General features: G+C 72.8%; 48 protein-coding genes (2 of these 48 running past the window's edge). 15 read left to right on the top strand and 33 right to left on the bottom strand.

All coding sequences use genetic code 11. The features are described 5' to 3' along the window. A protein-coding gene (locus ACWEQG_RS10280) for a glycosyltransferase family 39 protein (RefSeq protein WP_452283531.1) crosses the window boundary here: on the bottom strand, positions 1–856 show its 5' portion. The gene continues 779 nt to the left of window position 1, outside the view; 856 of the gene's 1,635 nt are visible here — the first part of the coding sequence; the start codon lies at positions 854–856; its stop codon lies off the left edge, out of view. Further along, positions 853–3,789, bottom strand: coding sequence for a CDP-glycerol glycerophosphotransferase family protein (locus ACWEQG_RS10285; RefSeq protein WP_452283533.1), 2,937 nt, complete (start codon positions 3,787–3,789; stop codon positions 853–855). Before ACWEQG_RS10285 ends, ACWEQG_RS10280 begins: the two co-directional genes overlap by 4 nt. Before the next feature lie 200 nt (positions 3,790–3,989). Here ACWEQG_RS10285 and ACWEQG_RS10290 point away from each other — a divergent pair, with 200 nt between their 5' ends. Then, a complete protein-coding gene (locus ACWEQG_RS10290) occupies positions 3,990–4,523 on the top strand; it encodes an RICIN domain-containing protein (RefSeq protein WP_452283535.1) in 534 nt (177 codons plus the stop codon). 184 nt (positions 4,524–4,707) lie between these two features. Here the strand turns inward: ACWEQG_RS10290 and ACWEQG_RS10295 are convergent, their stop codons facing one another. The 3 genes from ACWEQG_RS10295 to ACWEQG_RS10305 all read right to left on the bottom strand — a co-directional run bounded on the left by ACWEQG_RS10295 (position 4,708) and on the right by ACWEQG_RS10305 (position 11,802). Next, positions 4,708–8,070, bottom strand: coding sequence for a glycosyltransferase (locus ACWEQG_RS10295; RefSeq protein ID WP_452283537.1), 3,363 nt, complete (start codon positions 8,068–8,070; stop codon positions 4,708–4,710). A 73-nt stretch (positions 8,071–8,143) separates the two neighbouring features. After that, complete coding sequence (locus ACWEQG_RS10300; RefSeq protein ID WP_452283539.1) at positions 8,144–9,823, bottom strand: glycosyltransferase; 1,680 nt, start codon at positions 9,821–9,823, stop codon at positions 8,144–8,146. After that, positions 9,820–11,802 carry a glycosyltransferase gene (locus tag ACWEQG_RS10305; protein WP_452283541.1) on the bottom strand — a complete coding sequence of 661 codons (1,983 nt, stop codon included), beginning with the start codon at positions 11,800–11,802 and terminating at the stop codon, positions 9,820–9,822. Before ACWEQG_RS10305 ends, ACWEQG_RS10300 begins: the two co-directional genes overlap by 4 nt. 219 nt (positions 11,803–12,021) lie before the next feature. Here ACWEQG_RS10305 and ACWEQG_RS10310 point away from each other — a divergent pair, with 219 nt between their 5' ends. Continuing rightward, positions 12,022–12,759 (top strand): polysaccharide deacetylase family protein, encoded by a 738-nt coding sequence (locus tag ACWEQG_RS10310; protein ID WP_452283543.1) that lies wholly within the window; start codon positions 12,022–12,024, stop codon positions 12,757–12,759. Here the strand turns inward: ACWEQG_RS10310 and ACWEQG_RS10315 are convergent. The 7 genes from ACWEQG_RS10315 to ACWEQG_RS10345 all read right to left on the bottom strand — a co-directional run bounded on the left by ACWEQG_RS10315 (position 12,698) and on the right by ACWEQG_RS10345 (position 21,323). Beyond that, a complete protein-coding gene (locus tag ACWEQG_RS10315) occupies positions 12,698–13,918 on the bottom strand; it encodes an acyltransferase family protein (RefSeq protein WP_452283545.1) in 1,221 nt (406 codons plus the stop codon). The genes ACWEQG_RS10310 and ACWEQG_RS10315 overlap by 62 nt on opposite strands. Before the next feature lie 62 nt (positions 13,919–13,980). Continuing rightward, the gene (guaA, locus tag ACWEQG_RS10320; protein WP_363468284.1) at positions 13,981–15,528 is read right to left on the bottom strand and encodes a glutamine-hydrolyzing GMP synthase; all 1,548 of its coding nucleotides are present in this window, start codon (positions 15,526–15,528) and stop codon (positions 13,981–13,983) included. A gap of 42 nt (positions 15,529–15,570) precedes the next feature. Further along, complete coding sequence (locus ACWEQG_RS10325; protein WP_452283547.1) at positions 15,571–16,467, bottom strand: class I SAM-dependent methyltransferase; 897 nt, start codon at positions 16,465–16,467, stop codon at positions 15,571–15,573. Between the two features lie 55 nt (positions 16,468–16,522). Beyond that, positions 16,523–18,262, bottom strand: coding sequence for an FAD-dependent oxidoreductase (locus tag ACWEQG_RS10330; protein WP_452283548.1), 1,740 nt, complete (start codon positions 18,260–18,262; stop codon positions 16,523–16,525). Continuing rightward, positions 18,259–19,815 carry a succinic semialdehyde dehydrogenase gene (locus tag ACWEQG_RS10335; RefSeq protein WP_452283550.1) on the bottom strand — a complete coding sequence of 519 codons (1,557 nt, stop codon included), beginning with the start codon at positions 19,813–19,815 and terminating at the stop codon, positions 18,259–18,261. The genes ACWEQG_RS10330 and ACWEQG_RS10335 overlap by 4 nt, the downstream gene beginning before the upstream one ends. Before the next feature lie 63 nt (positions 19,816–19,878). Then, complete coding sequence (locus tag ACWEQG_RS10340; protein ID WP_452283552.1) at positions 19,879–20,733, bottom strand: alpha/beta fold hydrolase; 855 nt, start codon at positions 20,731–20,733, stop codon at positions 19,879–19,881. Next, the gene (locus ACWEQG_RS10345) at positions 20,730–21,323 is read right to left on the bottom strand and encodes a TetR/AcrR family transcriptional regulator (RefSeq protein WP_452283929.1); all 594 of its coding nucleotides are present in this window, start codon (positions 21,321–21,323) and stop codon (positions 20,730–20,732) included. Before ACWEQG_RS10345 ends, ACWEQG_RS10340 begins: the two co-directional genes overlap by 4 nt. 227 nt (positions 21,324–21,550) lie before the next feature. Between ACWEQG_RS10345 and ACWEQG_RS10350 the strand changes: the two genes are divergently transcribed. From ACWEQG_RS10350 to ACWEQG_RS10360, 3 genes are all read left to right on the top strand, one after another. Next, a complete protein-coding gene (locus tag ACWEQG_RS10350; protein ID WP_452283554.1) occupies positions 21,551–23,683 on the top strand; it encodes a serine/threonine protein kinase in 2,133 nt (710 codons plus the stop codon). A gap of 45 nt (positions 23,684–23,728) precedes the next feature. Next, entirely contained in the window at positions 23,729–25,675 is a 1,947-nt protein-coding gene (locus ACWEQG_RS10355; RefSeq protein WP_452283556.1) for a beta-propeller domain-containing protein, read from the top strand. A 62-nt stretch (positions 25,676–25,737) separates the two neighbouring features. Next, positions 25,738–27,216 carry an AAA family ATPase gene (locus ACWEQG_RS10360; protein ID WP_452283558.1) on the top strand — a complete coding sequence of 493 codons (1,479 nt, stop codon included), beginning with the start codon at positions 25,738–25,740 and terminating at the stop codon, positions 27,214–27,216. Between the two features lie 11 nt (positions 27,217–27,227). Here the strand turns inward: ACWEQG_RS10360 and ACWEQG_RS10365 are convergent, their stop codons facing one another. Beyond that, positions 27,228–28,988: a glycerol-3-phosphate dehydrogenase/oxidase gene (locus tag ACWEQG_RS10365; protein ID WP_452283560.1), complete on the bottom strand. Its 1,761-nt coding sequence runs from the start codon at positions 28,986–28,988 to the stop codon at positions 27,228–27,230. A gap of 142 nt (positions 28,989–29,130) precedes the next feature. Then, a complete protein-coding gene (locus ACWEQG_RS10370) occupies positions 29,131–29,901 on the bottom strand; it encodes a class I SAM-dependent methyltransferase (protein ID WP_452283562.1) in 771 nt (256 codons plus the stop codon). 169 nt (positions 29,902–30,070) lie between these two features. On the opposite strand from ACWEQG_RS10370, the gene nagA reads away from it, so the two are divergent. Beyond that, positions 30,071–31,219 (top strand): N-acetylglucosamine-6-phosphate deacetylase, encoded by a 1,149-nt coding sequence (gene nagA / locus ACWEQG_RS10375; protein WP_452283564.1) that lies wholly within the window; start codon positions 30,071–30,073, stop codon positions 31,217–31,219. 56 nt (positions 31,220–31,275) lie between these two features. On the opposite strand, the gene ACWEQG_RS10380 is transcribed toward nagA, so the two are convergent. Continuing rightward, positions 31,276–32,334, bottom strand: coding sequence for an SDR family oxidoreductase (locus ACWEQG_RS10380; protein WP_452283566.1), 1,059 nt, complete (start codon positions 32,332–32,334; stop codon positions 31,276–31,278). 71 nt (positions 32,335–32,405) lie between these two features. On the opposite strand from ACWEQG_RS10380, the gene ACWEQG_RS10385 reads away from it, so the two are divergent. Beyond that, positions 32,406–33,443, top strand: coding sequence for a LysR family transcriptional regulator (locus tag ACWEQG_RS10385; RefSeq protein WP_452283568.1), 1,038 nt, complete (start codon positions 32,406–32,408; stop codon positions 33,441–33,443). Positions 33,444–33,469: 26 nt separating this feature from the next. Here ACWEQG_RS10385 and ACWEQG_RS10390 read toward each other — a convergent pair whose 3' ends face one another. Beyond that, positions 33,470–33,892 (bottom strand): DUF6223 family protein, encoded by a 423-nt coding sequence (locus ACWEQG_RS10390; RefSeq protein WP_452283570.1) that lies wholly within the window; start codon positions 33,890–33,892, stop codon positions 33,470–33,472. A 219-nt stretch (positions 33,893–34,111) separates the two neighbouring features. Between ACWEQG_RS10390 and ACWEQG_RS10395 the strand changes: the two genes are divergently transcribed. After that, positions 34,112–35,227 carry a sensor histidine kinase gene (locus ACWEQG_RS10395; RefSeq protein ID WP_452283572.1) on the top strand — a complete coding sequence of 372 codons (1,116 nt, stop codon included), beginning with the start codon at positions 34,112–34,114 and terminating at the stop codon, positions 35,225–35,227. Beyond that, a complete protein-coding gene (locus ACWEQG_RS10400) occupies positions 35,224–35,886 on the top strand; it encodes a response regulator (protein ID WP_452283574.1) in 663 nt (220 codons plus the stop codon). The genes ACWEQG_RS10395 and ACWEQG_RS10400 overlap by 4 nt, the downstream gene beginning before the upstream one ends. A gap of 85 nt (positions 35,887–35,971) precedes the next feature. Here ACWEQG_RS10400 and ACWEQG_RS10405 read toward each other — a convergent pair whose 3' ends face one another. Both ACWEQG_RS10405 and guaB read right to left on the bottom strand, forming a co-directional pair. Next, entirely contained in the window at positions 35,972–37,090 is a 1,119-nt protein-coding gene (locus ACWEQG_RS10405) for a GuaB3 family IMP dehydrogenase-related protein (protein ID WP_363471843.1), read from the bottom strand. 33 nt (positions 37,091–37,123) lie between these two features. Continuing rightward, positions 37,124–38,605, bottom strand: coding sequence for an IMP dehydrogenase (gene guaB / locus ACWEQG_RS10410; RefSeq protein ID WP_363471841.1), 1,482 nt, complete (start codon positions 38,603–38,605; stop codon positions 37,124–37,126). A 624-nt stretch (positions 38,606–39,229) separates the two neighbouring features. On the opposite strand from guaB, the gene ACWEQG_RS10415 reads away from it, so the two are divergent. Both ACWEQG_RS10415 and ACWEQG_RS10420 read left to right on the top strand, forming a co-directional pair. Next, the gene (locus tag ACWEQG_RS10415; RefSeq protein ID WP_452283576.1) at positions 39,230–40,234 is read left to right on the top strand and encodes a helix-turn-helix transcriptional regulator; all 1,005 of its coding nucleotides are present in this window, start codon (positions 39,230–39,232) and stop codon (positions 40,232–40,234) included. 189 nt (positions 40,235–40,423) lie between these two features. Beyond that, positions 40,424–40,801, top strand: a complete 378-nt coding sequence (locus ACWEQG_RS10420; RefSeq protein WP_169951881.1) for a DUF5319 domain-containing protein — start codon at positions 40,424–40,426, stop codon at positions 40,799–40,801. On the opposite strand, the gene ACWEQG_RS10425 is transcribed toward ACWEQG_RS10420, so the two are convergent. From ACWEQG_RS10425 to ACWEQG_RS10445, 5 genes are all read right to left on the bottom strand, one after another. Beyond that, on the bottom strand, positions 40,762–40,977 hold the full coding sequence (locus ACWEQG_RS10425; protein WP_346225596.1) for an anti-sigma-D factor RsdA: 216 nt from the start codon (positions 40,975–40,977) through the stop codon (positions 40,762–40,764). The genes ACWEQG_RS10420 and ACWEQG_RS10425 overlap by 40 nt on opposite strands. After that, positions 40,974–41,600, bottom strand: a complete 627-nt coding sequence (locus ACWEQG_RS10430) for a sigma-70 family RNA polymerase sigma factor (protein WP_169985453.1) — start codon at positions 41,598–41,600, stop codon at positions 40,974–40,976. The genes ACWEQG_RS10425 and ACWEQG_RS10430 overlap by 4 nt, the downstream gene beginning before the upstream one ends. A 536-nt stretch (positions 41,601–42,136) precedes the next feature. After that, positions 42,137–43,762, bottom strand: a complete 1,626-nt coding sequence (gene groL, locus ACWEQG_RS10435) for a chaperonin GroEL (protein ID WP_452283578.1) — start codon at positions 43,760–43,762, stop codon at positions 42,137–42,139. 66 nt (positions 43,763–43,828) lie between these two features. Then, positions 43,829–44,140: a co-chaperone GroES gene (gene groES / locus ACWEQG_RS10440; protein WP_030508383.1), complete on the bottom strand. Its 312-nt coding sequence runs from the start codon at positions 44,138–44,140 to the stop codon at positions 43,829–43,831. Positions 44,141–44,310: 170 nt separating this feature from the next. Continuing rightward, positions 44,311–45,153 carry an NAD-dependent epimerase/dehydratase family protein gene (locus tag ACWEQG_RS10445; RefSeq protein ID WP_452283580.1) on the bottom strand — a complete coding sequence of 281 codons (843 nt, stop codon included), beginning with the start codon at positions 45,151–45,153 and terminating at the stop codon, positions 44,311–44,313. Between the two features lie 140 nt (positions 45,154–45,293). Between ACWEQG_RS10445 and ACWEQG_RS10450 the strand changes: the two genes are divergently transcribed. The 3 genes from ACWEQG_RS10450 (at position 45,294) to ACWEQG_RS10460 (ending at position 48,215) form a co-directional block, all read left to right on the top strand. Next, positions 45,294–45,875, top strand: a complete 582-nt coding sequence (locus tag ACWEQG_RS10450) for a MarR family winged helix-turn-helix transcriptional regulator (protein ID WP_452283582.1) — start codon at positions 45,294–45,296, stop codon at positions 45,873–45,875. 137 nt (positions 45,876–46,012) lie between these two features. Then, positions 46,013–47,251: a class I SAM-dependent methyltransferase gene (locus ACWEQG_RS10455; protein WP_452283584.1), complete on the top strand. Its 1,239-nt coding sequence runs from the start codon at positions 46,013–46,015 to the stop codon at positions 47,249–47,251. Between the two features lie 157 nt (positions 47,252–47,408). Beyond that, the gene (locus ACWEQG_RS10460) at positions 47,409–48,215 is read left to right on the top strand and encodes a hypothetical protein (RefSeq protein ID WP_452283586.1); all 807 of its coding nucleotides are present in this window, start codon (positions 47,409–47,411) and stop codon (positions 48,213–48,215) included. Positions 48,216–48,252: 37 nt separating this feature from the next. Here the strand turns inward: ACWEQG_RS10460 and tsaD are convergent, their stop codons facing one another. The 10 genes from tsaD to ACWEQG_RS10510 all read right to left on the bottom strand — a co-directional run bounded on the left by tsaD (position 48,253) and on the right by ACWEQG_RS10510 (position 56,708). Further along, complete coding sequence (gene tsaD / locus ACWEQG_RS10465) at positions 48,253–49,290, bottom strand: tRNA (adenosine(37)-N6)-threonylcarbamoyltransferase complex transferase subunit TsaD (protein WP_452283587.1); 1,038 nt, start codon at positions 49,288–49,290, stop codon at positions 48,253–48,255. Next, on the bottom strand, positions 49,277–49,774 hold the full coding sequence (gene rimI / locus ACWEQG_RS10470; RefSeq protein WP_452283588.1) for a ribosomal protein S18-alanine N-acetyltransferase: 498 nt from the start codon (positions 49,772–49,774) through the stop codon (positions 49,277–49,279). Before rimI ends, tsaD begins: the two co-directional genes overlap by 14 nt. A 19-nt stretch (positions 49,775–49,793) precedes the next feature. Next, positions 49,794–50,516 (bottom strand): tRNA (adenosine(37)-N6)-threonylcarbamoyltransferase complex dimerization subunit type 1 TsaB, encoded by a 723-nt coding sequence (tsaB, locus tag ACWEQG_RS10475; protein WP_363468934.1) that lies wholly within the window; start codon positions 50,514–50,516, stop codon positions 49,794–49,796. 75 nt (positions 50,517–50,591) lie between these two features. Next, positions 50,592–51,146, bottom strand: a complete 555-nt coding sequence (locus ACWEQG_RS10480) for a class F sortase (RefSeq protein ID WP_452283590.1) — start codon at positions 51,144–51,146, stop codon at positions 50,592–50,594. 2 nt (positions 51,147–51,148) lie between these two features. Further along, positions 51,149–51,790 carry a hypothetical protein gene (locus ACWEQG_RS10485; protein WP_452283592.1) on the bottom strand — a complete coding sequence of 214 codons (642 nt, stop codon included), beginning with the start codon at positions 51,788–51,790 and terminating at the stop codon, positions 51,149–51,151. Positions 51,791–52,016: 226 nt separating this feature from the next. Further along, complete coding sequence (tsaE, locus tag ACWEQG_RS10490; RefSeq protein WP_452283594.1) at positions 52,017–52,478, bottom strand: tRNA (adenosine(37)-N6)-threonylcarbamoyltransferase complex ATPase subunit type 1 TsaE; 462 nt, start codon at positions 52,476–52,478, stop codon at positions 52,017–52,019. Next, the gene (locus ACWEQG_RS10495; RefSeq protein WP_452283596.1) at positions 52,475–53,527 is read right to left on the bottom strand and encodes an alpha/beta fold hydrolase; all 1,053 of its coding nucleotides are present in this window, start codon (positions 53,525–53,527) and stop codon (positions 52,475–52,477) included. Before ACWEQG_RS10495 ends, tsaE begins: the two co-directional genes overlap by 4 nt. Positions 53,528–53,551: 24 nt before the next feature. Beyond that, positions 53,552–54,697: an alanine racemase gene (gene alr / locus ACWEQG_RS10500; RefSeq protein ID WP_452283598.1), complete on the bottom strand. Its 1,146-nt coding sequence runs from the start codon at positions 54,695–54,697 to the stop codon at positions 53,552–53,554. A gap of 54 nt (positions 54,698–54,751) precedes the next feature. Then, positions 54,752–56,254: an NAD(P)H-hydrate dehydratase gene (locus ACWEQG_RS10505; protein WP_452283600.1), complete on the bottom strand. Its 1,503-nt coding sequence runs from the start codon at positions 56,252–56,254 to the stop codon at positions 54,752–54,754. Positions 56,255–56,357: 103 nt separating this feature from the next. Then, positions 56,358–56,708 carry a holo-ACP synthase gene (locus ACWEQG_RS10510; protein WP_452283602.1) on the bottom strand — a complete coding sequence of 117 codons (351 nt, stop codon included), beginning with the start codon at positions 56,706–56,708 and terminating at the stop codon, positions 56,358–56,360. Between the two features lie 105 nt (positions 56,709–56,813). Between ACWEQG_RS10510 and coaA the strand changes: the two genes are divergently transcribed. Beyond that, on the top strand, positions 56,814–57,671 hold the 5' portion of the coding sequence (gene coaA, locus ACWEQG_RS10515) for a type I pantothenate kinase (RefSeq protein ID WP_452283604.1). It continues 84 nt past the right edge of the window; 858 of the gene's 942 nt are visible here — the first part of the coding sequence; its start codon is at positions 56,814–56,816; the stop codon falls past the right edge of the window.

Genomic DNA, 57,671 nt, shown 5'->3' on the forward strand with positions numbered 1-57,671 from the left:
CCCAGGTCAGCGGGGCCACACCCGGGCCCGTCGCCCCGCCGAGGTCGCCGGACAGCTGGACGGCCAGCCTGCCCACGTCGGCCGCCTCCGGCCGGGTGATCCAGCCCACCTGGGCGCTCTGCCGGGAGCCGAGCCAGGCCAGCGGCGCCACGGCGGCCAGTGCCGGCGTCGCCGCGCACGCCCACCGGAGCAGCGGCCCCCTGGACAGGATCAGGGTGACGCCGTGCGCCCCCGCGACCAGGAACGCGAACAGGTTGAGATAGGCCAGCACGGTCAGCGCCGCCGCGTACGCCGCCAGGACCCCCGACGTCGGGGACCGTCGCAGGCGCAGGAACAGCAGGGTCACCCCGACGGCCGCCGCGGCCGTCATCGCGTACGGCCGAGCCTCCTGGACATACCTGGAGAAGATGGGCATGAGGGCCAGCAGCACGCCGCCGTACAGGCCCGCCCGGGAGGAGCCGAGCGCGCGGCCGAGCGCGCCCGTCCCGGCCGCGGCCAGCGCCCCCGCGACGACGGACGGCATCCGCAGCGCCACCTCGGCGGTGCCGGACAGATTCGCGACGACGTGCGCCAGCGCGTAGTACAGGCCGTGCACGGCGTCGACCGACTGCAGCAGGTGCGCCAGCTGGGGAAGGCTCCGGCCGGCCGCGCTGACGGTGGCCGCCTCGTCCCGCCACGGCGGCGGCCCGCCGAGGTCCCACAGCCCGGCGGCCAGCGCGACGACGGCGGGCACGACGGTCACGACACCCGGCCGATCCCGCCAGGCGGGCCGCTCGGGCGCCTCGGCCGGGCGCGAGGCGGACGGAGGGGGTGACTGCGGCGCTCGCGGCGCGGCGCGCCGGGACGCGCGGGTCATGACCGCATGCGCGCGACCACGCGCGCCGAGGCGTGCCCGTCGTCCCACGGGCAGTACCTGCGGGCGAAGCGCTCGTAGCGCTCCGCGAACCGTCCGAGGTCGCCGCCGCGCAGCACGTCGAGCACGTCGTCGCCGGTCCGCAGGACGGGCCCGGGGGCCTCGGCCTCGAAGTCGAAGTAGAAGCCGCGCACCTCGTCCCGGTAGCGCTCCAGGTCGTGGGCGAGGAACACCATGGGCCTCCCGGTGCACGCGAAGTCGAACATGGCCGACGAGTAGTCGGTGACGAGCACGTCCGCGGCGGCCAGGAGATCCGCCATGTCTGGAAATTTCGAGACATCGTGGATTCGGTCTCCGGCCGGGATCGTCATGTCCCGCGCCACCAGGTAGTGCGCCCGCACGAGCAGCACGTCGTCGTCGCCCAGTGCCCCGGCCGCCCGGACCGGGTCCAGCGCGAGCCGGCCGGTGGCCTCGTCGTCCCGCCACGTCGGCGCGTACAGGACGACCCGCCGGTCGCCGGTCAGGCCCAGCCGCCGCCGCGCCGCGCGGGCCCGCGCGGGGGCGAAGAGCACGTCGTTGCGCGGGTAACCCGACTGCAGGATCTCCCCCTCGTAGCCGAACGCCCCCCGCAGCGCCGCGGTGGCGAACGGGCTCGGCGACAGCAACAGATCCCAGGTCGCCACCTGCCGCGCCAGCTCCTCGCGCGGCACCCGCTGCGCGTACGGCATGCCCTCCAGGTCGAGCCCCAGCCGCTTGAGCGGCGTGCCGTGCCAGGTCTGCACGAAAGTCTGTCCCCGCGGCTTGCGGTACCACCCCGGCTGGGTGCGCCGGTTGGCGACGACGAAACGGCTGGTGCGCAGCGCCTCCTCGTGCTCGCGCGAGCCGAACAGGACCAGGCGAACACCCGGCGGGACCGCGAACTGCCCGTCCCGGGTGACCCAGACGATCTCCACGTCGGGGTGGCGGCGCGCCAGCTCCTCCGAGACCGCCCGGGGGTTGCATGAGTACTGCCCGCCGCCGTAGCTGTCGAACAACGCGGCGTTCCGCAGCGCGGTGCGCCCCCGTGGCCAGGACCGTGCGGCGGCCCGGCGCCTGCGCGTCGCGTACGGCCCGCGCTCGTGCGGGCCGAGCGCGGGACGCACCGCGAGGCTCAGGTCGCCGTCGCGGGAGGTGCGGACGGAGACCTCGTGGAACCCGGTGACGCGCGGCCGCGGCGGGTCGGCGATCAGCGCCGGGCTCAGGCGCACCCGCTCCCGCCCGCCCTCCGGTGACACCGCGAGCACGCGCCAGGTCCCGCTGCGGAGCGGAAGTCCCTCGGCCGTCGTGCCGACGGCGACCGTCCACGTCGCCTCGTCCTGGCGGACGGGCCACGCGTGCCGCTCCGTGCCGCACTCGAGGACGATCCGGCCGGACGGGCACCGTCCCGTCCCCTCCAGGACCAGCTCGCCGGACTCCGTCCACCGGATCGCGCTCACCCTGCCCGGATCGGGGCCGTGGCCGCCGGGACCGGAGCCGCCCGCGGCGTTCGGGCCGAGCGTGAGCCCGCGGTCGCGGGTGAGGCTGACGCGCACGTCCCCGGCGTCGAAGACGCGCTCGCTCGCGCCCCCGCCCGCCCGCCCGGCCCGCGTCACGCCCCGCGCCAGGACCCGCGCGTGCAGCGCCCACCGGCCGGGAGGCAGGACGTCGAGGGCGACCACGGTCTCGAAGCCGGAGTCGTCGTGGCAGGCGGCCGACTGACGGGAGTCGGCGGTCACGTCGGGCCTGCGGGTCCGCCGGACCGGCAGGGTGATCCGCTCCTCCCCCCGCTGGAGCCATAGCTCGATCCTGCTGCGCCCGCTGTCCAGATGGGCGATGTACGCGTGGCCGGCCAGGACGAGCCTGTCGTCCGTGTGGCGCACGTCGTCCACGCCGGCCACGAGCCGCAGGTCGCGGGTGGCGTCGAACAGCGAGCGCGGAAGCCGGGGATCGCGCCGGAAGGGATAGTCGAGATACCAGCGGCGGCGCCGCAACCCCCGCCGGAGCACGCCCCGGTGCCTGATCTCCGACGCGGCGAACATCCGCAGCTCCGCCAGCTCGCCGGTCATGCCGTGCGCGGCGAAGTGGAGCTGGAGCCGCCGCAGGACCGGCAGCCGCTCGACCGCGCCGGGGTCCAGACGGCCCAGGGCCTCGGCGAGCCCGTCCGGGACGCGGTCGCGTACGGCGTCCAGCACCGCTTCGAGGTCGGGCCCCTCGGCCAGCCGCAGGTCGTACGCCGCGCGCAACGCGGGCGCGTGCCGGCCTAGCAGGTCCGACACCTCCAGCATCGCCCGCAGGCGGCACAGGGGATCGGCGGGCGGCCGGGACCCGCGCGTGAGACAGACCACGCTGCCGAGCACGTCGGCCGAGGTGGACAGCACGTGCGCGGGGATCGTCACCGGGAAGTCCTCGCCCAGTCCCGCCGGAAAGGCGAGAGCGTGCCGGTTCCAGAACTCCCGGCGGAACACGGTGCCGCCCGCCCTCGGGTCGTCCAGCAGCTTCGGGTGCCGGGTGATGTGCGTGCGCAGGAACTCCCTGGCCTTCCGGGCCGCGTCCTGCGCGTGCGGCGTCCAGGTGCGGATCCTGCCGCAGGCGAGGTCGGAGCCGGTGTGGTCGAGGGCGCCGACCAGCGCGCGGTAGGCGTCCGCGGGGACGACCGAACCGGGGTCGGCGAAGGTGAGGTAGCGGCCGGTGGCGAAGGCCGCGCCCGCGTTGCGCGTGACGCCGGGGTCGTCGCCGCCGTCACCGAGCGTCAGGAGCGTGAACCTGTGATCGGGCGGGCGCAGGCCCCGCGGACGCCCGACCAGGATCACCTCCAGGTCGTCCAGGGTCTGGTCGCGCAGGGATTCGAGGCACTCCTCGGCGTGCTCCTCCCCGCCGTGCAGGGGGACGACCACCGAGAGGCTGGGAGGCACCGTCACGCCGTCAGGATGCCGACGTGCGGTGGCGCGCCACCCGGCCATCCCCGATGCCTTACCCTTCCTTGGTCGCCTCTTGACCCACGAGCCCTCCCCGTCGCAGCCGACGACGTGACTACAGAAAGTAAAGGCTAGCGTTACGGTGAGTAATAACGCGTGGTAGATAAGGGCTTGCTGGATCTTCCACGAATTCAGGAGGCTCGATGGCACTCACGCTGACCGGTCGGACACTCGCGGTGGCCGCCTGTCTGCTCGCCGGCTCGCTCACCCTGGCGCCGGCCGCCACCGCCGCCGGCGGCGACCGGCTCAAGGCGAAGTTCGTCGCCAATCTGGTCGCCCGCCACAGCGACAAGTGCCTGGACGTCTACGGCCGGAACACCGCCGACGGCGCCAGGGTCGTGCAGTGGACCTGCGGCAAGGAGTGGCCCAACCAGGAGTTCAGGTTCACCGCGACCAGCAACGGCTACTACACGATCCGCGCCGAGCACAGCGGCAAATGTCTGGACGTCTACGGTCGGAACACCGCAGACGGGACCGACGTCGTGCAGTGGACCTGCAACGGCGCCGCCAACCAGGAATGGCGGCTCGACCAGAAGGACAACGGCTACTTCACCGTCGTCGCCCGGCACAGCGGCAAGTGCCTGGACGTCTACGGCCGGAGCACCGCCGACGAGGCGAAGATCGTGCAGTGGACCTGCGGCCAGGGATGGCCCAACCAGGAGTGGCGGCTCGCCTGACCCTCGGGAGGTGACGGCGCGCCTCAGCTCGGCAGCCCGGCGTTCCGGCCGCGATGTGGACGACCATTGAACGGCCCGGCAGTCGTACGGCTGCCGGGCCTCTCTTCCGCTTATGGTCCCTGGTCATGCCACCGCCCGGACCGATGCTCCCCAAACCGCCCACTTCTCGTGATGGGCGGCGTGGTCAGCCGAATAGGCCGTCCACCACCCGGCGGGCGGCCTGCCCGTCGGCCAGCGGACGGTATCTCGCCAGGAACGCGGCGTACGCGTCCCGGTGCTTGCCGGCGATCTCGTCGAGGTGCGCGACCGCGTCGAGCACCTCCCCCTCCCGCAGCAGCGCCGGCCCCGGCGCCTCGGGCAGGAGCCACAGGTCCTGCGGCCGGCCGGCGTGCAGGAGCACCGGCCGCCCCGTCGCGGCGAAGTCGAACACCGCCGTCACGTCCCCGGCGACCAGGACGTCCGCGGCGAGGTACAGCTCGTGCGGGTCCGGATGGCCGGTGACGTCGTGGAGCCGGGCGTCGTCCGGCCCGGCCTCGGAGGGACGGCGGACCAGCAGGACGTGGTCCTCCGGGAGCCCGGCCGCCAGGCGTCCGGCGTCGAGCGTGTCGTGCTCCCCCGCGACGTACAGCAGGACGCGGGCGGGCTCCGGCAGGCCGAGGCGGCGCCGCACCTCGGCGGCGCGCTCGCGGGTGCCGGGACCGGCCAGCAGGTCGTCGCACGGCAGGCCGGTCTCCCACACCTGTCCGTCGAAGCCGAGCGTCCGCCGCAGCAGCGGCGTCCACCACGGGCCCGGGGAGACGAGATGGGTCCACTGACCCGCCCCGACGCCGCCGGATACATCCTCGCCCGGGTACGCGGGCCCTTGCCAGGTCTGCACCACCGCCTGGCCGGTCCTGCGCTCGAACCACGGCGGCAGCGGCGCGTCGGTGACGACGAACCGGCACCGGGCGAGGGCCTCGTAGTGCTCCCGTCCCAGCGTGCGCACCGGTTCGACGTCGTCCGGCAGGGCGACCTGGCCGTCCCGCACGTTCCACAGCAGCGCCAGGTCGATCCCCCGGCGGCGCAGTTCCTCGCAGACGGCCCTCGGGCTGCCGCCGAAGCGGGTGCCCGCGCCGCCGTCGAACAGGACGGCGTCCCGCAGCGGCCTGTCCCGCATCTGGGGATAGGCCGTCGTGCGCAGCACCCGCTGCGCCTTCCTGCCGCGCTCGTCGGCGGTCAGGTCGCCGCTCACGGTCAGCAGGGCCCGGCCGGGGCCCGTCGTGACGATCCCGAACGTACGGCGGGCCGTCTGGTGGGCCGCCGGCACGTCCGTGTCGAACTCCAGCGGCAGGTCGGCCCAGTTCCCCCCGGCGGCGCGTGCCCGGATCGACAGGGCGTACCGGCCGCGCGGCAGCGGCAGCGGCCCGGCGGGTGAGCCCACCCGCTCGGGCGTCAGCCGTACCCGGAAGCGGGTTCCCGCACCCTCGATCGGCAGCAGCCACTCCCCGCGCCCGGGAGCGGGGTTCAGCGCGGTCACCACCAGCGCCGACATCTCGTACGGCACCGCGAGGCCGCCCTCGACGAGCAGTTCGCCGCCCGGCAGCCACTCGGCGAGGTCGGCGTACGCCGCGACGGGCTGGTCCCGCAGGACCAGGCCGCCGGTGCGGTCCCGCGACACGACCATCTCCCGGCCGGCCAGGCCGTATCGGCCGGTAGGCACGTCCTCGGCGAGGGTCACCGGCGTGACCGTGCCGTCGGCGGCCCGCACCGCGACCTCCCACCAGACCTCGGGCGCGGCGACCTCCGCGGGCACGGCCTCCCGGAACGCGGAGGTCCGGCTAGCGGGCAGCAGATCGCGCAGGTCGACGACGGCCTCGAACGTCCGCCGGTCCACGTGCACGGGACCGGTGCGGGGGACGCCGCCGGGACGCCGGGTGACCTCGAGCAGCGGGCCCGGCCCGAGGTCGTTGACGACATGGCCCACCAGGCGCAGCCGGCCGTCCCGCACCTCGTGGGTGACGACCCGGGCGGTCTCCCGCCCGGCCCGGAGCACGAGGTCGCCGGTCTCGCCGAGCAGCGGCGCGACGTAGTGGTCGGGGCCCACGGCGCGGTATCCCGCCTGCTCGGCGATGGAGGCGGCGGCGCGCGGGTCGGTCAGCCGTCCGCGCCGCAGGACGCCCCGGTGGAGCACGCGCAGCTCCACGTGCCACCGCCCGAGGCGGCCCGGCCTGGCCAGCGCCGCGGGGTCGATCCTCAGCCGGAAGCCGCCCCAGTCGCGCTCCTTCGACTTCGCCGAGATCCGGGTCCTGATGACCGTGGCCGGCACCCGGACGCGCCGTCCGGTCCGTTCATGGACGAGGGCGGCGAAGACCTGCTGGTGCACGCGCCGGGTGGGCCGCAGGAACGGCGGGGCGGCGCGGCCCTCCACCACGAGCACGCCGTCCTCCCACCGGACCGCGTCGATCCGGTGACGCGGGACGAGTTCGTCCCTGGCCCTGGTGACGGTGGCGGGGATCTCGGCGGAGCGCGCGAGGGGCACGTTCAGGTGATGACCGCCCATCCTGCGGACGAGCCGCCGGTCGGGCCGCACCTCCCGGTCCCAGGCGAGGACCTCCAGCAGGTCGGCCTGGCGGCGCAGCCGCACCAGATGCCACTGCAGACGCCGCAGGGCGGGCAGCCCGTCGAGCACGGGGGGCGCCACGTCCTCCAGGTAGAGGGCGGCGAGGTCGAGGAACCGCTCCCGGAACGCCGGGGAACCCTGGTCGAGCACGTCGAGGAAGTTCGTGAGGTCGCCGTCGAGGACGGCGTGGTCCCAGGCGTGGATGTGCGCGGTGAAGTGGTGCTCGCTGAGGAAGCGGCGGACCTCGGTGACGGCGGCGAACCGGTCCTCCAGATGCGCCGCCCGCGTCTTGTCCTGCGTGATCGAACGGCCGCCGCCCTCGCGCCGCCGCCACAGGTAGACCGGCGCGGGCAGCACGTCCACGGCCCGCGCCAGGAAGTGGGCGCGCAGGGCCACCGCGATGTCCTCGTACAGCACGCCTTCGGGGAAGGCGAACCCGTGGGCGTCCCAGAACGAGCGGCGCCACAGCTTGTTGGTCACCAGGCGGTCGCGCAGGAGCGTGCGCGCCCGGGTGATGTGGGTCGCCGCAGCGGCGTCGGCGAACACGGCCCGGTGCATGGCCGACTGACGGGCGCCGCGCCCGTCGAGGCGCAGCACGTTGCCCGTGGCGAGGTCCGAACCCGTGCGCTCCAGGGACGCCACGAGGTATTCGAGGGCGTGCGCCGGCAGCAGGTCGTCGCTGTCGAGGAACATCAGGTAGTCCCCGGTCGCGTGCCGCACCCCCGTGTTGCGTGCCGCGCCGAGCCCCGCGTTGACCTGGCGGACCAGCCGGAACCGGGCGTCCCGCGCCGCGAAGGCGGCGGCGATCCCGGCGCTGCCGTCCGGTGAGCCGTCGTCGACCATGACGACCTCGACGTCCTGCCAGGTCTGCGCGGCGACCGAGGCCAGGCATCCGGCGAGGTACGGTTCCACGTCGTAGATGGGGACGATCACGCTCAGGCGGGACATGGCTGGTCCTTGCGAGTCGGCGGAACGGCGATCGGAGGTCGAAAATCGGGGGCGGGGCCGGGGCCGGCTTGGCTCAGGCCGGGCGCACGAGCGCGCGCAGGCGCCTGCGGAGCACCCGCGCGGTGCGGCGCAGCGGCCTGGGCACCGAGCGGGTGAGCGGTTCGGGCACGAAGCGGAGCGATTTCGGCACCGAGCGAAGCGGTTTGGGCACCGAGCGAAGCGGTTTGGACACGGAGCGGGCCGCACGCGGAGCACCCGCCTCGCCCGAGGCCTTCGCCGGCGCGCGGCCGGGCATCGGCGGCACGGAGGCGGCGGCGAGCGCGGCGGGCAGGAAGCCCCACGTGGAGCCCGCGTCCCACACCGTGCCGTACATCTCGTGGACCAGGTCGTCGAGGTCGTCCCCCGGCCCGGCGCATCGCCGGGCGCGGCTCATCGCGGCGGTGCGCTCCAGCCGGGCGCTGACGACGCGGCCGTCCTTCCGCTCGTCCAGCGCCAGCGAGACGATGCCCAGCCGCTGCCGGTCGGCGTGCTTCACGACCGCTCCGATGGTGCCGCGCGAGGGCACCCAGCCCGGCGGGCAGTGGAAACGGAACGGCACGGGAAAGCAGTCGTCCGGCACGGCCTCGCGGAAGCGCACGCGCGGCTCGCCCTGGTAGCAGGCGAGCACCAGCCGCAGGTCGAGGCTGGGATCGCCGAGCGGGTCCCGCCGCCCGCCGCCGAGCCGCCCCCAGGGCCCGACGACGGTCACCCGCACGTCGGGCAGACGCCCGGCGAGCACGGCGTCGACGGTCGCCCTGACCTCCTCGAACGACGCGTCCCCCACCTCGACCACGACGTCGACGTACGGCACCAGATAGGAGCGGTGGGGGTGCCTGCGCAACCAGCGGAAGCTCGGGACGCGCTCGGCGAGGTGGGGCCAGTTGTGCCGCTTCACGTCGGTCTCCCGGCGCATGACGGTGGACCGGCCGAGGTGCCAGCACCGGCTGCGGCGGTCGGGCACGAACACGGCCCCCGCCTGGGCCAGCCGGTAGCCGAGCTCGGTGTCCTCGCCGAGGACCAGCGAGGCGTCCAGCCCGCCGGCGGCGCGCAGCAGGCGGGCCGGCAGCGACGCGGTGGCCCCGACCATGACGGAGAAGGCGTTGAAACCGGCCGCGCGCAGGTCGTCGGTCTGGTCCCAGCGCCGCTCGGTCCACTGCGGAGTGGCGTCCTCCTCGGCGTAGAGCTTGTGCACCGCGCCCGCCTCGACGGCCGCGAGCACCTCGCTCGCCGGGACCTCGTCCAGGCCGGGCACGAACCGCAGGTGCCCGAGCACGACCAGGTAGTCGGCCAGGTGATGCCAGCGCATCTGTGCCTCGACGTGCTCGGGGAACAGCACGAGGTCGGCGTCCAGGTAGAGGATCACCTCTCCCTGCGCCGCCTCGGCCCCCGCCGCGCAGGCGCTCGCCCTGCCCCACACCCCGCCGCGCGGGCGGACCACCCGCAGCCGCTCCGGCAGCGGCCCGGGTGATGACACTGCCGGCGTGTCGGGCAGCGGCGCCATGGGCCGGTCGCCGTCGTCCACCACCACGACCTCCATGAGATGGGCCGGGTAGGTCTGCCGCGCCAGGCCGGCCAGCGTGAGCGGCAGCGTGCGCTCCGCGCGGTAGGCGGGGATCACCACGCTCACCGTCCGCGTGGGGGTCCACTCCCCGGGTGCGGGCGGCTCCCCCAGCACCCCGTAGTCGTTGAGCGGGATGCGCACAGCCCCCGTCACGTCCTCACCACCGCCCGCCATGGGGCACCGTCCTCCATCAGTTCGTTGAAGACCAGCCCGCGCCACTGCTCCTGGTAGGCCGCGAGGAACGACTGCACGGGCTGACGCCAGGTGTGGCCGTACGCGCTGCGGCGGCGCAGCACGTAACCGAGGCCGTGGGTGCGGTAGATCCGGCCGCCGACGGCCTCCACCGCCTGCAGGAGCTGGCCGTCCACGGTCCTCGCCAGCGGACGGAATCCACCGGCCGCCTCGAACGCCGCCCGGGTGACCAGCATCGTGCCCCCGGCCACGAGCGGCGCGAACCGCTCGGTGCCGATGCACCTCCTGATCGTCACGTCGAGCGGCTCCAGGTAGACGAACTCCGCCGCCGTCCCGACGAGGTCGGCGCCGCTGTAGTGCCGGGCGAGCAGGAGGTCGGCGAGGTGGTCGGGGCCGTACCAGTCGTCGTCGTCCACCTTCGTCAGGTACGACCCGGACGCGGCGGCCGCCATCCGGTTCAGGACCTCGCCGAACGGCGTCGTGGCCGGGGCCTCGATCACGGTGAGCGGCAGCCGCGTGCGGGGGATCGCCGTCTCCCTCGCCGTGAAGCCGTGCAGCCCCACGATGAGCTCGGCGGTCACGCCGCGCTGGCGCTCCATCTGCTCGACCGCGAACGGCACCATCTCCGGGCGGCGCGTGCACAGCAGGATCGAGACCCGCGGCTCCGGCGGCACCGGCAGCCCGGCGGCCAGAGCGAGACGCCGCCAGCGGGCGGCGGCCCCGTGCTCGCGCAGCGCGGCCCTGCGCAGGCGGATGCTCAGCTCCTCCCGGCGCAGGTCGGACGTGATCGCCTCGCCGGTCACGGCCGCGAGCGCGGCGGTCAGGCCGGGGCCGAGCGCCCGGTCGCGGGCGGGATCGGGTGCGGCGAGCACCGGGATCCCGGCGGCGGCGAAAGCGGCCACGACGCGCGCGACCGCGCTCGCCCGCCCCTCCCCCGCCTGCGAGCCGACCGCGGGCACCTCGATCCCGCGTACGTCCCGCAGGCGGGAGACGTCCACGTCCGTGACCCGTCCCTCGGCCGGGAGCCGTACGAGCCTGTCCACGCCGAGGGTGACGGCGAACCCCTCCCGGTGCGCGGCGAGCACCGCCATCCCCTGCGAGGGCTGCCGGCGGAACCCGATGGGGTTGACCACGGCCTCGTCCAGCGGCGGCGTCAGACCATCCTCCACCGGCCCGCCGACCACCGGGCCGCCGACCACCGGGCCGCCGACCACCGGACCACCGACCACCGGGCCGGCAACCAGAGGGCCGACGACCACCGGGCCGTCCGCCTTCGCCCGGCGCAGCGGCAGGTCGCAGCCGGGGGCGTCGCGGCGGTCCGGCACCGGCCCGCCGGGCGGCGACAACGTCACGTTGGGATCGCCGGGCCGCCAGTCGGCCGTGCCGCCGCCCTCCAGCCCCGCGACGGGAGTGGTCGCCTCGCACGCGCCGAACAGGCCGCGCGCCACGTGGGCCACGACGTCGCCGGCCGGCACGGGCTCGGTGAAGGCGGCGTCGAGGTGCCAGCCGCGCCTGCGGCGGGTGACCCGTATCTCGGCCAGGTGACGCCAGCAGGCGCCCGGCGCGGCGACCGGCAGGGGCTGGGCCGCCCAGGGCGGCACGTCGGCGACGGCGATCCGCACCCGTGCCGCTGCGGGCAGCAGACCGCGCAGCGGCACCGCCCTGCGCAGATCGGCCGGGGACCGCACGGCGAGCACGACGCATCCGAGCGCACCGGTCCCGTCCGGCCCCCGGTCGGCACCGGCCGCGCCCGGCAGGGCGGACTCAGCGCCAAGGCGCCCGTCCGCGTCGCCCGCCGCGAGCGCCGGCGCGGGAACGGAGACGTCTTCCAGCGGTGTCCAGGGACCGGTGAAGCCCTCGACGAGGCGGCCGAGCAGCGCGGGACAGGACTCGAACCCGATCCACGTCCCCCACGCCGACCGGGAGGCGGCTCGCGTCACCCGCCCTCCTCACACTGCCCGGTTCCTCTTCCGACCGGCCCAGCATCGCGAACCCCGCTCGTGACGGGGCTGCCTTAGCCCCTTCCTTGGCCGAAGGTTTAATCGCTCCCCGCCGCAGGTGGAGGCGGGTTTTCCGGCGATACGGAACCGGACTGACGAGGAGGAAGTGCCGCGAAGCACGTTACGATGCCGCGTTATAGATTCCCGAGGAGTATCCCCATGGCTGTACCTCGTCTGATCCCTGTGGCCGTCGCGTGCGCCCTCGCAGCGGCCACCGCCACCCCCGCGCAGGCTCGCGGGACCGATGAGCCGTACTGCGCGACCCACAAGTGCATCGCCCTGACCTTCGACGACGGTCCGGGGCCGTACACCCAGACGTTGCTGAAGACCCTCGCCGAATACAAGGCCAAGGCGACGTTCTTCGTCATCGGGACGGAGGTGAAGAAGCATCCGAAGCTCACTCAGCAGATCGCCAAGTCGGGCCACGAGATCGGCAACCACTCGTGGGACGCCAGCTACCTGACCGAGCTCACGTACGCCCAGATCAACAAGAAGATCGGCGACACCCAGCGGCTGATCCAGAAGACGACGGGCAAGGCCCCGAAGCTCTTCCGCGCCCCCGGCGGGCTGCGCAACGGCGGAGTGCAGGAGATCACCGCCAAGTTCGGGCTCCTCCAGGTGCCCGGCACGACCGCCACGAAGGACTACATCAAGACCTACCGGCACGTGGACCTTCTCACCAGCCGGGCCCTCGACGTGGCCGGCGAGGGCGAGGTCGTGCTGATGCACGAGACCGTCAAGGAGACCGTGCAGTCGATGCCCGAGGTGCTCCAGACGCTGACCGCGGAGGGCTACAGCTTCGTGACGGTGTCCACCCTGCTGGAGGGCCAGGAGCTCACCCCGGGACAGGTATATCCCGACCGGTCGGGGACGGTGACGACGGCCGCCGTCGAATGATCCTGCGGCCCAGCGCCTGAGCCGGCGCCTCCACGAAGCGGTAGGTGAGCCAGCTCAGCGTGAGCAGCGCCACGAGGTAGCCGAGCGTGAGAGCCGCCCGGCCGGTCGGCGCGAGCGACCGCAGGTCGCCGGCGAGCACGTTCAGATACTTGAGCAGCGGGTGGTGCAGCAGGTAGACCGAGTAGCTGATCAGGCCGAGCCAGGTCAGCACGCCGGGCACGCGCCGCCCGCGCAGCGCCATGCCGAGCGCGAACGTCCCGCCGGCGAGGACCATCGTGGTGATCCACACGTCGGGCTGCACCCACCACCATCCCGCCTGGATCGACCACACCGGCGCGGCGGCCACCAGGGCCGCCGCGGCCACGACCGGGCCGAGCCCGGCCGTCCCCCGCTCCCACCGGTACAGCGCCGTCCCCGTGAACATCACCGCGAGGATGGCCGCGCCGAACCACGGCACGAAGCTGCCGAACACGAGCAGCACGAGCGCCGTCAGGCCCAGCGCGTACGCCGCCACCCTCCGGAACCGGCCGGTGATCAGGCAGGCCAGGCCCGCGACGAACAGCACACCGGTGGCGACGGCGGGCCACGGCCCCGGCAGCAGCGGCGCCGACAGCACCAGCCCGGCGCCCACCGCCACGACGCCGAAGGCGATCGCCAGCGTCCCGCTGCGCCGGTGCACGCCGCCGACGAACAACGCCGTCACCAGCAGGTAGAACACCATCTCGTACGACAGCGTCCACATCGGGTCGGCGAGGGCGCCGGTGTGAACGACGTCGAGCAGCATGCTCACGTGCGCGGCCACGGCCGAGGGGTCCCGCGGTACCTCCTGGCGCACCGGAACCCAGAACGCCATCGCGAGCACGAGGGCGATCACCAGCAGATACAGCGGGTACAGCCGGAAGACCCGGCTGATCCAGAAAGCCCCGACGTCGCCCCTGTTCTCCAGGGACGCGGGGATGATGTACCCGCTGACCAGGAAGAAGACCAGCACGCCGTACATGCCGAGGCTGAACCAGTAGGGGCGCAACGACGGCATGAGCCAGGGCAGCGCGTGCTCGGCGACCACCGCCATCGCGCCGATCCCCCGCAGGGCGTCCAGCCAGGCGAGCCTGGTGGCCTTGGCGCCGGAGCGAGCGGTGACGGGCTGAGTGGCAATCACCGCGATACCCTATCCGGCACGGCCGGGATCAATCCGGTTGATCTCCACTCATCGATCCCGGATCACTCCCACTCGATGGTGCCCGGCGGCTTGCTCGTCACGTCGAGGACCACGCGGTTGACCTCGCGGACCTCGTTGGTGATCCGGGTGGAGATGCGCGACAGCACGTCGTACGGCACGCGCGACCAGTCGGCGGTCATGGCGTCCTCGGAGCTCACCGGCCGCAGGACGACGGGGTGGCCGTAGGTGCGGCCGTCTCCCTGCACGCCGACCGAGCGGACGTCGGCCAGCAGCACGACCGGGCACTGCCAGATGTCGCGGTCGAGACCGGCGCGGGTGAGCTCCTCGCGGGCGATCGCGTCGGCCTCGCGGAGCAGGTCGAGGCGCTCGCGGGTGACCTCGCCGATGATCCGGATGCCGAGGCCGGGCCCGGGGAACGGCTGGCGCCAGACCATCGCCGAGGGCAGTCCGAGCTCCTCGCCGGCACGCCGCACCTCGTCCTTGAACAGCGTGCGCAGCGGCTCGACCAGCTGGAACTTGAGGTCCTCGGGCAGCCCGCCCACGTTGTGGTGAGACTTGATGTTCGCGGTGCCGGTGCCGCCGCCCGACTCGACCACGTCGGGGTAGAGCGTGCCCTGCACGAGGAAGTCCACCGGCCCGTCGGCGAGGATGGCGCGCTGCTCGTCCTCGAAGACCCGGATGAACTCCCGGCCGATGATCTTGCGCTTCTCCTCCGGGTCGGTGACGCCCGACAGCGCCTTGAGGAAGCGCTCGGAGGCGTCCACGACGCGCAGCTTGACGCCGGTCGCCTCGACGAAGTCCCGCTCGACCTGCTCGGCCTCGCCCTTGCGCAGCAGGCCGTGATCGACGAAGACGCAGGTCAGCCGGTCACCGATGGCCCGCTGCACGATCGCGGCGGCCACCGCGGAGTCGACGCCGCCCGAGAGCGCGCAGATCGCCCGGCCGTCGCCCACCTGGGCGCGCACCGCCTCGACGGCGTCCTCGACGATGTTGAGCATGGTCCAGGAGGGACGGCAGCCGGCCGCCTCCAGGAAGTGCTTGAGCACCTGCTGCCCGTGCTCGGAGTGGAGCACCTCGGGGTGGAACTGCACGCCGTACAGGCCGCGGGAGGGGTCCTCCATCGCGGCGACCGGGGTGGCGTCGGTGGCGGCCGTGACGGCGAACCCGGCCGGGGCGCCGACCACGGAGTCGCCGTGCGACATCCAGACGGTCTGCGCCACGGGCAGCCCGGCGAACAGCAGGCCCTCCTTGAGGACCTGGAGCGGGGTCCCGCCGAACTCGGCGGAGTCGGTCCTGGCGACCTCGCCGCCGAGCGCCCGGGCCATCGCCTGGAAGCCGTAGCAGATGCCGAAGGTCGGCACCCCGGTCTCGAAGAGGCCGTCCGGGACCGGCGGGGCGCCCTCGGCGTACACCGACGACGGGCCGCCGGACAGGATGATCGCCTTCGGCTTCTTCTCCAGCATCTCGGAGACCGGCATGGTCGACGGGACGATCTCGGAGTAGACGTGGCACTCACGCACCCGTCGTGCGATCAGCTGCGCGTACTGCGCGCCGAAGTCCACGACGAGGACCGTGTCGAACTCAGACACTGGAAAGGACCCCCATGAAGGCAGCGAGGCGGTAACGCCAGTCTATCGGCGCGGTGACGCGTCCCGCCCGGCCGCACCGCTCGGGCGGCCGGGCGGGCGGGCGCGGGTCAGCACCGAGATCTCGCCGGAGGCCAGCGCGTCGGAACGCGCCCAGAACGCGGGATCGACGGCGTCGCGCTCCGGCACCTGCTCGATCACCTCGAAGCCGTGCTCCTCCAGCAGGTCCGCCGCCTCCGCCGGGCTCAGGAACGTCAGCCAGGGCTCGCCGTGCTCGGCCACCAGCGGCATCAGGGTCTCGGCGTACGCCCGGGCGCGCGGGCCGCGCAGGGCCTCGGGCAGCAGGTGGTCGACGACGATCTCGCTGCCGGGGGCGAGGCGGCCGAGCCCGGCCAGCGTACGGGCGACGGCCGCACGGGTGAGATACGCGGTGACGCCGAGCCAGCTCACGAACGCGGGCCGGGTGAGATCGAAGCCGTGCGCGGCCAGCCGGTCGACCACGCGGCTGTCCTCCAGGTCCGCGGGGACGTACGTGAGACGGGGCGGCGCCGGGAGTCCCGCGCTCTCCATCGCCTCCCGTTTCCAGCGCTGGGTGGCCGGGTGGTCCACCTCGAAGACCTCCACAGGACCGGTGGCCGACCGGCAGGCGTAGGTGTCCAGTCCCGCGCCGAGGATCACGTACTGGCGGACGCCGCGCCGTACGGCGTCGGCCAGGCGGTCCTCGGTGTAGCGGCTCCGGGTGACGACGGCCGCGCGCAGCCCGGCGGCCACGGGATGGTCGCCCATCGTGCGATGCAGGCCCACCAGTTCCTCCGCGCGCTCCCCGAGCACGGCGTACGCCTGCGGATCGCGGAAGACGACCGGCTCGCCGTCGACGATCAGGTGCGCGGCGCGCGCCGCCGCCGCGTGGAGCGCGGTCCCGCTGGGTCCCTCGGCCTGCACGCGTCGAGCGTAAACCGCCGTGGAGATCGTGACGATGGGCCGGCCGGCTGCCGGATCAGGAGGCCGCGGGCTCCGCCGGGGGCGGGGAGCCGGGGGTCGCGCGGTGGGTGATCTCCACGATGGGCAGGCGCAGCGCGCCCGGCGCGGACGCCGGGACGACCGGCCGCACGGGCGCGACCGGCGTGAGCCGCGCGTACGGCGAGCCGAGGGCGGGCCGGGGGTCGGGCTCGCCCTTGTTGGGCCACAGCGCCATCGCCCGCTCGGCCTGCGCGGTGATCGTGAGGGAGGGGTTCACGCCGAGGTTGGCCGACACGGCCGAGCCGTCCACGACGTGCAGGCCCTCGTACCCGTAGACCCGGTGGTAGGGGTCGATCACGCCGCTCTCGGGCGAGTCGCCGATCGCGCAGCCGCCGAGGAAGTGCGCGGTCGCCGGGACGTCGAACAGGTCGAGCCAGGAACCGCCGGGAAGGCCGCCGATCTCCTCGGCCGCCAGGCGGACGGCCTCGTGCCCGGCGGGGATCCAGGTGGGGTTCGGCTCGCCGTGGCCCGGTCCCGCCCGCAGCTTGCCGCTCTTCAAGGACAGCGTGATCGAGTTGTCCTTGGCCTGCATGACCAGGGCGATGACCGTGCGCTCGGACCACCTGCGGTGGTTGAACAGCCGGGGCAGCAGGTGCGGCCGCCGCAGCGCCGCGCCGAGGAACTTCAACCAGCGCGGGGCCCGGCCGCCGCCGTCCACGAGCAGGGTGCGCAGCAGGCCCATGGCGTTGGAGCCGTCGCCGTACCGGACCGGCTCGATGTGCGTCTCCGCGTCCGGATGGATCGAGGAGGTGATCGCCACACCGCGGTTGAGCTTGCCGTCCTTCGCCGTCGGCCGCTCGAAACCGAGCAGGGCCTCGGAGTTCGTCCTGGTCAGCGCGCCGAGCCGGGGCGAGATCCGGGGCAGCGTGGTCGCCCTGAGCCGGTGGAGCAGGTGCTGCGTGCCGTACGTGCCGGCGGCGAAGACCACCTGGGCGGCGGTCAGCGTGCGAGTGGGGCCGAACGCCCCGGTGCGCTTCACCGTGATCTCGTAGCCGCCCTCGACGGGCCGCACCCCGGTCACGGTGGTCTCGGGGTGGACCTTCGCCCCGGCCTTCTCGGCCAGGTAGAGGTAGTTCTTGATCAGCATGTTCTTGGCGCCGTGCCGGCAGCCTGTCATGCACTCGCCGCACTCGACGCAGCCCCGCCGGCGCGGCCCCACGCCGCCGAAGTAGGGGTCGTCGACCTCGACGCCGGGCTCGCCGAAGAACACCCCGACCGGGGCGAGGTGGAAGGTGTGGCCGACGCCCATCCGCTCGGCGACCTTCCTCATCACCTCGTCTGCGGCGGTCACCGTTGGGTTCTCCACCACGCCCAGCATCCGTCTGGCCTGGTCGTAGTAGGGCGCGAGCTCCGCCTTCCAGTCGGTGATGTGGCGCCACTGCGGATCTTGGAAGAACGGGTCGAGCGGCTCGTAGAGCGTGTTGGCGTAGACGAGCGAGCCGCCGCCCACGCCCGCGCCGGCCAGCACCATCACGCCGTTGGAGCCGCGCAGGACGTGGATGCGCTGGATGCCCTTCAGGCCGAGCGCGGGGGCCCACAGGAAGTCCCTGGCCCGCCACGAGGTCTTCGGCAGGGTCTTCTCGTCGAACCGCCGGCCGGCTTCGAGGACGCCGACCGAGTAACCCTTCTCGGTGAGCCGCAGCGCGGTCACGCTCCCGCCGAACCCCGACCCGATCACCGCGACGTCGTAGTCCAACGCCCCGCCTTCCTTGCTCACTTGAGGTGCAGCCGCTTCATCGTCTTGAGCAGCCCCGCGAGCGTGTCGGCGTACCTGTCGTAGGTCATGCCGAGGATCGGCTCGAAGCCCAGCCACGTGGCCTGGCTCGCCACCGTCTGGACCTCCGTGTACTTCAGCAGGCCCTCGGTCCCGTGGCGGCGGCCGAGCCCGGACGACTTCATCCCGCCCATCGGCGCGTCGTAGGAGGCGTACGCCGAGCCGTACCCCTCGTTGATGTTGACGGTGCCCGCCTTGATCCGGGCGGCGAGGCGGCGGCCCCGGGCGACGTCCCGGGTCCAGATCGAGGCGTTCAGCCCGTACGCCGTGTCGTTGGCCGCGTGGACCGCCTCGTCCTCGTCCCTGAAGCGGTAGAGCGACACGACCGGCCCGAACGTCTCGTCCCGGCAGACGGCCATGTCCTCGTCGACGCCGTCGAGGACGGTCGGCTCGTAGAAGAACGGGCCGAGGTCGGGGCGCGGCCGGCCGCCCGTCAGCACCGTGGCGCCCTTGGCCACCGCGTCCTCGACGTGCGCGGCGACCCCGTCGAGCTGCCGCTGCGAGGTGAGCGAGCCCATCTGCGGGTCCCAGTCGAGACCGGGGCCGATCTTCATGTTCTCCACCGCCCGCACGAACTTGTCGCGGAAGGCGCCCGCGACGGCCTCGTGCACGTAGAGGCGCTCGATCGAGATGCACAGCTGCCCGGCGTTGGTGAAGCAGGCCCGGATCGCGCCCTGCGCGGCGACGTCGAGGTCGGCGTCGTCGAGCACGATCATCGGGTTCTTGCCGCCGAGCTCCAGCGAGCAGCCGATGAGCCGTTTGGCCGCCTCCTCGGCGATCCTGCGCCCGCCGCGCGTCGAGCCGGTGAACGCGACGTAGTCGGCGCCGTCGATCAGCGGGTCGCCGATGTCCTCCGGATCGCCGACCACGACCTGCCAGATGTCGCGCGGCATGCCCAGCTCGGCCAGCAGGTCGATCGTCCACAGCGTGGACAGCGGGGTCTGGGTGTCCGGCTTGTGCACGACGGCGTTGCCCGCGATCAGGGCGGGGACCACGTCGGTGACGCCGAGGGCCAGCGGGTAGTTCCACGGGCTGATCACCGCGACCTTGCCCTTGGGGTGGCGCAGCTCGGTCGTCCGGGTGGCGATCGGGAAGATGCCCTGCCTGCGCTGCGGCTCCAGCAGCCCCGACGCCCGCCGGGCGTAGTAGAGCGTGCAGCCCGCCACGTCCGCGAGCTCCTCGTACGCGTGGCGGCGCGCCTTGCCCGTCTCCCACTGCACCACGTCGAGCAGTTCCCCGCGCCGGTCGAGCATCGCGTCGTGGAGCCGCAGGAAGGGCTTGATCCGCTCACCGACCGGCAGCGCCGCCCAGGACTCCTGCGCCTGCCTGGCCCTGGCGTACGCCGCCCGTACGTCCTCGGGGGTGGAGATCGGGACCTCGGCCAGGACCTCGCCGGTGAACGGCGCGAGGATCTCCCGCGTCTTGCCCTCCGAGGAGACGTGCGCGAGGATCCGGTCGACCATGGCCGCGTCGAGCGTCCGATTCATGGCACCCATGGCGGAAGAATATTCCGGAGCTCCGCTCGTGGCTACCGGTAAGTAATGACCCTCGCGCCGAGGTTACGCGCTCAGAACCGCGCGGAGCGTCTTCCCGAACTCCGCGGGATGCGTGGTGAGCCCCGTATGCCCGCCCGGGAAGTGGACGAGCTCCGTGCCGAAGCGTTCGGCCAGGAAGGCGGCGGGACGGTAGGGCAGCTCACCACGTGAGTCCGCTCCGGCCGCGAGGACGAGCCGGTCCGACAGGGCCTCCAGACGGTCCACGTCCGGCGTGTACGCCATGAAGCTCGGCACGATGCGCCCGAGGAAGTAGGGCATGTCCGCCATCGTCCGCTCGGCTCGGGCCGCCGCCTCGGGCGGTAGCTCCATGGCCGCCGGGGGCTCGACGGGGTCACCAGGGGCACCGGGGTCGCCGGGCCGCCTCAGACCGGCCGCGAACACCGCGGCCGCGGGCATCAGTCCCTCTCGTCGGAGCGTGTCCTGGACGCGGGCGAGCAGCGCCCGGTGCTCGGCGGCGTCCGGCAGCACCTCGACCACCGGCGGCTCGTGCGCCACGACGCGTTCGACGCGCTCGGGGCGGGTGGTGAGCAGGTGCAGCGCGACGATCGCGCCGGAGCTGCAGCCGGCCACCCGGGCGGGCGCGTCCGGAGACAGCAGGTCCAGCAGCCGCACCGCGTCGTCGGCGTGCCGCGCGACCGACTGCCCGGCCTCCGGATCGTCCAGCGGGCTGCGGGTCAGGCCGCGCGGATCGTACGACGCGACCGTGTAATCGGCGGCCAGGTCGTCCGCGACCCCGTCGTAGGCGGCCGCGCCGCCCGTGCCGCCGGGGATGAGCAGCAGGAGCGGGCCCGTGCCGCGCACCTCGTAGTGCAGGGTGGCGCCGTCCACGCGCAGGCGGCCGGTGGTCGGGCTGGTCATGCGGGGTCTCCTTCGTCGTGCGGGGGCCAGTGCTCGAGGAGGGTGTGCAGGGCGTCGAGGCAGCGGACCCAGGTGTCTTCGGCCGGGCGCGCGTGCGCGAACCCGCCCGCGGCCTCGAGGCTGGTGAAGCCGTGCAGCGTGCTGCGCATCAGCCGGACCGCGTCGGTCAGGTCGGGTTCCGCCAGCGCGTAGGCGCGCAGCATGCCGTAGGTCAGCTCGACGGCGCGCCGCGGTCCGGGCGCCCGGGCCACGAGCTCGGGATCGATCTGTATCGGGATCTGCGTCGCCGTGTATCGGCCCGGGTGGTCGTGGGCGTACTGCCGCCAGGCGTTCGCGTACGCGACCAGCGCGTCCTTCCCGGCCCGCCCGGCGATCGCCTCCGCGATGCGGAGGGTCTTCTCGTCCGCCGCCAGCAGCGCGATGCGCCCGCGCAGGTCCTCGAGGTTGCGCACATGCGCGTAGAGGCTGGCGTCTTTCACCCCGAGCCTGCGCGCCACCGCCGACATGGTCACGTGGTCGAGCCCGGCCTCGTCCGCCAGCTCGGCACCGGCGAGCGTCACCCGATCCGCCGTCAACCCGGCCCGCCCCATCCGCATGCCACCCCTTCACCTAGGGCCATTCGTTTTTATCTAATGACCCTAGGTTACACGTCTGAACAGCGCGAAATGTGATCCCCCGGGACTCCGAGGAGGACACGCGCCGCTCGCCGGGTGGATCCCGCATGGGGCCTCGACGCTCCCGGGCAGGAGGCTCCGGGCACACGGCGTCTTCGCCGGAAACACCCTCGCGGCCGCATCGGTCCAGCAAAATCGAGTACGTGCCGGACATCTCACCTCTGCGACCGGGCGACCCCCAGTGCATCGGCCAGTACAGACTCACCGGCCGTCTCGGTACGGGCGGACAGGGCATCGTCTACCACGCCACCGGGTTGACCGGCGAACCTGTCGCCGTCAAATGGATCCGTGCCGATCTGACCGGTGACACCGTCACCACCGAGCGCTTCCTGCGGGAGGTCGCGGCGGCCAAACGTGTGGCGGCCTTCTGCACGGCACAGATCCTCGACACCGGCATGGAGTCCGACCGGCCGTACATCGTCAGCGAATACATCGACGGCCCCTCGCTTCAGCAGAGCGTCGCCTCCTCAGGTCCCGTCAGGGGGAACGCCCTCTACCGTCTCGCCATCGGTGTCGCCACCGCCCTGGCGGCCGTTCACAGAGCCGGAATCGTGCATCGCGACCTCAAGCCGCCGAACGTGCTCCTGGGGCCCGACGGGGTGCGGGTCATCGATTTCGGCATCTCCCGCGCGCTGGACGCCACCTCGTCGCTGACCTCGGCGCCCATCGGCACTCCCGCTTACATGGCGCCGGAGCAGTTCCTGAACAAGGACATCGGCCCTGCGACGGACATGTTCGCCTGGGCGAGCACGATCACGTTCGCGGCGTCCGGAACCCCCCCGTTCGGCAGTGCACCCTTGCCCGCCGTGATCAACCGGATCCTCAACGCCGCGCCAGAGATCCGCGGGATCGACGGCACGTTGCGGGATCTGGTCGCCTCCTGCCTCCGGAAAGACCCGGCACGGCGGCCGACCGCCCAGCAGGCCATCGAGGCCCTGTTGGAGCAGTGCACCCCCGATGCCGTCGCCCCTGGCGGCGAGGGCCCGCAGCCGGAGGCCGTCACCGGCGCGGCCGCGCCGGAGACCGAAGGACCGTCGCCCCCTCCATCCCAGACTCCCGTGCGGTCACGGTCCGCTCCGGGCCGGCGGCCCGATGCCCGCGCCGGCGTGCGTCCGGTCGAGGCAGGCGGAGGCCGGGAGACGGAGATCGATCCGGCCGTCGAGCCGGGCGGCCGAGCGGGTCGCCACCGGGTCAAGGTCGCCGCCGCGGTCGCCGTGATCGCCGCGATCACCGCCGGCCTTCTGCTCCGCTCCGGCGACCGGGGCGGCACGGGCGCCGAGGCGGCCAGAGTGGTCACTTCTCTCACGCCGCCGCCGGCCCACACACCGCAGGGGGGCGCCTCGACGCCCGCCGCGGCCTCGGCTGCGTCCGTCACCGTGCCCAGGACGGGCCTGACCAAGACGAAACTGCCCGGCGTGGCGGCCACCCTCTACGAGCATCCCGACGACCCGGTGTCGGTCGCGTCTTTCACCACGGACGCGGCGGAGTACACGTACGTCAGGAACTCGATGTCCGCGCCGTTCGAGAAGAAGGACGGCTATCTCGACTACACCGTCTCGCCGGACGGCACGTACGGGCTGGGCATACCCGTCTACTTCTACAAGGGCACGTCGTCCGTCGATCTCATCCAGCTGAGAACCGGAGTGATGCACAAGGTCAAGACAGTGCGCCAGCCCAAGGTGGCGGACTTCTTCCAGTGGTCCCGGGACGGCCGCAAGGTCCTGCTGAGCATCAGGAAGCCTTCCGGCGAGGACCGGATCACCACCGGCTTCGTCGTGATCGACGCCGCCCGGGGAACCGCGAAGATCGTGGAGGTAGACGACCCGGCTATCAAGGAATCGGTGTTCGGGTGGGACGCGGACGAAGAGGGAGTGGTCGCGTTCTTCCGCAGTGGCCGGACCAAGGGCCTGCGCTTTTTCGACCTGAGTGGGAAGGCGGTCCGCGACATCACCGGTCCGGCCATGTTCAACGACATCGCCCAGTTCCTGTTCTCCCCGTCCGGAACCTCGTTCGCCAGCGGCTGCCCCTCGGGCGACGCGGATCTGTGCGTCTGGGATCACGCGACGGGGCGGGAGAAACTGCGGATTGCGTCTGGATGCTCTCGGTTCATGGGCTGGTACGACGAGCGGCACGTCGTCTGCTGGGAGCAAGGCGACGGCGACAGGAACGTACTGGTGATCCTCGACATGACCGGCGGCATGGCTCGCGCGCTCATGCAGGCCAGTGATGAGGCGGTGGACGATCTGATTGTCAACCTGAGGTTCAGGCCCTCGTGAGCCGCACGCGGTGAACCGCCCCCGGCGGCGGTCCGTCTTGTGGGCATGAGGACATCGATTCGTACGGCGGGCGTTCTCGCCGCGCTGCTGGCCACGGGAGCCACGGGCTGCGCGGGTGGCCGTACGGCACAGGATCTCCCGCCCTCTCCGGCCGACCTGACCGGCAAGGTACGGCTCGTCGCCTACACCGACTGCGATGAACTGGCCGAAGGGTTGCGGCAGGCGGCCGCGCGGAACGTGACCCCCTGGGGCTTCGGGGAGAACATGCTCTTCGCGGCCCGTTCCGACGTCGCCGCCGCCAAGGAGGCGACGTCCGGGCAGCCGCCGCACTCGACCACGAACACGCACGAGGCGGGCGTGGACGAGCCCGACCTGGTCAAGACCGACGGCAATCGGGTGATCACGGTCACGAGGGGCGTGCTGCGCGTCGTGGACGCCCAGAGCCGGAAGGTCACCGGAACTCTGCGGCTCGTCGCCGAGGACCAGTCGTGGGCCCAGGCCGACCTGCTGGTCCACGGCGACCGCGCGCTCGTGCTGTTCCAGGGCGGCGGGATCATCCCGTTCGGGGCGACGGCCAAGACCAGGGCCGGCGCCGGCGGCCCGAGATACGTGCTCGTGGACCTGTCCGGCGAGCCGCGCGTCCTCGGCGCGATGACCGCGAACGGACAGCACGTCGACGCCCGGCAGACCGGCTCCACGGTGCGGCTCGTCGTCCGGTCCCAGCCGGCGATCGCCTTCCCGGCGCCGAAGGGGAACGAGCCGGAGAAGGAACTGCTCGAAGCCAACCGTCAGGCCGTGCTGTCCGCCCCCGCCGACGCGTGGCTGCCGTCGTACGACGTCGAGTCCGGCGGCGCGAGCCGCACCGAGCGGGTCGGCTGCGACCGGGTCAGCCACCCCGAGCAGTTCACCGGCACCTCGATGCTGAGCATCCACACGATCGACCTGGCCGCCGCCGCACCGTTCGGCTCACTCACCCCGATCGCGGTCGCGGCCGACGGCGACACCGTGTACGGCACGGCGGGCAGCCTCTACGTCACCAGCAATCCCCGCTGGTGGGCGGCCCGCCCGGTCGACGTGGTGCCGATCCCCGAGGCTCCGGCCGCCACGTCCACGCCGCAGGCGCCGCCCGAGCGCACGGAGGTGCACCGCTTCGACGTCTCCGCCCCGGGCGCCCCGCGCTACGTCACCTCGGGCTCGGTGCCGGGCCGGCTGCTGAACCAGTACTCCCTGTCGGAGTACGACGGCCATCTGCGGGTGGCGACGACCAGCGGCGCGGAGGTGTTCGGCGCGAGCCCGGGCGGCAGTGAGAGCGGCGTGTACGTGCTCGACGCCGGCACACTCGCGCGGACCGGCTCGGTGACGGGCCTCGGCAGGGGCGAGCGGATCTACTCGGTCCGGTTCATGGACGGCCTCGGCTACGTGGTGACGTTCCGTCAGACCGACCCCCTGTACGCGCTGGACCTGCGGGATCCGGCCGCGCCGAAGGTCACCGGCGAGCTGAAGATCACCGGCTTCTCCGCCTACCTCCACCCGGCGGGCGAGGGCCGGCTGATCGGCATCGGCCAGGAGGCGAGCGGGGAGGGCCGCGCGCTCGGCACGCAGATCTCGCTGTTCGACGTCGCCGACCCGGCCGCGCCCGCCGTGCTGTCGCGGTTCCACCAGGAGCAGTCCGGTTCCGAGGCCGAGTGGGACCCGCATGCCTTCCTTTACTGGCCCGCCACCGGGCTGGCCGTGCTCCCGCTCGCGAACTGGGCCGACGGCGGGATCGCGGGAAGCGCGGCCCTCGCCCTGCGGGTGGGCGACCGCGAGATCACCAAGCTGGGCGTCGTCAGTCACCCGCGGCAGCCCGCCAGGAGCGACTTCGCCCCCGCCGACCAGGGCATCCGCCGTTCCCTCGTCATCGGCGACGACCTGTGGACCCTGTCCGACGCCGGCCTCAAGGTCAGCGACGCGGGCACGCTGACCGACCGGGCGTGGATCCCCTTCGCCTGACGACGTCCCCGTCACTGAAATACGGTTAAGCGAAGCGTATTTCAGTGGCGAGGTGATCGCTCGTGGTGGCCAAACCGGGACACATCTTCGATCGGGACTGGGAGTGGGAGGCGCTCACCTCCTTCGCGACCGGCGCCCAGGCGGAGGTGGCCTTCGGCGTCGTCAGCGGCCGCCGCAGGCAGGGAAAGACCTTTCTGCTCAAGAACCTGGCGGAGGCTCTGGGAGGTTTCTACTTCGAGGCGACGGAAGGCACGGAGATCGAGCTGCTCCGCCTGTTCGGGATGGCCTTGGCCAGACATACCGGCTCCCCGGTCGGCTACCCGTTCGCGGACTGGCGGGACGCTCTCACCTTCTTCTTCTCACTGGCCAAGGACCGGCCGACGCCGCTGATCATCGACGAGTTCCCGTACCTGATGAAGGCGAACCCGGCTCTGCCGTCCATCCTGAAGCAGGAGATCGACCTGCGCGGCCGCACGCACGGGGGCGCGAGCAACGCGCGGGTGCTGATCTGCGGCTCCGCGTTGTCGGTCATGGGCAAGATTCTCTCCGGACAGGCGCCGCTACGGGGCCGGGCCCGCCTGGAGCTCGTGGTCCAGTCGCTGTCCTACCGGGACGCCGCCGCGTTCTGGGGCGTGCAGGACGACCCGCGCCTGGCGGCGATGCTCCACGCGGTCGTCGGCGGCACCCCGGCCTATCGGGACGAGTTCGTGCTGGGCGATCGGCCGGAGTCGGTCGAGGACTTCGACCGATGGGTGGTCCGTACGATCCTCGACCGGAGGACGTCGCTTTTCCGCGAAGGGCGCTACCTGCTGGCGGAGGAGCCCGACATCCGCGACCCCGCCCTCTACCACTCGGTTCTCTCCGCAGTCGCGGCGGGGAACAACACGTGGGGCGGCATCGCCGGTCACATCGGGTACAAGTCCTCCGACATCGCCCATCCGCTCAACGTCCTTGAGGACTGCGGGCTGCTGATCAGGGAGAAGGACGCCTTCCGGTCGGGACGGACGCGGTACCGGATCGCGGAGCCGCTCATCACCTTCTACCAGGCGATCATGCGCCCGGAGTGGTCGGACCTCGGCCTCGGCCTCGCCGAGGAGGTCTGGCGGCGCTCCCGCCAGCGCTATCTGTCGAAGGTGATGGGGCCACACTTCGAGACGCTCTGCCGGGAGTACGCGTTGCGCCACGGCCGGGAGCACTTCGGCGAGGGCGGCATCGGCGAGGTCGCGGCCGGTACGGTGGCCGACCCCGAGGCCAGGACCCAGATCGACGTGGACGTGGCCGTCCTCGGCCCCGCCTATCCCGGCGAGCCCCGCGCCGTCAGGTCGCTGGGCGAGGCCAAGTGGGACAAGCTGATGGGCGTGCGCCATCTGGAGCGCCTTCGCCGCGCCCGCGACCTGCTGTCGGCGAAGGGCTACGACACCTCCGGAACCGTACTGGCCTGCTACAGCGGAGCCGGCTTCGACGACGACCTCCGGGCCGAGGCCGCGCGAGACTTCGCCGTCCTCCTCGTGGACCTGCCGGCGCTGTACGGCCACGCCTGATCGGCGAGGGCTCAGCCCGCGTCCCCGCGTGCCTTCGCGAGATCACGCGGGGGCGCGACGGGGACGATCTCCGGCGCGCCGAGACGGATCGCGTCGGCCTCCTGGTCGGTGTCCTGCTCCTGGGAGGCCCGCTCGGCCTCGACCCGCTTGGTGTAGTACTCGACCTCCCGCTTGACCTGCTCGCCGTCCCAGCCGAGCGGGCCGGCCATGAGCTCGGCGGCCTCCTGGGCGACCGCGGTGCCCCGGTGGAAGGTCTCGATCGAGATGCGGGTGCGCCGGGTCAGCGCGTCGTTGAGGTGCCGGGCGCCCTCGTGCGTCGCGGCGTACACGATCTCCGCGCGCAGGTAGTCGTCGGCGCCGTCGAGGGGCCGGCCGAGCGAGGGGTCGCGCTCGATGATCGCCAGCACCTCGTCGATGAGCGAGCCGTACCGCTCCAGCAGGTGCTCGATCCTGGCCACGTGCAGCCCGGAGGCGCGCGCCATCCGGTGGCGGGAGTTCCACAGAGCCTGGTAGCCCTCGGCTCCGGCGAGCGGCACCTGGTCGGTGCACGACGGCGGCACGCGCTGGTCGAGGCCGAGCGCGACCGCGTCCACGGCGTCGGCCGCCATGACCCGGTACGTCGTGAACTTGCCGCCGGCCACCATGACCAGTCCCGGCACGGGGTGGGCGACCACGTGCTCGCGCGAGAGCTTGGAGGTCTCCTCGGACTCCCCGGCCAGCAGCGGCCGCAGCCCGGCGTACACGCCCTCGACGTCGTCCCTGGTCAGCGGCACCGACAGCACCGAGTTGACCCGGTCGAGCAGGTAGTCGATGTCCGCCCGGGAGGCGGCCGGGTGGGCCTTGTCCAGGTTCCAGCGGGTGTCGGTGGTGCCGATGATCCAGTGCCGCCCCCAGGGGATGACGAACAGCACGGACTTCTCGGTGCGCATGATCAGGCCGCTGCGCGAGTGGATGCGGTCGCGCGGCACCACGAGGTGGATGCCCTTGGACGCCCGCACGTGGATCTGGCCCCGGCCGCCGACGAGCTGCTGGATGTCGTCGGTCCACACGCCGGTCGCGTTGACGACCTGGCGGGCCCGCACGTCCAGCTCCGCGCCCGTCTCCAGGTCGCACACGCGCACTCCGGTGACCCGCTCCCCCTCCCGGAGGAAGCCGACCGCCTGCACCCGCGAGGCGACGTGCGCGCCGTACGTCGCGGCGGTGCGCAGCGTGGTCATGACGTAGCGGGCGTCGTCCACCTGGGCGTCCCAGTACTGCACGGCGCCGGTGAACGCCGACCGCCGCAGCGACGGGACCACCCGGAGGGCCTGGCGGCGGGTCAGGTGGCGGTGCCCCGGCACGCCCCGGGTGAGGCCGAAGGACAGCCCGAGCGTGTCGTAGAGCGCGAGCCCCGCCCCGATGTACGGCCGCTCCCAGCCCGTGTGGGTGAGCGGATACAGGAACGGCACCGGCCTGACCAGGTGCGGCGCGATCCGCTTGAGCAGCAGGGCCCGCTCCCGCAGGGCCTCTCTGACCAGGTCGAAGTTGAACTGCTCCAGGTAGCGCAGCCCCCCGTGGATCAGCTTGGACGACCGGGACGACGTGCCGGAGGCGAAGTCGCGCGCCTCGACGAGGCCCACCGAGAGCCCCCGGGTCGCGGCGTCGAGCGCGACGCCGGCGCCGACCACGCCGCCGCCGATCACGACGACGTCGAGTTCCTGCGCCTCCATCCGCGCCAGGGCGGCGGTTCGTTCCGCCGGGCCGAGTCGCGCCGTGCCCATCCTCGCCGTCATAGGGCTCCTTCTGTACCGCTTTCACCTCTGTCGAGTAAATCTACCCACGAGTAGCTACCCGGGAATCCACCCTTTCCGCCGCCTTTCCCAATGATCTCCAGAAATGTCGGTGAACTCTTCCCCATGGCCCGGCACGCCGCCCCTACGCGGCCGACTCGGCGGACCGCTCCTCACCCGAGTCGGCGGGACGCCTGCAGGCGACCATGGACGTCCGGGCGTGCGGCCCGCCGTACCAGAACCGCCAGCCGAGGTCGTAGACCTCGACGTCGGCGGCGCCGCACTCCGTCAGCACCTCCGCGTACCGGCGTGCGTTGCGGAAGTCGGCGATCCGCAGCAGGCCGCCCGGTCTGAGCACGCGGAAGGCCTCGCGCACCGCCTCCGCGCGGCCCTCCTCCTGCACGATGTTGTGCACGGCGAGGCTGGAGACGACCAGGTCGAACGCGGCGTCGTCGAACGGGAGGTCACGCATGTCGCCGGTGATCAGATCCACCCGGTCGGCGACCCCTTCCGCCCGCGCGTTCGCCAGGGTGGCCTCCTGGCTGTTGCCCGACTGGTCCTTCGTCACCCACAGGTCGACGCCGGTGGCCCTGCCGGCGCCGGAGAGCCGCGCGGCGGCCTTCAGCAGCACCATGCCCCGGCCGCAGCCCAGGTCGAGGACCTGCTCGTCCCCTTTCAGCCCGAGCCGGTCGAGTTCGGCGTCCCAGACCCTGAACTTGCCGCGGAGAGTGGTGTGCGCGAACAACGCCGCAGCCGCGACGAGCGCGATCCCGCCCACGAGGAGCACCACGGCAGGAATGGGCAGGCCGATCCCGAACAGCACGGCGGCGAGTGCCGGCTCGACGACGCCGCCCACTGCCAGTCCGGCCAGCACGCCGGGGGCGTCCACACCATAGTTCGCACGCGGATTCACCACCGTAAGTTCTCACCTCCGGCTCACCGCCGTGTACAGGGTTGTTATTCGCGCCATTATGAGGACTTGATGCGCTAATGAGCGCTTTCTACTGGAATCGCCAGATCCCCGTACGGCGGGAGCGCTCGGACCCGGAGCGGTGGGCGCGAGCCGCACACGCGAGGATGGCGGCATGAGCGTGACTCTCTCCGACGCCCGCGTCGTCACCCCCGACGGCGTCCACTACGGCTGGCTGACCATAGAGGACGGCAGGATCACCCACATCGGGCGCGGGCAGGCGCCGCGCGACGGGTTCGGCCTGGGCGGGCGCACGGTCGTCCCCGGCTTCGTCGACATCCACAACCACGGCGGCGCCGGCGGAAGCTTCCCCGACGGCGACCCCGCGAGCGCCGCCGAGGTCGCCGCCTTCCACCTCGGGTGCGGCACGACCACCCTCGTGGCCAGCCTGGTCACCGCCGCGCCCGACACGCTCACTCGGGCCGCGGCCATGCTCGCCGACCTGTGCGAGCAGGGCCTGGTCGCCGGCATCCACTTCGAGGGGCCGTACATCGCCCGATCGCGGTGCGGCGCGCACGAGCCCACGCTGCTGCGCGAACCGGACCGGGCGGAGTTCCGCGCGCTGGTCAAGGCCGGGCGCGGGCACGTGCGGATGCTGACGATCGCCCCGGAACTGCCGAACGCGCTCGACGTGATCAGGGACGCCGCCGCCGAGGGGATCGTCGCCGCCCTCGGTCACAGCGACGCCACCTACGAGCAGACGCTCGGCGGCATCGAGGCGGGGGCGAGCGTGGCGACCCACCTCTACAACGCGATGCCCTCGCTGGGCCACCGCGCGCCGGGGCCGATCGCCGCCCTGCTGCAGGACGAGCGGGTGACGGTCGAACTCATCAACGACGGGGTCCACGTCCACCCGGCCATGCTGCGCCTGGCCATGGGCGCGGCGGGCGCGGACCGTACGGCGCTGATCACCGACGCCATGGCGGCCGCCGGGATGGGCGACGGGCGCTACCCGCTCGGCCCGATGACCGTCGACGTCGTCGACGGAGTGGCCCGGCTCGCCTCCGACACCCCCGGGCGACCAGGCTCGATCGCCGGCAGCACGCTCACGATGGACGTGGCCTTCCGCCGCACGGTGCGGGAGACCGGGCGCTCGCTGGTGGACGCCGCCCGCATGGCCTCCCTGACCCCGGCCCGTGTCCTCGGCCTGGACGGCGAGGCGGGCTCGATCACGGTCGGCAAGTACGCGGATCTGGTCGTGCTCGGCGACGACCTGGACGTCGCCGGCGTGATGCGGCGCGGCGCCTGGGTCCGCCACCCCTGACCGGCGGCCGCGACACCGATCTCCGTGCCGTGCCTCCCGGTGGGGGCGCGGCGCGCTCAGGGGATGATCCGGCGGCGGCGGAATTCGGCGAAGATGTCCAGGAACATCTTGCGGGTGTCCATGAACTCGTGGAAACCGAACCGCCGCGCCTTCGAGCCGTCCGCGAGGAAGTCGTAGTCCCAGGAGAAGACGAAATCGCCGAAGGCCCACGAGGACACCTCCTCGTAGGAGTGCTTCTCCAGGCCGTGCCGCTCGACCATCGAGTCCCACAGGGGTCCCTTGTCGGCCATGACGACCTCCAGCGACATCGGGAGCGGCGGCGCCACCTCCAGCTCGAAGAAGCGGGCGATCTCCGGCCACATCTCCTCCCAGCGGAAGAGATCACCGTTGTTGATGTTGAACGCCTGGTTGGCGCATGCCTCGCTGGTCGCCGCCCACACCGTGGCCTTGGCCAGCAGCGTCGCGTCGGTCATCTCCAGCAGCGTGCGGTAGGCCCCGGGCTTTCCGGGGAACCGCAGCGGCAGGCCCAGTTCCTTGGAGATCGACGCGTACACCGCGATCACCATGGCGAGGTTCATCGGGTTGCCGAGGGCGAAGCCGGACACCACCGAGGGACGCAGCGCGGACCACGTCCACGCCTTGCCCTTCTGGCGCTCTTCGAGGAAGTTCTGCTGGTCCACGTTGAACTCCGGCGGCATGTGGTGGGGGTCGTCCTCCCGCGCGGGCGTCTTGAACGGCCCGAGGTGCGCGCCGTACACCTTGTAGCCCTGCATCAGGCTGACGTGACGCAGGCCGGGTGAGGCGGCCTCCACGGCCTCGACGACGTTGACCAGCATGGCGAGATTGGGCGGCACCAGTTCCGCCCAGGTCGGCCGGTCCTGGTAGGCGGCGTAGAAGACGTGCGTGACGTGGTCGAGGCCACTCAGCCGCTCCCGGCAGTCCTCGGCGTTCAGCAGGTCCACGGCGATGTGCCGGACCCGGCCCGCGTCGGTCCCGCCCCGGCGGGACAGGCCGATCACGTCCCAGTCTCCGAGCTCGACGAGGTGGTCGATCAGGTTGCGGCCGATGACGCCGTTCGCCCCCACGACAAGGGCGACCTTGTTGTCCGTGTTCATGATGCAAGTCTCGGGTGAGCAGCGGTGATTAGTCCAAGACATGTCTTTCACGGATGCAATAACATCTGTTCATGGCAAGCCTGCGTCAGCTCGAATACCTGGTCACGATCGTGGAGGAGGGGTCGTTCACAAGGGCGGCCGAACTCCTCCACGTGTCCCAGCCCGCGCTGTCCCATCAGGTGCGGGTGCTCGAACGCGACGTCGGCGGCCCGCTCCTCGAACGTCTCCCCCGGGCGGTACGGCTCACCGCGATGGGCCGGGCGATGCTGCCGCACGCCCGGGCCGCGCTGGCCGACGCGGAGCGGGCGCGGTGCGCGGCACGACAGGCCGGCGGACTGGAGACCGGGGAGCTCCAGGTCGCGACCCTCTATTCGGTGAGCCTCGGCGTGCTGCCGCCCGCGCTCCGTGCCTGGCGGCGTTCGCATCCCGGTGTGCGGGTCAGGCTGTTCGAGCATCCGCACGCGGAGCAGTTGCGCGAGGCGATGCTGGCCGGGCAGGCGGACCTCGCCATCGGGCCGGCCCCGCGCGACTGGGACGGCCTGGTCACGCCGCTCGGCACCGAACCGTTCCTCGTCGTGCTGCCCGCCGACGACCCGGCGGGCCGCCGGGACGACGACGCCGACGGCGTGCAGGGCGCGGGCAGCGCGGACGCTGCGCACGGCACGGGCAGCGCGGGCAGCGCGGACGCTGCGCACGGCACGGGCGGCACGGGCAGCGCGGACGGCACGGGCGCTGCGGACGGCACGGACGCGGTGGACCTGACGGCGCTGGCCGGCCGCGACTGGGTGCACTTCGCGCCGGGCAACGGGCTCGGCGAGATCCTCGACCAGGCGTGCGCGGCCGCCGGTTTCCAGCCGCGGGCCGCCGTGCGCACCGAACAGACGGCCGCCGCGCCCGTCCTCGCCGCCGCCGGGCTGGGTCCCACCCTGGTGCCCGCCAACGTCATCCCGCCCCACTTCGACGGACGCGTGCTGTGGCCCCGGCCGCCCGTGGAGCGCGTCATGACGGCCTACACGCGCGGCCGCCCCGATCCCCTCGCCGCCGCCTTCATCGCGACGCTCGGGCGTGCGGCGTGCCTGGTGCCCGCCCACGTACGCGCCCCTCGCTGAGGACCCCGCGGGCGGCACCCGGCCGGTCAGCCGGCGCGTCGGGCACGGCTCAGAGCCAGCCCGCCGACGACCGCGCCGGCCGGCCCCACCACCAGGGCGACCCAGCCCCCGACTATGCCGTAGCCGGTGCCGGGACCGCCGTCGGCGGCGGCCACGACCAGCCCGCCGATGACCGTGCACGTCAGCGCGGCCCCCAGGGCGACGACGGCCCCGCTCCTCGCGCTGCCGATGCCGATACGGCCGGCCGCGCGGGCCAGGGCCAGCCCGCCGACGACCACGCCGACCAGCCCCAGCAGCATGGCCGCCAGGGCCCAGAGACGTCCGGCGGTCATGGCGTAGGCGTCGACGCCGGCCCGCTGGACCAGGAGATGCGCCGCCGACGGCGTGGCATGCCCGGCGTATCCGAGCAGGACGGTCGGGGCGGCGGAAAGCAGGTGACGGACGGACATGAGGGTGCTCTTTCTCCTCGTACGACGGAACGTCACCCGAGCATGTCCGCCGGACCCGCCGCCGGTCGTCCGCCGCGAGCGGGCGATCGACGCTGCCGCCGGTGCCGCACCCGGCTGCCGCGGACGCCGCAGGAGCGGCGGATGTACCGCGGACGCGGTAGGCGGCTGATCACCCGCCCGGAGGAGTCTCCCGCGCCGGCGTCCGGCTAGGGTGCGCGCATGAGGACAGTCCGGCCCGTTGTCAGAGACTGGGCGATCGCCGCCTGCGTGGCGGCGGCGCTGCTGGTCACCGGGCTGTCCAAGCAGCACCAGGCCACCGGCCTCGATCCGGTCGGCTACACGCTGCTGGCGGCCGGCGGCCTGGCATTGGCCGTGGGCCGCAGGGCGCCGGTCCCCATCCTGGTGGTCACCGGGCTGTGCGCGGTGGGTTACCAGGCGGCCGGTTTCGACGTACCCGCCGTCGCGTACCTGTTCGCGGTGTACGCCGCGATGCGGGCGGGACATCGCGCCATCACGGTGGCGGCGAGTGTGACGATGCTGGCCGCTCTCCCCCTCGCGGCCCTGGCGTCGGGGCTGCACGACACGGGCGCGGCGCTCGCGCACGCCCGCGGCGCGCTCGAACTGGCCTGGCTGATCGCGGCCGGCGCGGCGGGCGAGGCGTTGCGGCAGGCCGAGCGCCGGGCGGAGGAGGCCGAGCGCACCCGTGAGGAGACCGCGCGGCGCCGGGCCGACGAGGAGCGGCTGCACATCGCGCGGGAGCTGCACGACTCGCTGACCCACCAGATCTCGGTCATCAAGGTGCAGGCCGAGGTCGCCGTGCACGTGGCACGCAAGCGGGGTGAACAGGTGCCGGAGGCCCTGCTGGCGATCCGGAAGGCCGGCCGTGAGGCGGCCAGGGAACTGCGGGCGACCCTGGAAGCCCTGCGTGACGACGGCGAGAACCCGGCATGCGGGCTCGACCACGTCCCGGACCTGGTGCGCCGGGCCCGGACGAGCGGCCTCGACGCGACGCTGACGATCGAGGGCCACCGCGACGACGTGCCGGCCGCGGTGGACCGGACGGCGTACCGGATCGTCCAGGAGTCACTGACCAACATCGCCAGGCACGCCTCCGCCACCACCGCGGAGGTCCGGATCGACTACCGTCCAGGCGCCCTGGTCGTACGGGTCGACGACGACGGAAAGGCCACGCCCGGCGCCGCGCCCGTGCCCGGCGTCGGACTGCTCGGGATGCGCGAACGCGTCACCGCCCTCGGCGGTCACCTGCGCGCGGAGCCGCGCGGCGAGGGCGGCTTCACCGTCCACGCCGAACTCCCGGTGGACCGGACGCCGTGATCCGGGTCCTGCTGGTCGACGACCAGCCACTCCTCCGCAGCGGATTCCGCGCGCTTCTCGACCTCGAAGACGACATCGAGGTGGTCGCCGAGGCCGGCGACGGGATGGAGGGCCTGACCCTGGTCAGGCGACACCTGCCCGACGTCGCTCTCATCGACGTCCAGATGCCGGGCGTCGACGGCATCGAGGCGACCCGGCGTATCGCCGCGGACCCGGCCCTGGCCGGGGTGCACGTCGTGATCCTGACCAACTACGGCCTGGACGAGTACGTCTTCAACGCGTTGCGCGCCGGCGCCGCCGGCTTCCTCGTCAAGGACATCGTGCCGGAGGACTTCCTGCACGCCGTACGCGTCGCCGCGCGCGGCGACGCCCTGCTCGCACCGTCGATCACCCGCAAGCTGATCGACCGGTACGTCACCCAGCCGATCCACACGGGCGCCGGCGGGGAGCTGGAGGAGCTGACCAACCGCGAACGCGAGGCGGTCGCCCTGGTCGCGCACGGTCTGTCCAACGAAGAGATCGCCACCCACATGATGATCAGCCCGATGACCGCGAAAACCCATATCAACCGGGCCATGGCCAAGCTCCACGCCCGTGACCGCGCGCAGCTCGTGGTCTTCGCCTACGAGTCCGGCCTGGTGACCCCACGCGGCCGCTGACGCGGCGCCCGATGCGAGCCGCGTGACCTGAGCGCGGGCCCCCGGGTGGCCGGAGCGGGGGCGGGCCCCCGCTCCGGGTGACGGCTCAGCGCTGCGGCGGGGCGACGACCACTTCGACGCGCTGGAACTCCTTGAGGTCGGAGTACCCGGCCGTGGCCATCGTCCGGCGCAGCGCGCCGAGCAGGTTCATCGAGCCGTCGGCCAGCGACGACGGACCGTGCAGGATCTCCTTCAGCGTGCCGATCGTGCCGAACTCGACCCGCTTGCCACGCGGCAGCTCGGGGTGGTGGGCCTCCGACCCCCAGTGGAACCCGCGGCCAGGGGCCTCGCTGGCCCGGGCGAGCGGCGAGCCCACCATGACGGCGTCGGCGCCGCAGGCGATCGCCTTGGCGATGTCCCCGGAGCCGCCCATGCCGCCGTCGGCGATGACGTGGACGTACCGGCCGCCCGACTCGTCCATGTAGTCGCGGCGGGCGGCGGCGACGTCGGAGATCGCGGTGGCCATCGGCACGACCACGCCCAGCACGTTGCGGGTGGTGTGCGAGGCGCCGCCGCCGAAGCCGACCAGCACGCCGGCCGCGCCGGTCCGCATGAGGTGCAGCGCCGCCGTGTACGTCGCGCAGCCGCCCACGATGACCGGGACGTCGAGCTCGTAGATGAACTGCTTGAGGTTGAGCGGCTCGGCCCGGCCCGACACGTGCTCCGCTGAGACCGTCGTGCCGCGGATCACGAAGATGTCCACGCCCGCGTCGATCACGGCCTTGTGGTGCTGCACCGTGCGCTGCGGCGACAGCCGTACGGCGGTCGTGACGCCGGCGGCGCGGACCTCCTCGATGCGCCGGCCGATCAGCTCGTCCTTGATCGGCGCGGTGTAGATCTCCTGCAGCCGCCGGGTCGCGGCCTCCCGGTCGAGGGTGGCCACCTCCTCCAGCAGCGGCGCCGGGTCCTCGTAGCGGGTCCAGAGCCCTTCGAGATCGAGCACGCCGAGGCCGCCCAGGCGCCCGATCTCGATGGCCGTCTGCGGCGACACGACGCTGTCCATCGGGCTCGCCACGAGCGGAGAGTCGAACCGGTAGGCGTCGATCTGCCAGGAGATCGACACCTCCTCCGGGTCGCGGGTGCGCCGGGAGGGCACGATACCGATCTCGTCCAGCGCGTAGGCACGCCGTCCGCTCTTGCCGCGCCCGATCTCCACCTGTGTCATATCGCCTGTTCTTTCCGTTTCTTCCGGGACGAACTATCGCCCGTGGTAGTTCGGTGCCTCGACCGTCATCTGGATGTCATGCGGGTGGCTCTCCTTGAGCCCGGCCGCCGTGATCGGCATGAGCTGCGCCTTCTCGTGCAGCTCCTGGATCGTCCGGGAGCCGGTGTACCACATGCCCTGACGAAGGCCTCCGACCAGCTGGTGGGCCACCGCCGCGACCGGGCCGCGGTAGGGCACCTGGCCCTCGATGCCCTCGGGGATGTACTTGTCCTCCCCGGACACCTCGGCCTGCGCGTACCTGTCCTTGCTGAACGACGCGCCGCCGCGCTCGCGGTTGCGCACCGCGCCCAGCGAGCCCATGCCCCGGTACGACTTGAACTGCTTGCCGTTGATGAAGATCAGCTCGCCGGGCGACTCCTCGCAGCCGGCCAGCAGCGAGCCCAGCATGACCGTGTCGGCCCCGGCGGCCAGCGCCTTGGCGATGTCGCCCGAGTACTGCAGGCCGCCGTCGCCGATGACCGGGACACCCGCGGGGCCGCACGCCAGCGCCGCCTCGTAGATGGCGGTGAGCTGGGGGGCGCCCACGCCCGCGACGACCCGGGTGGTGCAGATGGAGCCCGGCCCGACGCCCACCTTGACCGCGTCGGCGCCGGCGTCGACCAGTGCCTGCGCGCCCGCGCGGGTGGCGACGTTGCCGCCGATGACGTCGACCCGGCCGTTGGCCTTGATCTTGGCGATCATGTCGCACACGCCCCGCGAGTGCCCGTGCGCGGTGTCGACGATGATGACGTCCGCGCCCGCCTCGATCAGTGTCATGGCGCGCTCCTCGGCGTCGCCGGCGACGCCCACGGCCGCGCCGACCATGAGGCGGCCGTCGGCGTCCTTGGTCGCGATCGGGTACTGCTCGCTCTTGGTGAAGTCCTTGACCGTGATGAGGCCCTGCAGGCGGCCGGCCTCGTCCACGAGCGGGAGCTTCTCGACCTTGTTCTGCCGCAGCAGCCGGAACGCCTCGTCGCGGTCGACTCCCACCGGCGCGGTGACCAGCGGCATCGCGGTCATGACGTCGCGCACGGCCCGGCTCTGGTCGCTCTCGAACCGCATGTCGCGGTTGGTGACGATGCCCACGAGCACGCCGTCCGCGTCGGTGACCGGAACCCCGGAGATCCGGTAGGTCGCGCACAGCCGCTCGACGTCGGCGAGGGTGTCCTCGGGTGAGCAGGTCACGGGGTTGGTGACCATCCCCGCCTCGGACCGCTTGACCAGGTCGACCTGCTGCGCCTGCTCCTCGATCGAGAGGTTGCGGTGCAGGATGCCGATGCCGCCCTGCCGCGCCATGGCGACCGCCATGCGCGCCTCGGTGACCGTGTCCATCGCGGCCGACACCAGCGGGATCCGCAGGGTGATGCTCCGGGACAGCCGCGTCGCCGTATCGGCCTCCCCCGGCTGCAGGTCCGAATAAGCAGGAACGAGGAGCACGTCGTCGAACGTGAGTCCCGGTTCGGTGAACTTGGCCATCTGCTGCACCCTCCTGCGCTGTGGGTCCTCGCGCGTGGGTCCCTCGCCAGACCCGAGGTCAGTCTAGTGGCCGCCCCAAACCGCATCCGGCAGACCTGTCAAGAGGGATGGCACAAAAAGTGGGGGGACCGGCTTCCGGTCCCCCCACTTCCCCGCGTCGCGCCTGCCACGCCCGTCGAGCCCCCCTCCGCGCCCGGCAGACGCGGCGTTCCCGGCTAACGCTGGGTCAAGGATGCGTCACACAGCGTCCATGCGCAATGGCGTAACGTGCAACTGCACAAAGATGCATTTCGCGCTCTCGAAACTGCGACCGAAACAAAATGCGATCCACTCACATCCATACAAAAGCCGCCACGTCCAACCGTGCCGAATGTGTGAACAGGACGGACAACAGGGAAAAGCCGCGCTATTCTCACGCGGAGCGAGGCGAGATGAGGGCGGAAGTCGCTGCGCCGGACGCCGGGAAACGTTTTCGCCCGATGGACCAGTGCGGCCAATGTGGCCAATGCGACCAGTGCGGCCAATGCGAGCGGCGCGATGCGACAGCACGATGCGATCAGCGCAGTGTGATCAGCGCTGTGCGACCGGCGCTGTGTGACCGGCGCGACCACCGACGGAGCGACCATGAGTACGACGCGCAACGCCGATCCTCAGATCGGCCCTCTCGAAAGCCTGGGCCTCTCCCCCGACCAGGCGGCCCTCTACACGGCCATGCTGCGGCTGCACCGCGCCACGCTGACGGAGCTGGCCGAGGCGGTCGGCCGGCCCGCCGAGGACGTGCTCGACGCCCTGGACGGGCTCGTACGGCTCGGCGCGGTGAACCGGCGACGGGAGGAGTTCCGCGCGCGGCATCCGGCTGCGGCGATCGGACGGCTGGTGGCCGAGAGGCTGGACCGCATGGCCAGGGAGACCCGCCAGATCGACGAGGTGCTGGCCGCGGCCGGACGTCTGGCCCATCACTACGACGCCGGCCGCGACTGGCGCAGCGGCCGGTTCTCGGTGGAGCCGATGAGCGGTGCGGACGAGCTGTGCGAGAGCGTGATCGGCCTCGCGCTGCAGGCGCCCCCCGCCGAGCTGGTCATGGCCGTGCCGGATCACCGGACCATGGCCCGGTTCGCGGACGGGTACGGCGGCCAGTGGCTCCAGGCCGCCGCCGACGGCATCCTGCGCCTGCGGATGGTGGTGGCGCTCGACGCCATGTCCTCGCCCGCCGTACGGGAGGTGTGCGGGCGGTTCTCCGCGGCGGGCGCGGCGTTGCGCGCCCTCGACGCGGTGCCGAGCTGGTTCTTCGCGCTCGGCGACGGCGTCGCGGGGCTGCCCGCCGAGTGGGGCGTCCCGCTGCCCGAGCACTCCTACAACTGCTACTTGGTCCACGCTCCGGTGGCGGTGGGGGCGCTGCGGGCGCTGTTCGAGGAGCTGTGGGCACGGGCCGCGCCGATCTCCCCGCACAACAACGCGCTGCAGGTGCTACGGCTGGCCGCCAACGGCATGTCCGACGACGCCGTCGCCCGCCACCTCGGGGTGTCCGTGCGCACGGTGCGGGCCAGGTTCGCCGAGGCGATGTCGGAGCTCGGAGCGCAGTCCCGATTCCAGGCGGGGGTGGAGGCCGCCCGCCGGGGCTGGCTGTGACGGGACCTGCCGTGACGGTACCTGCTGTGACGGGGGGCCGCCGGGCACGTCAACGGCTGCGACGCCGAGGTCTGTGCCACCAGGCCGGCGCCGCCGATGCGGGGACACCGGAGCCCCGGGCCGCGGCCCGACGAGCAGATGAAGCGCACTTATCCTCGTGGAGGGGGCGGTGGTCATAAGGTGGGATGCGTGCTGGAAGACGTCCCCCGCGACCCGTTCGCGGATGACCCCAACGACCCCGCGGCGGAGCTTGGCACGCCCGACGACGTGGAGCCGCTGACGCTCGCCGAGCGCGACGAGGCGCTGACCGACCTCGCCGACGTGGAGGTCTTCCGTTCCCTGCTCGAACCCCAGGGCGTGCTCGGGCTGGTCCTCGACTGCCCGGAATGCGGCGAGCAGCACTACTTCGACTGGGACCTGCTGCGCGGCAACCTGCGCCAGATGATCGACAACGGTCGGCCGCAGGTCCACGAGCCGGCCTACCAGCCCGATCCGGCCGACTACGTCAGCTGGGAGTACGCCCGGGGCTACGTGGACGGCGTGATCGACACGGAGGAGAGCCGCTGACTGTCCACGTCGGCCACGAGCGCGCCCAGCAACCGGACGGCGGCGTCCGTGCCGCCGACCGGCTCGCGGCGGGCGAGCGCGTCGAGGACGGCGTCCGTCCGCATTACGTCGCCCTCCACGTCGGCATCGCCGTACGACCGCAGGTGGCGTGCCGTACGACGACGTTTCGTGGTCACGCAATCGACTCCAACTCGGCCAGTTGCCGGAGCCTCGCGAGCGCGCGATGCTGCGCGACCCGGACGGCACCCGGTGACATGCCGAGTACATTACCCGTCTCCTCGGCGGACAGGCCCGAGACCACCCGCAGAATGAGGAGCTCGCGCTGGGTGTCCGGGAGGCGGGACAGCAGGTCCCTGGCGTGCTGCGCCTCGATGTAGCGCACCACCGTCTCCTCCGGCCCGGGGCCCTCGTCGGGCCCGTCCGGCAGGTCCTGCGTCGGCACGGCCGAACGGACCGAGCTCCGCAGGGCGTCGGCCACCTTGTGCGAGGCGATGCCGAAGACGAACGACGCGAACGGACGTCCCATGTCGCGGTAACGCGGCAGCGCCGACAGCACCGCGATGCACACCTCCTGGGCCACGTCGTCGGCGATGTGGTATTGACCTGACACTCTGCCCAATCGAGCCCTGCAGTACCGGACCACCATCGGGCGCAGATGTCCCAGCAGTGATTCGATCGCGGTGCGATCTCCCTGTACGGCAAGGCTGGTCAGTTCCCTGAGGTCGGACTCATCCGATCTCGTCGCAAGCCTTACCCCAGTTGCGGCGTCGGCGACGCATCCCTCGGTCACGTTAGGCATGATGCCCGTCGCGATCGTTGATGTCCTCATGGTTAACGGCTACGGATTGGTCACATTGACGCGTCGATAACGGTCCGTAATCATTTGACCACTCGCCCGTTGGAACATTCCAACCGTAATGCCCAAAACAACATATATATGCCTGACGGCTTGACAGGGAAAAAGAAGTATGCCGGTCGTTGCCATTGCCTGCGGCCGGGCTTCGGCCCCGGTTGCCCGTCCCGGTTGCCTGTCCCCGGCGCACGGAACGGGGAGGCGCCGGCGCACGGAACGGGGAGGCGGAAAAGCGGAGCGCCCCGCGGTCCGCCCTTACGGGCGGGCGCGGGGCGCGGATCGCTACGGAGCCTGCGGCCGGGAGGGCCGCTAGGGAGTGTCTGACGAATGCTGCCCGTCGCGAGCGGGGATCCAGGTGGATGCGTCGCAAGGCGGAGGAGGAGCCCATAGCGGAGCTATGGGCGACGACGACAACGCCGCGAGGCGCCGCCTGGGCCACGCGCAGCAGGGCCATGATTTGTCAGACACGACCTAGGCCTCGATCAGTGGCCGTGACCGTGGCCGTGGCCGTGACCGCCGTTGGCGGCCGGAGCCTCCTCCTCGGGCTTGTCCACGACGAGGGCCTCGGTGGTGAGCAGCATGCCGGCGATGGACGCGGCGTTCTGCACGGCCGAGCGGGTCACCTTGACGGGGTCGATGACGCCCTGGCCCACCAGGTCGCCGTACTCACCGGTGGCGGCGTTCAGGCCCTCACCGGCGTTCATCGCGGCGATCTTGGTGGTGACGACGTAGCCCTCCAGGCCCGCGTTCTCGGCGATCCAGCGGGCGGGCTCGATCAGCGCCTTGCGGACGATCGAGACGCCGGTGGCCTCGTCGCCGGTCAGGCCCAGGTCGTCGAGCTCCTTGGACACGTGCACGAGCGCGGAGCCACCGCCGGAGACGATGCCCTCCTCGATCGCGGCGCGGGTCGCGGAGATCGCGTCCTCGAGGCGGTGCTTCTTCTCCTTCAGCTCCACCTCGGTCGCGGCGCCGACGCGCAGCACGCACACGCCGCCCGCCAGCTTGGCGAGACGCTCCTGGAGCTTCTCACGGTCCCAGTCGGAGTCGGACTGCTCGATCGCGACCTTGATCTCGCGGATGCGGTCCTCGATCGCCTGCGCCTCGCCGGCGCCGTCGACGATCGTGGTGGTGTCCTTGTTGACCACGACGCGGCGGGCCGTGCCGAGGACCTCAAGGCCGACGTGCTCCAGCTTGAGGCCGATCTCCTCGCTGACGACCTGGCCGCCGGTGAGGATGGCGATGTCCTGCAGCATGGCCTTGCGGCGGTCGCCGAAGCCGGGGGCCTTGACGGCGACCGAGGTGAAGGTGCCCCGGATCTTGTTGGTCACCAGGACAGCCAGGGCCTCGCCCTCGACGTCCTCGGCGATGACCAGCAGCTGGCGCTTGGTCTGGGCGACCTTCTCCAGCAGCGGCAGGAAGTCCGCGATGGAGGAGATCTTGCCCTGGGTGATGAGGATGTAGGGGTCCTCGAGGACCGCCTCCATGCGCTCGGAGTCGGTCACCATGTAGTGCGACAGGTAACCCTTGTCGAACTGGAGGCCCTCGGTGAACTCCAGCTCCAGGCCCATGGCGTTGGACTCCTCGACGGTGATGACACCGTCCTTGCCCACCTTGTCGAACGCCTCGGCGATCAGGCCGCCGATCTTCGCGTCCTGCGCGGAGATCGTGGCGACGTTGGCGATCTCCTTCTTGTCCTCGACGTGGCGGGCGCTGCCGAGCAGCCGCTCGCTGACGGCCTGGGCGGCCTTGTCGATACCACGCTTGAGGCCCAGCGGCTGCGCGCCGGCGGCCACGTTGCGCAGGCCCTCGCGGACCATGGCCTGGGCCAGGACGGTCGCGGTGGTGGTGCCGTCACCCGCGATGTCGTTGGTCTTGGTAGCCACTTCCTTGGCGAGCTGGGCGCCAAGGTTCTCGTACGGCTTGTCCAGCTCGACCTCGCGAGCGATGGTCACACCGTCGTTCGTGATCGTCGGGGCACCGAACTTCTTGTCGATGACGACGTTGCGGCCACGCGGGCCGAGGGTCACCTTGACTGCGTCGGCGAGAGCGTTGACACCACGCTCGAGAGCGCGCCGCGCGTCCTCTTCGAACTCCAGGATCTTCGGCATTCAGGTCTCCTTGTGAGCGCGCGGAGCCCCGGGCGCGTGTCCCGGGGCTCCACTGGCCGACGCGGCCTACTTCTCGATGATGGCGAGCACGTCGCGGGCCGAGAGCACCAGGTACTCCTCGCCGCCGTACTTGACCTCGGTGCCGCCGTACTTGCTGTAGAGGACGACGTCGCCCTCCTTGACGTCGAGCGGGATGCGCTTCTCGCCGTCCTCGTCCCAGTTGCCCGGACCCACAGCGAGGACGCGGCCCTCCTGCGGCTTCTCCTTGGCGGTGTCCGGGATGACCAGGCCGGAGGCGGTGGTCTGCTCGGCCTCAAGCGGCTGGACCACGATGCGGTCGCCAAGCGGCTTAACGGGAACCTTGGTGGCGGTCGTCACGATCGGACCTCCCCTTCAGATTGCGATGAATGAGCTGAAGAGGCGACCAGCGGCCTGCCGTCGCGGGTGTCAGACCTGTCTCGTCGCTGTTGGCACTCTCAATGGCAGAGTGCCAACACGAAACAGTATGCAAGTGGCGCGTGACAGTCAACACGAACCGGCATCGCAGGTCAGACGCGAGAGGCGTACGACCCGGAGCGCACGTCGTCGACGATGCCCGGGCGGCTCGGCTGCCATCCGAGGACCTTCCTGGCGAGGTCGCCGCTCACCACCTGGCTCAGGGCCAGGCCCTCGGCGAAGGGACGGCCGAGCGCCTGGCTCGCCTCGTCGACCGGCCACGGCACCGCCTTCCCCGTACGGCCGGCCGCCGCCGCGACGTCGGCGACGCTCACCGCCTCCTCGGTGACAGCGTGGAAGAGACTCCCCGGCTCGGCCTTCTCGATCGCGAGCACGAGCAGGTCCGCCAGGTCGTCGACGTGGACGGTCGGCCAGGTCGGGACCGGGCCGCCCGCGTGGACGTACCGCCCGTCCTCCCCGTCGGGGGAGGCGAGCAGCCCGGGGATGCCGCCGCCCCGGCCGTACACGATGCCGGGCCTGACGACGACGCCGCCCGCGTCCCGCACCAGCCCCTCGACCCGCGGCCGGTAGCCGGACAGGGTGATGGGGTTCAGCGGCGCGTCCTCGCCCGCCGCCTCCGTGGTGGCGCCGAGCACCCAGACGCCGCTGGTGTAGACGAGCCGCGCGCCGCCGCCGGCCAGCGCCTCGATCGCCGCGACGTCCACCGCCTCGTCCCCGACGGGGTTGGCGGCGTGCACGACGACGTCGATGTCCGGCGTCACCGCCGCGCGGAGCGTCTCGGGCTCGTGGATGTCGCCGTGGCGCACCTCGCCGGGTACGGCGGTGTCGCGCGCCTTCGGACGGACGAGCGCGACGACCTCGTGACCGTGTTCGGCGAGGCGCTCCGCCAGCACCGAGCCGATGTACCCCGTCGCGCCGAGCAGCAGGACCTTCATTTTTCTTCCACCTCGAACACTTCGACGTTTTACTGTTCGACGCAGACGGTAGCGCACCCCCCATCGATATTTCAACGTCGAAGCTTCGGTTACGATGGCCGGTGGAGGAGGAGCGGCGGAGGACCCAGGCCGCGCGCGCTATGAACGACACCCTCGCGAACGACAGCACCTGCACCGGCACCGGCACCGACGGCAACGACACCACCTGCGCCGGCGCCACCGGCAACGACGCCGTCGACCAGATCCTCAGCCAGTGGGCCCAAGTGCGCCCGGACGTGGACTGCTCGGCGATGGGGGTGGCCGGGCGCATCTCCCGCGCGTCCCGGCTGCTGGAGAAGGGCATCAAGGAGTACTTCTCCGAACACGACCTGGAGCCGTGGGAGTTCGACGTGCTCGCGACTCTCTTCCGGTCCAATCCCGATCACCTGCTCTGCATGAGCGACCTCGCCACCGCCGCGATGGTCAGCTCCGCCGCGCTCACCAACCGGGTGGACCGCCTCGTCGCGAAGGGACTGGTGCGCAGGGAGGTCTCACCGTCCAACCGCCGCATGGTCCTGATCACCCTCACCGACGAGGGCCGGGCGGTGGTCGACGCCCTGCTGGCCGGTCACGTGGCCAACGAGGGGCGAATGCTGGCCGGCCTCACCGACGAGGACCGGGCCCAGCTGTCCGGGCTGCTGTGCAAGCTGCTCGCCTCGCTCGGCGACGTCCGCCCCTGCTGACCGCCGGGCACGGCCTTCCCGTTCCACCGGCTCCCGCCGGTTCCCGGCGGCCCCCTGCCGTCGCCCGCTCCGGGGCTCGTCCACAGGGCGACGCCCAGGGCCGACGTACGCGCCGGGCAGGCGGTAGCGTCGCGGGCGTGGACCTGGACGCCTTCCGCATGCTGCTCACGCCCGCCGGGCGCGGGGCCCTGGACGAGGCCGTGAGGATACTCGCCGACGGGGCCGACCCGGTGGCCGCCGCGAGCGCGCTGCGCCGCGGCCACCCGGCCGACCTGGCGGCGGCGGCGCTCACCCAGGCGTCGCTGCGGCGGCGGGCCGAGGCCAAGTTCGGCCCCGACGCCGCCGTCATGTACTTCACCCCGCACGGGCTGGAGCAGGCCACGCGCCCCGAGGTCGCCGCGCACCGCGCCACGAGAATCCGGGCCACGAGAATCCGGGCCGCCGGCACCCGGGCCACCGGCACCCGGGCCGGCGGAGAGCCGGCGGGCGGCCCCGCCGTGCTCGACGTCTGCTGCGGGATCGGCGGCGATCTCCTCGCACTGGCGCGGGCGGGCTGCGCCGTGGACGCCGTGGACCTCGACCCGCTGACCGTGGAGGTCGCCCGCGCCAACGCGGAGGCGCTCGGCCTGTCCTCCCTGGCCGGCGTCCGCACGGGCGACGCCGCGCTGGCCGACCCCGGCGGCTACGGCCTGCTGTTCGCCGATCCCGCCAGGCGTGGGGCGCGGGGACGGACCTTCGACCCGATGGCGTACTCCCCCACCTGGCCGGTCGTGCTCGACCTGGTGGCCCGCGCCCCGGCGGCCTGCCTGAAGGTGGCCCCCGGCATCCCGTACGAGTTCATCCCGGAGGGCGCCGAGGCCGAGTGGGTGTCGTACCGCGGCGAGGTGAAGGAGGCGGCGATCTGGACCGGGATGGGAGCGGGCGGGCGGCGCGCCACCCTGCTGCCGTCCGGGGTCACGCTCACGCCGTCCGGCGCGGAGGCGGAGACCGGGCCCGTGAGCCGCTACCTCTACGAGCCCGACGGCGCGGCGGTGCGGGCCCACCTGGTCGCCGAGGTCGCCGCCCTCGTGTCCGGCCGCCTCGTCGATCCGCAGATCGCCTACATCACGAGCGATCGTCTCGTACGCACGGAGTGGGCCTCCTGCTACGAGGTGACCGATGTCATGCCGTTCTCGCTCAAACGCCTGAGGGCGGCGTTGCGCGAACGGCGCGTCGGCGCGGTCACGATCAAGAAACGCGGGTCCGCCGTCGACGTGGAACGGCTGCGCAAGGATTTGCGGCTTTCCGGCGACAATTCCCTCGTCATTGTCCTGACCCGCATCGGAGAGCGGCCGTTCGCCCTGCTTTGCCAGCCCATGACCAGCGCTTACGCGTGAAACCGGAGTAATTCACCGGCAATTGGCGCCTTTCTCATTCCACCCCTGATGGCCGCGGGTCAGGGCCTAAAGTTGGCCGTCGGGCGTGCCGCCTGTTCGTTCATCCTGCGCGAGACCGGGCCGAACCGACGTTTCGGCGAGTGAAGGAGCATTCTCGGTGGAGCATTCCAGCCACAACCTCCTCCAGGCGGGCAGCCAGACGGCCGTCTCCGACCGAATGCGCGAACTGCTGGCGCGGGCGGCGCAGGACCACGTCTACGAGCAGCGGACGCAAGGCGCCGTGCTCGACGAGATCCGCCAGCGGCTGGAGGGCATGGAGTGGCTCCTCCGCGAGGTGCGCGAGCGCGAGCTGGGCGGCCTCGGCGCGGCCCTCGAGGCGATCACCCAGCGGCTCGACGACATGAACGCCAGGCCGCCCGCCTGGGCCGAGGGACTGGCTCAGCACGTGGAGCTGCTGCGCGACCACGTGGACGAGGCCGGCGGACGGACCCAGGGCCTCGCCGACCGCATGACCGACTTCGCGCACCGGCTCGGCAAGTTCCAGGGGAGCATGGAGGCCGCCGCCGGGCGCTTCACCCGGCTCGACAAGGCCCTCGCCGAGCTCACCGAGCGCACCGAGCGGCTGGAGTCCGTGGTCGTCGAACGGCTCGACTCGGTCGGCGGCGGGGTCGAGGCGGTGCGGAGCGGCGTCGGGGACGTCGCCGCCGGCGTGGACGAGATGAGCGCCACCATCGCGGGCATGAACGCCGACCTCACGCTGACGGCGGGGGCCATGGCGCCCCTCGCCGAGGCGGTGCGCGGCAGGCCGGACCGTGAGCAGATCGCCGAGACCGTCTCTGACGCGGTCACCCGTGCCATGGAACCGGCCCGGGGCGACGTCGCCCGGCGGCTCGCCGCGCTGGAGGAGACCATGCTGGCGCTCGCCGAGGTCCTCCTGCGCCCCGCCCGCGGCCACACCGACTGAGCACCCGCCCCTCCGGAGGCGCCGCGGGCTCGCGTGATCAGACGTTGACGACGGTGATCGGGAGCGACGAGTCGGCCGGGATCTCCAGGGTGGAGGGCGTGACGCCCGCCGACACCAGATCGGCGCCGAGCGCCGCCACCATCGCACCGTTGTCGGTGCACAGGCCGGGCCGCGGCACCCGCAGGCGCACCCCGGCCGCGTCGCAGCGCTCCTGGGCCAGAGCCCGCAGCCGGGAGTTGGCGGCCACGCCGCCCCCGATCAGCAGGTCCTTGACGTCGTAGCGGGCGCACGCCTGCAGGGCCTTGCTGGTGAGCACGTCCACGACCGCCTCCTGGAACGACGCGGCGACGTCGGCCACGGGCACCGGCTCACCCGCCGCCTCGCGGGCCTCGACCCACCGCGCCACGGCCGTCTTCAGACCGGAGAAGGAGAAGTCCAGAGTTCCGTCGTCGTACTTGCCACGGGGGAACGTCACCGCCGCGCCCGATCCCTCACGGGCGGCCCTGTCGATGTGCGGCCCGCCCGGGAACGGCAGGCCGAGCACCCGGGCCACCTTGTCGAACGCCTCCCCGGCCGCGTCGTCCACGGTGGACCCGAGCGAGATCACGTCGTGCGCCACGTCGGGCACCAGGAGCAGCGAGGAGTGCCCGCCCGAGACCAGCAGCGCGATCGAGGGCTTGGGCAGCGGGCCGTGCTCCAGCTGGTCCACGGCGACGTGCGCGGCGAGGTGGTTGACCCCGTAGAGCGGGACGCCGAGCCCCAGCGCGTACGCCTTGGCGGCGGCCACGCCGACGAGCAGCGCCCCCGCGAGGCCCGGGCCCGCGGTGACCGCGACCGCGTCGATGTCGGAGAACCGCAGTCCCGCGGCGGCCAGCGCGCTCTCGACCGTGGGCGTCATCGCCTCCAGATGGGCCCGCGAGGCCACCTCCGGCACCACGCCGCCGAAGCGGGCGTGCTCGTCCATGCTGGAGGCGATGGTGTTGGCCAGCAGCGTGTGCCCCCGGACGATGCCCACGCCCGTCTCGTCGCAGGACGTCTCGATCCCCAGCACGATCGGCTCGTCATGCCCCCTCATGCCCGCCCTCCATCTCTCCGTGTCGTGGGCCGAGATCCTTCACCATCGTGATGGCGTCGGTCCCGTCGTCGTAGTAGCGCCGTCGCAGGCCCAGGCGCCGGAAGCCGAACCGCTCGTACATCGCCTGCGCGGGCGGGTTGTCGGCGCGCACCTCCAGGAACACCGAGGCCGCGCCGCGCCGTACGGCCTCGGCGAGCAGCGCGTCCATCAGCGCGGTCCCGACGCCGGCGCGCCGGTGGCCGGCGAGGACGGCGATCGTCTGGACATCGGCCTGGTCGCCCGCCGCCGCAAGCCCCGCGTAACCCACGACGCGGTCGCCCACCTCGGCGACGAGGTAGTGGCGGGTGCGCGGCTGGTCGGCCAGCTCGCCGCGCATCATGCCCTCACTCCAGGCGTCCGCGGGGAACGTGGTCCGCTCGATCTCCATCACAGCGGGCAGGTCCTCGTGGGTCATCTGGCGCAGGACGACCTCGGCCTGCCTCACGGCGTGTCCCCGCGGCGGGTCACGCCGTCACCCGCTTCGGCGCCCCGGGCACCTGCGCGTCGGGACGCCGCAGGTAGATGGGGCGCGGCGGGCCGAGCACGGCCAGCTCCCGGGCCTTCTCGACCGAGTCGACGCGTCCCTCGGGCACCCGGGCGATCTCCGCCGCCTCCTCCTCGCTCAGCGTCGCGAGGTGCTCGGCCGCCAGGGCGGCGAGCGCTCCGGCCGAGGGATGCTCGGGCCCGCGCACCCGGCCGGAGCCGATGACGCCGGCGTACATGGCGCCGCCGGCGCCGATCACGGGCAGCTCGGCGGGCAGGTCGTGCGGCAGGTCCACGCGCGGCCCGTCGAGCCGCGTGCGCGGGTCGCCGTACCGGGCCCAGAAGACCTCCTTGCGGCGCGCGTCGGTCGCCACGAGGAACGGCCCGCTCTCCCGCGCGGCGTAGGCGAGGGCGTCGAGCGTGCACACCCCGAACGCCGGCACACCGGCGGTCATGGCCAGCGCGGTCGCGGTCATCAGGCCGACCCGCAGACCGGTGTACGGCCCCGGGCCGGTCCCCGCGACGATGGCGGTGACGTCCTTGAGCGTGACACCGGACTCGCGCAGGACATGCTCGACGGCGGGTGCCAGCAGCTCCCCGTGCCGCCGCGCGTCGATCGTCGTCGACTCTGCCACCACACGCTCGCCGTCGTGCAGCGCGGCGGTGACGGCGGGAGTGGCGGTGTCGAAGGCCAAGACAAGCACGGAGGTCAAGCGTAGTCGCTGTGCGGAGGCGGACGACCACGCCCGCGATGCCGCCGCTCCCTCCGACCGCCGCTGTCAGGCGTCGCGGATCAGGGAGGCGTAGACGATGACGTTGTCGCGGTACTCGTGCCGGGACCAGTCGAAGTCGCCGCCGCAGGTGATCAGGCGCAGGCCGTCCTCGGTGTAGACGCGCTCGGCCGGGAAGTCGTCCTTCGGCACGCGCTCCACCGACTCGACCCGATAGGAGGCGGTCTTGCCGTCGCTGCGCACCACCTTCACGACCGCGCCCTCGCGCAGGTCGCGCAGCCGGTAGAACACCGCGGGGGCACTCTTGGTGTCGACGTGGCCGATGATCACCGAGGCGCCGGGGTCGCCCGGCACGGCGCTGCCCGTGTACCAGCCCGCGGTGGACGGCTTGTCGAACGGCGGCAGTTCTACGTCGCCCTCGTCGGACAGGCCGAGCTTCATCAGAGGAGCCTTGAGACGCAGCGCGGGGATGTCGATGCGCTTGGGGACGACGGAGGATCTGGCGGCGGGCCGGTCCGTCTCCCCCTTGCCGCCGGCGACCGCGGCGAACACGAGCCCGGTGACCACCCCGGCGATGATCACCCCCCGGGTGGACAGCGCCAAGGTCAGGCTCCGGAGCGCCTGCGGGCCACGCCGATGCCGACGCCGAGCGCGGCCAGGAGCACGACGACGGTGACGCCGGTCGGCAGGCCCGAGTCGTCCGTGGGGCCCCCGGCCGCCGTGCCGCCGCCGCCCGCGTGCGGCGCCCGGGTGGGAATCCTGGTGTGGTCCTCGGTGCGGTCCGGCTCCGGCGCGACGACCCTGAACGACGCGCTGCCGACGTCGTTGGTGGCCTCGCAGCGCACCTGCACGCGGTAGCCGCCCGCCTTGGCTCCGGCCCTGATGGTCGCGCTGCCGCGCACCATCGGCACGGCCGCGGCATCGGGGCTGGCCGACGGCGGCGCCGGGGCCACCAGCGTGACGAGCCCGGTGAAGGCGTCGGAGCGGGCGGTCGCCCGGTAGTCGGTGCCGCCCTGGGGCAGCGGGCACCTGGCGGTGATGTGGATGCTCTTGGTCGACCCGCCGACGACGCGCTTGGGATCGACCTCCACCCGCACGTCCTGCCGCTTCACCGAGACGATCGGCGACGGCAGGGCCGGGGTCAGCGTCATCGTCGGGTCGGCGGAGACGGTCTCGGCCGACGCCGTGCAGCCGAGCGCGCCGAACAGTAAGGCTCCCGCGACGGCGACCTGCGTGATCCTGCTCAACGGCACACCTCTTCCACGCCGGTCCCTTACCCAGAAAATCCTTGCCGACTCATGGCCGAGGATCTTCCTTGGTCCCGATGATCCACAGGTGTGCGGACAGGCGTCAAGGATGTGCGGCGGACCGGTCTGGATCGCGCGCGGACGACGCCCGGCTTGTCCCCGCAGGTCCTCATGCGCACGTCAGAGCCCGGATTGCGGCCTTTATGCGTGCTCGCGGGGATGTGTATCAGGCGAGGGAGATCTCGGACCAGCGCAGGCCCACGCCCGTCACCCGTACGCGGCGCTCCTCGCCCTCGGCGCCCCGCTCGACGTGGATCTCCAGGCGGTCCTCCGACAGGCCCTCGACCAGGCCCTCGCCCCACTCGACCACGGTGACCGACTCCTCCAGCGAGGCGTCGAGGTCGAGGTCGTCCACCTCGAGCGTGCCGCCCAGGCGGTAGGCGTCGGCGTGCACGAGCGCGGGCCCGCCGGACAGGGACGGGTGCACCCGGGCGATCACGAACGTCGGGGACGTGATCGGGCCGCGCACCTTCAGGCCCTCCGCGACGCCCTGCACCAGGGTCGTCTTCCCCGCGCCGAGCGGCCCGCTCAGCACGACCAGGTCTCCGGGACCGAGCAGCGCGGCCAGCCGTGCGCCCAGCGCCCGCGTCTCCTCGGCGGTCGCGGCCCGGAACTCGGCCGTGGTCACGTGGTGCCCCTCTCGGCCCTCTTCAGCAGCTCGCGCAGCGCCTCGTTCACGGTGTCGGGCCGTTCGAGCTGCACGAGATGCGACGTCTCCGGCACCGTGGTGAGCTGCGCCGTCGGCGCGGCCGCCGCCATCGCCCTGCTGTGGTCGAGCGGCGTCAGCCAGTCGCGCTCCCCCACGATGATCGCGGTGGGCACCTTGTTGAGCACGTCGAGCGCGGTGAGCTTGTCGTGCGACATCAGCGCCGGGTAGAAGTCGGCGATCACCTCGGAGGGGGTGGCCCTGATCATCGACTCGACGAAGTCGACGACGGTCGGGCTGACGTTCTTGGAATCACCGAACCCGAGGTGACGCAGCGCCAGGAACGACAGGTCGGTGCCGGCCTGCCGGCCCCGGTCGACCAGCGCGCCGCTCCTGCGCATGACCGACACGGCGGGCGGCACCGCGAGGTTGACGAGCTTGGAGACCAGGGCGGGCAGGCCCAGGGTGAGCTCTGCGAGTTTGCCCGCCGAGGTCGCGATCAGCGACACGCCGCGGATCTTGTCCCCGAACAGCTCGGGCCGCCGCTCCGCCAGCGCCATGATCGTCATACCGCCCATGGAGTGGCCCACCACCACGCACGGCCCGGGGACGAGCTCGTCGAGGACGAGCGCGAGGTCCTCGCCGAGGCGCTCGATGGTGCAGTCGCTCGCCGGGGCACGGGCCGACAGACCGTGGCAGCGCTGGTCCCACAGCACCAGCCGATAGGAGTCGCGCAGATCGCGCCGCTGGTAATGCCAGGAGTCCGAGGAGAGGCAGTAGCCGTGGCACAGCACGACCGTCAGCGGCGCGTCCTCCACCCCGTCGACCTCGGCATGGATCTCCACGCCGTCCGAGGTCGTGAGCGTCACCGGGCGGCCGCGCAGCTCGCCGAAGGGCTCACTCGCCTCCAGGTCCGGCCGCAGACGGATGCGGCCCACGGCGTACCTCTTGGCGAGCGTGGCCGCGGCCACTCCCGCCGACGCCGCGCCGAAGACCGCTCCGGCGATCCCGACCTTGCGACGTGTGCCCATGCCTGCCCTCCTCGCAGCCGCGGCTCAGCGTTCGTCCAGGTGGACGCGAGGCACGCGGGATCCGATCCTCGTCACGATCTCATAGTTAATCGTGCCCAGGGAATCCGCCCAATCCTGACAGGTCGGCTCGCCGTGGTCCCCGGGCCCGAAAAGGAGCACCTCGTCCCCCGATTCCGCCGGATCGTCACCGAGGTCGATGACGAACTGGTCCATGCACACCCGACCGGCGATGCGCCGCCGGCTCCCCGCCGCCAGCACCTCCGCCTGGTTGGTCGCGTTTCGCGCGATGCCGTCCGCATACCCGAGCGGGACGAGGCCAAGCGTGGTCTCCCGCTCGGTGACGTACAGGTGCCCGTACGACACACCGGAGCCGGGCGGGACCCGCTTGACGTGCGCGAGCCGGGCCGTCAGCGTCATGGCGGGGCGCAGCCCGAAGTCGCCGAGCTCGGGGACCGGGTTCAGGCCGTAGACCGCGATCCCCGGGCGCACCATGTCGTACCTCGCCTGCGGCAGCGTGAGGGCGGCGGCGGAGTTGGCGATGTGGCGGGCCGCGTCGCCAGGTACACCGGCCTTGCCCGCGACGGCGATCGCCTCCTCGAACGTCGCGAGCTGGCGCGCGATGGACGGATGGCCCGGGATGTCGGCGCACGCGAAGTGCGACCACAGGCCGGCGATCTCGATCGCTCCGGTCGCCCGCGCGGCGAGCGCGTGCTCGACCAGCGACGGCCAGTCGGCGACGGTGGCGCCGCCCCGGGAGTTGCCGGTGTCGGCCTTCAGGTGCACCCGGGCCGTACGACCGGTGCGCCCGGCGGCCGCGACGATTTCGTCGACGACCCACGTCGCGCCGGCGGACAGTTCGACGTCCGCGAGCAGCGCGGCGTCCAGCGGCTCGCCCGGCGTGATGAGCCACGACAGGATCGGCGCGGTGACACCCGCCTCGCGCAGCGCCAGCGCCTCGCGGACGAAGGCCGTGCCGAGGCGCGTCGCCCCCGCCTCCAGGCACGCCTTCGCCACGGGCAGCGCGCCGTGACCGTACGCGTCGGCCTTGACGACCGCCATGAGATCGGCGCCGGAGGCCCGCTCGGCGAGCAGCCGGACGTTGTGCCGGATGGCGGACAGGTCCACGCGCGCCTCGGCCGGGGTGGCGGAGTGCACCGTCGAGAAGCTCATTTTCCCAGTGTGTCAGGTGGACCCGGGTGAATGCGCCCACCCTGACGCCGCACGTCAGAGCATGCGGAGGGCCTCGGGGAGCGTCTGGGCGACGTCGAGGGCGGCGATCGGCGCCTGCCCGCGTCCCGTGGCGCCACCCCCGGCGGCGATCCGCGCCGCCAGCCCGTGGACGTACGCCGCGCACGAGGCCGCGTCGTAGCCTGTCATCCCGGCGGCGAGCAGGGCGCCGGCGATGCCCGACAGGACGTCGCCGGTGCCGCCCGTGGCCAGCCAGGGCGTCCCCGTCGTGTTGACCCGCACCGGCCGGTCTTCCTCGGCGACGAGCGTGGTCGAGCCCTTGAGCAGCACCGTCGCGCCCAGTTCCGCGGCGGCCCGCCGTACGTGTTCGAGCCGCCCGGCCTCGACGCGCTCGCGCGGCACGCCGAGCAGCCGCGACAGCTCCCCCGCGTGCGGCGTGAGCACGGTGGGGGCGGCCCGGCGCAGCAGCGTGCGGTCCTTGGCGAGGAGCGTCAGCCCGTCGGCGTCCACCAGCACGGGCACGCCGGTGGACAGCACGGCGCGGGCCACCGCGTGCGCCTCCGGGCCGGTCCCGAGGCCGGGGCCGAGCACCCACGCCTGCACGCGCCCGACCTCGTCCAGCGAGCTCTTCAGCACCAGTGCCGGGTCGAGCACGGTCGTGATGGCCTCCGGCCACCGGGCCCTGACCAGCCGCACCGGCTCCGCCGAACTCGCGAAGCGCACCAGCCCCGCGCCGGCGCGCACCGCGCCGCCGACCGAGAGCACGGCGGCCCCGGTGTACCTGTCGCTGCCCGCGGCGATCCCGACGACGCCCCGCCGGTACTTGTCGCTCTCCGCGCCGGGGCGGGGCAGCATGTCGGCCACGTCGTCGCCGGTCAGCGCGGCCACCTCGGGGTCCGGCAGGAAGGGTCCGAGGCCGATGTCCACCAGCTCGACGGCGCCCGCGTGCGCGGCTCCCGGGTCGACGAGCAGACCGGCCTTGTACGCGCCGAACGTCACCGTCATGTGCGCGCGGACGGCCGCTCCGTCGACCCGTCCGCTGCTCGCGTCCACCCCGCTCGGCACGTCGACCGCGACGACCAGGCCGGCGGCCTCGGCGGTCAGCTCCGCGAGCGTGCCGTACGGCTCCCGCAGCGCCCCGCCGCCCCCGATGCCGACGAGGCCGTCCATCACGAGGTCGGCGCCGGCGAGCAGCTCTCGCGCCCGCGCGGTGTCGTACGGGTGCGCCCGGCCGCCCGCCTCCCGCAGCGCGGCCAGGCCGCCCTGGTGGGTGCGCGAACCGGCGAGGACGGCCTCCACCCGCGCTCCCCTGCGGGCCAGCCGGGCGCCGGCGTACAGCGCGTCCCCGCCGTTGTCGCCGCCGCCGGCGAGCAGCGCCACCCGGGAGCCGTACACCCGGCCGCGGGAGCCGGCGAGCAGGTGCGCGCAGACCGCGGCGAGTCCGGCGGCGGCCCTGTCCATCAGCGTCCCCTCGGGGAGCCTCGCCATCAGCGCGTGCTCGGCGGCGCGGATCTGTTCGGAGGTGTAGGCGGTCCGCATGGGTCCGACGGTAGCCTGCCGCGACGGCGAAGGCGATCACCGCATGCCCAGGGCGGCGGGCACGGGCGGCGGGCACGGGCGCGGGCAGGGACGGCGGGCTCCGTCAGGACTCGGCGACGACGTAGGCGACCGCCATGCCGCCGTCGTGGGACAGGGAGACGTGCCACCTTCGCACGCCGAGGTCGCGGGCCGCCTCGGCCGCCCGGCCCGTGATCCTCAGCTCGGGACGGCCGCGCCCGCCGACCACGACCTCCGCGTCGAGGTGCCGCAGCCCCGGCGGGACCCCGAGGGCCTTGGCCACGGCCTCCTTGGCCGCGAACCGCGCGGCCAGCGACTCCAGCGGCAGCGCGGCCTCGGCCTCGGTGAACACGCGGCGCCGCAGGCCGGGGGTGCGCTCCAGCGCGGCGCCCAGGCGCGCCACCTCGACCACGTCCACCCCGATGCCCACGATCACACCGCCAGCGTACGGGCCTCCCATCCTTCCCCGTCGCGGGCCGAAGTAATCCATCGATTTTTGTCCACAGCCTGTGCACACCCCGCGCGGGACCACCGGGACGCCATGGCTACGCTTGCCGTCGTGGCAGATGGGGACGCGTACGTCGAGCTGAGCCGCGAGCAGTGGCGTGACCTGCGCAAGAACACACCGCTCACGCTCACCGAGGCGGAGCTCGAGGAGCTTCGCGGCGTCCACGACCCGATCGACCTGTCCGAGGTGACCGACATCTACCTGCCGCTCACCCGGCTGCTGAACCTGCACTTCACGGGTTCGCGGCAGCGCGGCGCGGCCGTCGGCGCGTTCCTCGGCGAACAGGAGGCGCCCCCGCCGTACGTGCTGGGCATCGCGGGCAGCGTCGCGGTCGGCAAGTCGACCACGGCGCGACTGCTGCACGCGCTGCTCGCCCGCTGGCCCGAGCACCCCCGGGTCGATCTGATCACCACCGACAGCTTCCTCTACCCGAACAAGGTGCTGGAAGAGCGCGGGATCATGCACCGCAAGGGCTTCCCGGAGAGCTACGACCGGCGGGCGCTGGTGAGCTTCGTGGCCGACGTGAAGGCGGGCCGCCCCTCGGTGGTGGCGCCGGTCTACAGCCACCTGGAGTACGACATCGTGCCGGGCGCGGCGCAGACGGTGGACCGGCCGGACATCCTCATCGTCGAGGGGCTCAACGTCCTGCAGCCCGCGCCGCCGGACGCCCTGGCGGTCTACGACTACTTCGACTTCTCCATCTACGTGGACGCGCGCATGGAGGACATCCGCACCTGGTACGTGGAGCGATTCCACAAGCTGCGCCGTACGGCCTTCTCCGACCCGAAGTCCTACTTCCGGCACATCGCGGAGCTCTCGCACGAGGAGGCGACCGCGTTCGCGGAGAACGTCTGGCGCGACGTCAACGAGCGCAACCTGGTGGAGAACATC

It is taken from the genome of Microbispora sp. NPDC004025, assembly GCF_053604425.1.

Coding starts and splice junctions, on each gene's coding strand:
- ACWEQG_RS10290 (WP_452283535.1), top strand. CDS start 3,990: ATGGCACTCACGCTGACCGGTCGGACACTCGCGGTGGCCGCCTGTCTG.
- ACWEQG_RS10295 (WP_452283537.1), bottom strand. CDS start 8,070: ATGTCCCGCCTGAGCGTGATCGTCCCCATCTACGACGTGGAACCGTAC.
- ACWEQG_RS10310 (WP_452283543.1), top strand. CDS start 12,022: ATGGCTGTACCTCGTCTGATCCCTGTGGCCGTCGCGTGCGCCCTCGCA.
- ACWEQG_RS10335 (WP_452283550.1), bottom strand. CDS start 19,815: ATGGGTGCCATGAATCGGACGCTCGACGCGGCCATGGTCGACCGGATC.
- ACWEQG_RS10340 (WP_452283552.1), bottom strand. CDS start 20,733: ATGACCAGCCCGACCACCGGCCGCCTGCGCGTGGACGGCGCCACCCTG.
- ACWEQG_RS10345 (WP_452283929.1), bottom strand. CDS start 21,323: ATGGGGCGGGCCGGGTTGACGGCGGATCGGGTGACGCTCGCCGGTGCC.
- ACWEQG_RS10355 (WP_452283556.1), top strand. CDS start 23,729: ATGAGGACATCGATTCGTACGGCGGGCGTTCTCGCCGCGCTGCTGGCC.
- ACWEQG_RS10365 (WP_452283560.1), bottom strand. CDS start 28,988: ATGACGGCGAGGATGGGCACGGCGCGACTCGGCCCGGCGGAACGAACC.
- nagA (WP_452283564.1), top strand. CDS start 30,071: ATGAGCGTGACTCTCTCCGACGCCCGCGTCGTCACCCCCGACGGCGTC.
- ACWEQG_RS10380 (WP_452283566.1), bottom strand. CDS start 32,334: ATGAACACGGACAACAAGGTCGCCCTTGTCGTGGGGGCGAACGGCGTC.
- ACWEQG_RS10385 (WP_452283568.1), top strand. CDS start 32,406: ATGGCAAGCCTGCGTCAGCTCGAATACCTGGTCACGATCGTGGAGGAG.
- ACWEQG_RS10390 (WP_452283570.1), bottom strand. CDS start 33,892: ATGTCCGTCCGTCACCTGCTTTCCGCCGCCCCGACCGTCCTGCTCGGA.
- ACWEQG_RS10395 (WP_452283572.1), top strand. CDS start 34,112: ATGAGGACAGTCCGGCCCGTTGTCAGAGACTGGGCGATCGCCGCCTGC.
- ACWEQG_RS10405 (WP_363471843.1), bottom strand. CDS start 37,090: ATGACACAGGTGGAGATCGGGCGCGGCAAGAGCGGACGGCGTGCCTAC.
- guaB (WP_363471841.1), bottom strand. CDS start 38,605: ATGGCCAAGTTCACCGAACCGGGACTCACGTTCGACGACGTGCTCCTC.
- ACWEQG_RS10415 (WP_452283576.1), top strand. CDS start 39,230: ATGAGTACGACGCGCAACGCCGATCCTCAGATCGGCCCTCTCGAAAGC.
- ACWEQG_RS10430 (WP_169985453.1), bottom strand. CDS start 41,600: ATGCCTAACGTGACCGAGGGATGCGTCGCCGACGCCGCAACTGGGGTA.
- groL (WP_452283578.1), bottom strand. CDS start 43,762: ATGCCGAAGATCCTGGAGTTCGAAGAGGACGCGCGGCGCGCTCTCGAG.
- ACWEQG_RS10445 (WP_452283580.1), bottom strand. CDS start 45,153: ATGAAGGTCCTGCTGCTCGGCGCGACGGGGTACATCGGCTCGGTGCTG.
- ACWEQG_RS10450 (WP_452283582.1), top strand. CDS start 45,294: ATGAACGACACCCTCGCGAACGACAGCACCTGCACCGGCACCGGCACC.
- tsaD (WP_452283587.1), bottom strand. CDS start 49,290: ATGAGGGGGCATGACGAGCCGATCGTGCTGGGGATCGAGACGTCCTGC.
- ACWEQG_RS10495 (WP_452283596.1), bottom strand. CDS start 53,527: ATGGGCACACGTCGCAAGGTCGGGATCGCCGGAGCGGTCTTCGGCGCG.
- alr (WP_452283598.1), bottom strand. CDS start 54,697: ATGAGCTTCTCGACGGTGCACTCCGCCACCCCGGCCGAGGCGCGCGTG.
- ACWEQG_RS10505 (WP_452283600.1), bottom strand. CDS start 56,254: ATGCGGACCGCCTACACCTCCGAACAGATCCGCGCCGCCGAGCACGCG.